Source organism: Nostoc sp. T09 (assembly GCF_002154695.1).
GTDB lineage: Bacteria > Cyanobacteriota > Cyanobacteriia > Cyanobacteriales > Nostocaceae > Aulosira.
This window is the reverse complement of sequence record NZ_MTAV01000004.1, coordinates 57,672-115,342: the sequence shown is the minus strand read 5'-3', so window position 1 is coordinate 115,342 and position 57,671 is coordinate 57,672. Positions and strand designations below refer to the sequence as shown.

34 protein-coding genes (2 of these 34 cut by a window edge) are annotated in these 57,671 nt (G+C 43.8%); 8 read left to right on the top strand and 26 right to left on the bottom strand.

Annotated features, from left to right (window positions below):
• From BV372_RS02925 to BV372_RS02915, 3 genes are all read left to right on the top strand, one after another.
• Positions 1–5,578, top strand: the 3' portion of a protein-coding gene (locus BV372_RS02925; protein ID WP_086683014.1) for an AAA family ATPase. 827 nt of this gene lie to the left of the window's left edge; only the last 5,578 of its 6,405 coding nucleotides appear in the window; the start codon falls outside the window, past its left edge; it ends in the stop codon at positions 5,576–5,578.
• Between the two features lie 196 nt (positions 5,579–5,774).
• Positions 5,775–6,698 carry a M48 family metallopeptidase gene (locus tag BV372_RS02920; RefSeq protein WP_256973072.1) on the top strand — a complete coding sequence of 308 codons (924 nt, stop codon included), beginning with the start codon at positions 5,775–5,777 and terminating at the stop codon, positions 6,696–6,698.
• A 268-nt stretch (positions 6,699–6,966) separates the two neighbouring features.
• Entirely contained in the window at positions 6,967–8,121 is a 1,155-nt protein-coding gene (locus tag BV372_RS02915; protein WP_086683008.1) for a CapA family protein, read from the top strand.
• Between the two features lie 225 nt (positions 8,122–8,346).
• On the opposite strand, the gene BV372_RS35890 is transcribed toward BV372_RS02915, so the two are convergent.
• From BV372_RS35890 to BV372_RS02830, 19 genes are all read right to left on the bottom strand, one after another.
• A complete protein-coding gene (locus BV372_RS35890; protein ID WP_179197953.1) occupies positions 8,347–8,511 on the bottom strand; it encodes a hypothetical protein in 165 nt (54 codons plus the stop codon).
• A 466-nt stretch (positions 8,512–8,977) separates the two neighbouring features.
• The gene (locus BV372_RS02910; RefSeq protein WP_086683005.1) at positions 8,978–9,484 is read right to left on the bottom strand and encodes a barstar family protein; all 507 of its coding nucleotides are present in this window, start codon (positions 9,482–9,484) and stop codon (positions 8,978–8,980) included.
• Positions 9,485–9,505: 21 nt separating this feature from the next.
• On the bottom strand, positions 9,506–16,186 hold the full coding sequence (locus BV372_RS02905; RefSeq protein ID WP_179197952.1) for a DUF4157 domain-containing protein: 6,681 nt from the start codon (positions 16,184–16,186) through the stop codon (positions 9,506–9,508).
• A gap of 56 nt (positions 16,187–16,242) precedes the next feature.
• Complete coding sequence (locus BV372_RS02900; protein ID WP_086683000.1) at positions 16,243–19,788, bottom strand: contractile injection system tape measure protein; 3,546 nt, start codon at positions 19,786–19,788, stop codon at positions 16,243–16,245.
• Between the two features lie 151 nt (positions 19,789–19,939).
• A complete protein-coding gene (locus BV372_RS02895) occupies positions 19,940–25,408 on the bottom strand; it encodes a hypothetical protein (protein WP_086682996.1) in 5,469 nt (1,822 codons plus the stop codon).
• Complete coding sequence (locus tag BV372_RS02890; protein ID WP_086682993.1) at positions 25,401–29,081, bottom strand: hypothetical protein; 3,681 nt, start codon at positions 29,079–29,081, stop codon at positions 25,401–25,403. Before BV372_RS02890 ends, BV372_RS02895 begins: the two co-directional genes overlap by 8 nt.
• 83 nt (positions 29,082–29,164) lie before the next feature.
• On the bottom strand, positions 29,165–29,653 hold the full coding sequence (locus BV372_RS02885) for a carbohydrate-binding protein (protein WP_256973071.1): 489 nt from the start codon (positions 29,651–29,653) through the stop codon (positions 29,165–29,167).
• A 436-nt stretch (positions 29,654–30,089) separates the two neighbouring features.
• Positions 30,090–33,689: a baseplate J/gp47 family protein gene (locus tag BV372_RS02880; protein WP_086682991.1), complete on the bottom strand. Its 3,600-nt coding sequence runs from the start codon at positions 33,687–33,689 to the stop codon at positions 30,090–30,092.
• 191 nt (positions 33,690–33,880) lie between these two features.
• Complete coding sequence (locus BV372_RS02875; protein ID WP_086682988.1) at positions 33,881–34,414, bottom strand: GPW/gp25 family protein; 534 nt, start codon at positions 34,412–34,414, stop codon at positions 33,881–33,883.
• Between the two features lies 1 nt (position 34,415).
• Positions 34,416–34,718, bottom strand: coding sequence for a PAAR domain-containing protein (locus BV372_RS02870; protein WP_086682985.1), 303 nt, complete (start codon positions 34,716–34,718; stop codon positions 34,416–34,418).
• Positions 34,719–34,813: 95 nt separating this feature from the next.
• A complete protein-coding gene (vgrG, locus tag BV372_RS02865; protein ID WP_086682981.1) occupies positions 34,814–36,586 on the bottom strand; it encodes a type VI secretion system tip protein VgrG in 1,773 nt (590 codons plus the stop codon).
• The gene (locus tag BV372_RS02860; RefSeq protein WP_086682979.1) at positions 36,583–37,290 is read right to left on the bottom strand and encodes a LysM peptidoglycan-binding domain-containing protein; all 708 of its coding nucleotides are present in this window, start codon (positions 37,288–37,290) and stop codon (positions 36,583–36,585) included. Before BV372_RS02860 ends, vgrG begins: the two co-directional genes overlap by 4 nt.
• Positions 37,291–37,293: 3 nt before the next feature.
• A complete protein-coding gene (locus BV372_RS35885; protein WP_179197950.1) occupies positions 37,294–37,464 on the bottom strand; it encodes a DUF5908 family protein in 171 nt (56 codons plus the stop codon).
• A gap of 75 nt (positions 37,465–37,539) precedes the next feature.
• Positions 37,540–38,217 (bottom strand): phage tail protein, encoded by a 678-nt coding sequence (locus BV372_RS02855; protein WP_256973070.1) that lies wholly within the window; start codon positions 38,215–38,217, stop codon positions 37,540–37,542.
• A complete protein-coding gene (locus BV372_RS02850) occupies positions 38,217–38,648 on the bottom strand; it encodes a phage tail protein (protein ID WP_086682976.1) in 432 nt (143 codons plus the stop codon). The genes BV372_RS02855 and BV372_RS02850 overlap by 1 nt, the downstream gene beginning before the upstream one ends.
• Positions 38,649–38,706: 58 nt before the next feature.
• On the bottom strand, positions 38,707–40,455 hold the full coding sequence (locus BV372_RS02845; RefSeq protein ID WP_086682973.1) for a phage tail sheath C-terminal domain-containing protein: 1,749 nt from the start codon (positions 40,453–40,455) through the stop codon (positions 38,707–38,709).
• 26 nt (positions 40,456–40,481) lie between these two features.
• A complete protein-coding gene (locus BV372_RS02840) occupies positions 40,482–41,681 on the bottom strand; it encodes a hypothetical protein (protein WP_086682970.1) in 1,200 nt (399 codons plus the stop codon).
• Positions 41,682–41,694: 13 nt separating this feature from the next.
• Positions 41,695–42,273, bottom strand: a complete 579-nt coding sequence (locus BV372_RS02835) for a DUF4255 domain-containing protein (protein ID WP_086682967.1) — start codon at positions 42,271–42,273, stop codon at positions 41,695–41,697.
• A 562-nt stretch (positions 42,274–42,835) separates the two neighbouring features.
• Positions 42,836–44,200, bottom strand: a complete 1,365-nt coding sequence (locus BV372_RS02830; protein WP_086682964.1) for an ATP-binding protein — start codon at positions 44,198–44,200, stop codon at positions 42,836–42,838.
• A gap of 596 nt (positions 44,201–44,796) precedes the next feature.
• Here BV372_RS02830 and BV372_RS02825 point away from each other — a divergent pair.
• On the top strand, positions 44,797–45,327 hold the full coding sequence (locus tag BV372_RS02825; RefSeq protein ID WP_086682961.1) for a hypothetical protein: 531 nt from the start codon (positions 44,797–44,799) through the stop codon (positions 45,325–45,327).
• A 28-nt stretch (positions 45,328–45,355) separates the two neighbouring features.
• Here the strand turns inward: BV372_RS02825 and BV372_RS02820 are convergent, their stop codons facing one another.
• A complete protein-coding gene (locus BV372_RS02820) occupies positions 45,356–46,045 on the bottom strand; it encodes an alpha/beta hydrolase (protein ID WP_086682957.1) in 690 nt (229 codons plus the stop codon).
• Positions 46,046–46,589: 544 nt separating this feature from the next.
• Between BV372_RS02820 and BV372_RS37350 the strand changes: the two genes are divergently transcribed.
• Complete coding sequence (locus BV372_RS37350; RefSeq protein WP_256973069.1) at positions 46,590–48,383, top strand: sensor histidine kinase; 1,794 nt, start codon at positions 46,590–46,592, stop codon at positions 48,381–48,383.
• Between the two features lie 119 nt (positions 48,384–48,502).
• On the opposite strand, the gene BV372_RS02810 is transcribed toward BV372_RS37350, so the two are convergent.
• The 3 genes from BV372_RS02810 to BV372_RS02800 all read right to left on the bottom strand — a co-directional run bounded on the left by BV372_RS02810 (position 48,503) and on the right by BV372_RS02800 (position 53,064).
• Positions 48,503–51,205, bottom strand: coding sequence for a type I secretion system permease/ATPase (locus tag BV372_RS02810; RefSeq protein WP_086682954.1), 2,703 nt, complete (start codon positions 51,203–51,205; stop codon positions 48,503–48,505).
• Positions 51,154–51,912 carry a peptidylprolyl isomerase gene (locus BV372_RS02805; RefSeq protein ID WP_086682951.1) on the bottom strand — a complete coding sequence of 253 codons (759 nt, stop codon included), beginning with the start codon at positions 51,910–51,912 and terminating at the stop codon, positions 51,154–51,156. Before BV372_RS02805 ends, BV372_RS02810 begins: the two co-directional genes overlap by 52 nt.
• A gap of 354 nt (positions 51,913–52,266) precedes the next feature.
• A complete protein-coding gene (locus BV372_RS02800) occupies positions 52,267–53,064 on the bottom strand; it encodes a TIGR00297 family protein (protein ID WP_086682948.1) in 798 nt (265 codons plus the stop codon).
• A 407-nt stretch (positions 53,065–53,471) separates the two neighbouring features.
• Here BV372_RS02800 and BV372_RS02795 point away from each other — a divergent pair, with 407 nt between their 5' ends.
• Entirely contained in the window at positions 53,472–53,903 is a 432-nt protein-coding gene (locus tag BV372_RS02795; RefSeq protein WP_086682945.1) for a VOC family protein, read from the top strand.
• On the opposite strand, the gene BV372_RS02790 is transcribed toward BV372_RS02795, so the two are convergent.
• Positions 53,833–54,501 carry a triacylglycerol lipase gene (locus BV372_RS02790; RefSeq protein ID WP_086682942.1) on the bottom strand — a complete coding sequence of 223 codons (669 nt, stop codon included), beginning with the start codon at positions 54,499–54,501 and terminating at the stop codon, positions 53,833–53,835. The genes BV372_RS02795 and BV372_RS02790 overlap by 71 nt on opposite strands.
• A gap of 422 nt (positions 54,502–54,923) precedes the next feature.
• On the opposite strand from BV372_RS02790, the gene BV372_RS02785 reads away from it, so the two are divergent.
• Positions 54,924–55,532 carry a hypothetical protein gene (locus tag BV372_RS02785; protein WP_086682939.1) on the top strand — a complete coding sequence of 203 codons (609 nt, stop codon included), beginning with the start codon at positions 54,924–54,926 and terminating at the stop codon, positions 55,530–55,532.
• 19 nt (positions 55,533–55,551) lie between these two features.
• Here the strand turns inward: BV372_RS02785 and BV372_RS02780 are convergent, their stop codons facing one another.
• Together BV372_RS02780 and BV372_RS02775 are read right to left on the bottom strand one after the other, a co-directional pair.
• Positions 55,552–56,643, bottom strand: a complete 1,092-nt coding sequence (locus BV372_RS02780; protein WP_086682936.1) for a tetratricopeptide repeat protein — start codon at positions 56,641–56,643, stop codon at positions 55,552–55,554.
• Positions 56,644–56,745: 102 nt separating this feature from the next.
• Complete coding sequence (locus BV372_RS02775; protein ID WP_086682932.1) at positions 56,746–57,453, bottom strand: 16S rRNA (uracil(1498)-N(3))-methyltransferase; 708 nt, start codon at positions 57,451–57,453, stop codon at positions 56,746–56,748.
• Between the two features lie 203 nt (positions 57,454–57,656).
• Here BV372_RS02775 and BV372_RS02770 point away from each other — a divergent pair, with 203 nt between their 5' ends.
• On the top strand, positions 57,657–57,671 hold the start of the coding sequence (locus BV372_RS02770) for an AAA-like domain-containing protein (RefSeq protein ID WP_086682929.1). It continues 1,569 nt past the right edge of the window; 15 of the gene's 1,584 nt are visible here — the first part of the coding sequence; it begins with the start codon at positions 57,657–57,659; the stop codon falls past the right edge of the window.

Here is a 57,671-nt window from a genome sequence, read left to right as displayed (position 1 = left end):
CATCATTGTGAAATTGATGGCAAAAAATGCGGAAGACCGCTATCAGAGTGCATTAGGACTGAAGCATGATTTAGAACTTTGTATGACTCAATGGCAAAAAACAGGAAAGATTGAACCTTTCGAGATCGGACAGCGGGATGTGTGCGATCGCTTCTTGATCCCAGAAAAACTCTATGGTCGCCAAGCAGAAGTACAAACTTTGCTGGATGCATTCGAGCGAGTAGCCAGCAATACTAATTCCCGCAGCGAAGTGATGCTAGTTGCAGGCTTGTCCGGTATCGGCAAAACAGCCATCGTTAATGAAGTCCACAAGCCGATTGTCCGGCAAAGGGGTTACTTCATCAAAGGTAAGTTTGACCAGTTTCAGCGCAATATTCCTTTTTCGGCGTTTGTGCAAGCATTACGCGACTTGATGGGACAACTGCTAACAGAAACAGACATTCAATTAGCGCAATGGCGAACTCAAATTCTTTCTATTTTGGGTGATAACGGGCAGGTAATTGTTGAGGTGATTCCGGAACTTGAACTAATTATTGGTAAACAACCTCCTGCGCCGCGACTGTCTGCAAGTGCAGAGCAAAATCGCTTCAATCTGCTGTTTCAAAAATTTATTCAAATTTTTACCACGCCAGCCCATCCCCTAGTAATTTTCTTAGATGATTTGCAATGGGCAGACTCGGCTTCACTAAGATTGATGCAATTATTAATGAGTGAGGCAGAAACAGGCTATCTCCTACTCATTGGTGCTTACCGAGATCGCGAAGTCTCTTCTGTTCATCCACTCATGTCGGCACTGGATAAGATTAGCAAAGCCAAAGCGATCGTCAACACCATCACCTTAACTCCACTGAAGCTATGCGACCTGAATAACTTGATTGCTGATACTCTGAGTTGTGCTTCAGAACTAGCAGTACCTTTAGCAGAATTAGTTTATCAAAAAACCAACGGCAATCCTTTTTTTGCTACGCAATTTCTCAAGGTATTGTATGCAGAGGAATGTATAACTTTTAATATCAATACTGGTTGCTGGCAAGGAAATATTGCCCAAATTCGATCGCTAGCACTGACTGACGATGTTGTTGAATTTATGGCGGATCAGATTCAGAAGTTGCCCACCGCCACACAAACAGTATTAAAACTTGCTGCTAGCATTGGTAACTCTTTTGACTTAGCAACTCTAGCTATTATTTACGAAAAATCTCAGATAGAAACAGCCACCGATTTGTGGAAGGCACTGCAAGAGGGACTGATTTTACCCACAAGTGAAGTTTATAAATTTTTTCAAGACTGTGGTGATGACAACGACGCGTGTCAATTATCTATTATTGCTAACCGCTTACCTGATTACAAATTTTTACACGATCGCGTCCAGCAAGCTGCTTATTCTTTGATTCCAGAGGAGCAGAAACCAGCGACTCACCTAAAAATTGGGCAACTATTGCTAAGTAATACGTCAGTTGCAGAACAAGAAGAAAAACTATTTGAGATTGTCAATCAATTTAATATCGGTAAAAATCTGATTGTTGAACAAGCCCAGCAAACGCAACTCGCCCAACTTAATCTTCAAGCCGGACATAAAGCCAGAACTGCCACAGCCCATGCAGCAGCTTTAGAATATTTGATCGCGGGTATGAGCTTACTGACAAAAGATAGTTGGCAAACTCAGTATGAGCTTACCCTAGCACTTTACACAGCTGCAACCAAGGCTGCTTATTTGAACGGCAATTTAGAGCAGATGGCAAAGTTGGTAGATGTGATTCAGGAAAACGTCACCTGTCTGTTAGATATAGTAAAAATTTATGAAATTCAAATCCAATCTGCGCAAGCACAGCACCAACCCTTAGAAGCATTGCAAATTGCGCTCAAGATTCTTCATTCCTTAGGAGTAACTTTTCCAGAACAACCTAATGAATTAGATATTGCACGGGCAATGGAGAGAACTACATCCATGTTAGCTGACAGGCAACCACTGGATTTAGTAACTCTACCTCAGATGACCAACCCAGAAAAATTAGCTGCGATGCGGATTCTGCCGGCTGTCTCTTCTTCTGCCTATATTGCAGTGCCGACATTATTTCCTTTAATTATTTTGGCGCAAGTCAACTTATCTATTGAATATGGCAATACTCCATCTTCTACCTATGGCTATGGCTGCTATGGACAGTTGTTATGTGGGGTACAAGGAGAACTCAACTTTGGCTATCAATTTGGGCAGTTGGCACTAAAGTTACTCGAACAGTTCAATGAGAAAGAACAAAAAGCCAAAACCTATGGAGAAGTTAGCCTTGGGACTTTGCATTGGCAAGAACCTGTGAGAAATACCTTGCCTTTGTTAACAGAAGGCTACCAAAGTGGATTGGAAACTGGAGACTTACTTTGGGCTAGTATTTGTGCGATCGTTTACATCATGCATTCTTGGTTTGCTGGGCAAGATTTAATTGATGTAAATCGCGAGGCTGCTGCTTTTTGCACCCAATTAACTCAACTTAAACAAGCAGCATTAGTGAATCAGATTCTAATTTTTCAGCAAGCGGTTTTAAATTTATTGGGGGATAGCATTGAACCTTGGCAGTTTGTTGGGGATGCTTTTAATGAAGAGCAAATGCTGCCGATGCTTCAGCAAGGAGGAGATCAAACAGTACTGTGCTATTTCCATTGCAATAAACTAGTCCTTAATTATTTATTTGGGGAGTTTGAGTCAGCAGTTGCAGATGCGATCGCCACAGAAAATTATCTGGGTGCGGCGACAGGATTATTTATCATCCCTAGTTTCTACACCTATGATTCTCTGGCACATCTGGCAATTTATCCTCAAGTTTCCCTTGAGGAACAACAACGCATTCAGCAGCGAGTCACTATCAACCAAGAAAAAATCAAAAAGTGGGCTGATTCTGCGCCAGCAAATCACCTGCACAGATTTTATTTAGTGGAAGCGGAACGCCATCGCGTTTTCAACCACAAAGCTGAAGCACTTGATTTTTATGATCTGGCAATTACCACAGCCAAAGCTAACGATTACCCTCACGAAGAAGCTCTAGCCAACGAACTTGCAGCTAAATTCTATTTAGCATGGGGGAAAAATAGTATTGTTCAAGAGTATTTAATTAATGCTTACTATTGTTATGCTCGTTGGGGTGCATCTGCCAAAGTTAAGCAGCTTGAGCAATGCTATCCACAGTTTCTCATCCCCATCCTGCAACCAGATAGCATTCTGTTTTCCTGTGATTTGACGATTCCAGTGGTGGAGAGCGTCACTACTGACAATGAAAGCACTAACGAAACTACTAAATATAGTAGCAATGGCATCTCTGCGGTATTAGATTTAGCTACTGTTCTGAAATCGTTTCAGATGCTCTCTAGCGAAATTCATCTAGAAAAATTACTTTCTACCCTGCTTCAGGTAGTGTTAGAAAATGCCGGCGCAGATAAATGTGCGTTGTTGTTGAACAAAGAAGATAGGTTAGTAATTGAGGCTACGATCACAACTGAAAAACCGATAGTGCTGCAATCTGTTCCCCTAGAAAAAAGTCAGGAACTTCCAAGCTTATTAATTAACTCTGTCAAAAGAACACTGCAATCATCAGTGTTAATTGACGCCGCCACCGATCCTTTACTGCTAGCTGATCCCTACATTCTGCACCAGCAACCCAAGAGTATTTTATGTACCCCAATTATGCATCAGGGTAAACTGTTGGGGATTCTGTATCTAGAAAACAATTTGACGACGGGAGCATTTACGAGCGATCGCGTCGAAATTCTCAATCTTATCTGTACTCAAGCTGCCATTTCTTTAGAAAATGCCCGCCTCTACCAGCGTTCTCAGATTTACAGTCAGCAGTTGGAGCAATCTTTAGAAGAACTGCGAGCCAGTGATACCCGCTTCCAGAACTTTGCTGATAACATTCCTGGCATGATTTACCAGTTTCGTTTAGCTAGCGATGGTACTACATCAACACCCTATGTAAGTTGTGGTTGCTACGAACTGTATGAATTGGCACCAGAGGAAGTTATGGCGGGGATATATAATCTTTATTCGATGAATCATCCTGATGATAATTCCCAGATTGAACAGTTAATTAGCTACTCTGCCCAAACCTTAACGCCATTTAAACACGAATGGCGGATTATTACACCTTCAGGAAAAATTAAATGGATTCAATCTGCGGCGCAACCGCAGCAGCAAAAAGATGACTCGCTCATCTGGGATGGCATAGTTATAGATATCAGCGATCGCAAGCTTGCAGAAGAAAAAATTCGCGAACAAGAAATATTCCTCCGCAGTATCTACGATGGTGTCGATCATCCGATATTTATGATTAATGTCACGGCAAACCAAGAATTTCTTTATGCAGGCTGGAACCCAGCAGCAGCTAAAGTTACAGGTGTATCTGCTCATGAAGTCATCGGCAAAACTCCAGAACAGATACATGGTGAAGTAGAAGGTGCTGTAGTCAAGCAGCAATATCTCAGTTGCATTACCGCCGGAACTAGCATTGCTGTTGAGCAGTGTCTCTCCCTTAATCATGAGCCAACTTGGTGGCTGACAACCTTTCATCCCCTGCGCGATCGCACCGGTAGAATTCATCAACTAATTGGGACAGCAATTAATATCAGCGATGTCTACGACGAGCTTCGCTTACGCAAACGTGCCGAAGCTCAAGCGCAGCAAAAAACTCAAGAGTTAGAAACAGCTTTGCAAGACTTGCAACAAACTCAATTACAGCTAGTGCAGAATGAAAAAATGTCTGCCTTGGGTAATCTCGTTGCAGGCGTTGCTCATGAAATCAATAATCCAGTGGGGTTTTTAGCAGGTAACTTACAACCCGCCAAAAATTACATTCAAGATCTCTTGGGAATACTCGACCTTTATCAGCAGCAGTTTCCCGATCCTGGTCAGGCAATTGTAGATGCAGCTGAAGCGATCGACTTGGAATATCTGCGTGAAGACTTACCTAAGCTCATTGACTCCATGAAACTTGGCATTGAGCGGATTCGCGGTATCAGTACTAGTTTGCGCACCTTTTCGCGAGCCGATCAAGATTACAAAATTCCTTTTAATATTCACGAAGGTATTAACAGTACAATCCTGATTCTTAAACATCGCCTCAAAGCTAACGGACAACGCCCCGCGATTGAGGTAATTACAAACTATGGTAATTTACCTGCGGTGGAATGCTTTCCCGGACAAATCAACCAAGTGTTTATGAACATCTTGGCAAATGCCATCGATAGTTTAGAGGAATTCAATCAGCAACGCAGACAGGGTAAATTTCGCCCTCATTCTCATCAGATTGCAATTCACACTGAACTTGTTCAAGATGGTCAAACTTTCACGACTCCCCATGTCGTAATTCGGATCAAAGATAACGGTATCGGCATGAGCGAAGAAGTCAAGACGAGAATCTTTGAGCACCTATTTACTACAAAAGCAGTTGGCAAAGGCACAGGTTTGGGATTAGCGATCGCTCGTCAAATTATCATCGAGCGCCATCAGGGAACGATACACGTTGATTCCGTTCTGGGAGAAGGTTCAGAGTTTACCATAGCGCTGCCTGTTCAAGCTAAAAGTAGCTGCTGATACAAGAGCACAAGAGTAATTTCGTACTAGTTTCAATAAAAGATCTCATCAGATATAGAATTCAGTGCGTAATTAGTTTATTGTATAAAAATAATTTACCCATAAGATAATACTGAAAAGAATGCCCAACTGGAAAAGAACACTTCTGACTACCAGCTCTTTGTGCTTATTTTTGTGCTCTGCAACCCTACCAGTCTTGGCTAAACCAACCCCACAAAGAAAGCCAGCATCTACATCTGCAACAATTTACGAGCAGGCTAAAAAGCAACTACCTGAAGATTTTTATGCTCTTTACCGAGTCGTAGATCGGATTGCACGTGCCAATGAATTTGATAATCGACCTTGGCGGATTGTGGCTATTCCCAAATACAATGTCAATGCATTTGCCACTGATGTCAATCTCATTGCTGTGTATGATGGCATACTTGACCAATTAGCAGGCGACTCTTCAGCGTTGGCTTGTGTAGTCGCCCATGAGATGGGCCACCATGCTAAACGTCACATTGCTACTGGTGTAACTCAAAAAACTGAGTTGATTGCCAAAATTGAGGAAGAAGCCAAGAGAGAAGTTCTAGGAGAACAAGAAGCTGCAAATAACGAGTCAACTGCTGCTGTTGTTGGTGGTGCGGTTGTAAATCGTGTAGTCGGGGGAACTATTGGCGGTTTGTTAGGCTCGGTACTTGGCAATCAAGGTGTGCAACGCCAAGCAGATTCACAAAAACGTATTAATCAAATTATTGAGAAAAAGAAACAAGAGCTAGAGGAACGTCTAGCAGCGCAAGAAAGACAGCACGAATTTGAAGCTGATGAAATTGGCTATATAGCTTCTGTAAAAGCTGGATTTGAGCCTGAAGGCTGTCTGAGAGTCATGCAAGTTCTATCTCAAATTCCGGGTTCTGAAACTGATACAGATCATCCAGCTGTACCCAAACGAATTGAGGCGATTAAAGCTTTAATGATTAAGTATCCACCTCAAACTTTGGCGAAAGAAGGTGAAGCAAGAATATCTAAAACCAAGCCTCTAACCTATAACCTTTCTAAAGATCAAACCTCCTTACGAATTAACTCAACTCGTGGTGGTTCACAAGCAGATGATATAGACCGGAGATTTGGTAAGTAATACCACCAGGACTTACGCACTACAATTTTACGTCATTACGAGCGAAGCGAAGTAATCGCAAAAGCCTAGTTTTCCGTCACGATTGCGTAAGTCCTAAACACAATAGTTAGCGTAAATTTATTAAAATCAATTGCAGCAATAAACCCAACGCATAGTTTCTAGTGTTGGGTTTCTATTTTATATTAAATTTTGCCAAAACAACCGAAGAAAATATACAAAGATTTTTGATTCTTGGGATAGACTGATGCCATTGTGTGAGGAGTGAACAATGGTTAATCAAAAGCTGGGACGTTTATTCTCAGTGGGATTTATTAGTTTTTGTTTTTGTCTTGGTATTGGTATAGGAATTATTATTCGTTTTGGACAGATTCAGCGTTCAAATGCCGCAACGACACCTAGTGAAAACCTACCATTTCCCTTTGTTATCCCTGAAAATAAGCAAATACCTTCAGACACTATTACTATTAAAGCTGTTGGAGACGTCATCCCAGGAACCAATTTTCCTAACTACAGACTGCCTCGCTTTCGCGATGAACTACTGCCAAAATCAGTAAGAGGTTATTTGCAAGGGGCTGATATTTTGTTTGGGAATTTTGAGAGTAGTTTAACTACCTATCCTTATAGTTCTAAGGATATGAGTAAAGGACAAATTTTTGCCTTTCGCTCTCCACCTGATTATGCCAAGCTATTTGCTGATGTTGGCTTTGATGTACTCAATTTAGCGAATAACCATGCAATGGACTTTGGCTCTGTAGGCTTTCAAGATACAGTTAAGAATCTTGCATCTGTTGGCATTGAAACATTAGGGCATAAAAATCAAATTCTTTATTTAGAAGCTAATAATATTCCGGTAGCAATGATCGGATTTACTACTTATGATTTTTATAATTCTGTTCACAATTTAGCAGCAGCAAAAGCTTTGGTATTAGAGGCTAAAAATAATGCAAACATTGTAGTTGTGTCAATGCAGGTAGGCGCTGAAGGCACAGGAGCATTACATATTAAGAATGAAACAGAGTTTTTCTATGGAGAAAACCGAGGCAATTCTATGCAGTTTGCTCGGGCAATGATTGATATGGGCGCAGACTTAGTTATAGGACACGGTCCTCATGTTCCTAGAGCATTAGAAATGTATAAAGGAAAACTGATTGCTTATTCTTTAGGCAACTTTTTGGGCTATCGGACTTTATCTACAGCTGCTGAGACAGGTTACTCAATGATTTTAGAAGCTAAACTCAACTCTAAAGGAAATTTAGTATCTGGTAAAGTTATTCCTATTCATCTAGATCGTCAGGGAATTCCCAGAGTCGATCAGCGTTTCCGGACTGTGGGACTTCTGCGTTATTTGAATAATCAAGATTTTCCCAAGAATCCGGTGAAGTTTAATAAAAAAGGGGAAATTATTGTGATGAATAGTAAGTAGTGAATTTGATTAATTTACGAACAAAAGCAGAACAGAGACTTACTCCATTTGGGTAAAAGCCAAGTGGAGCAAGTTGCATATAAGTTTTCTGTTTGCGATCGCTTGATTTTTAAGACAGTCGCAACAAGCTACAAAAGCGATCGCACTGCAAACAATATCTAGCTCAGATTATCGCAGTTTGAGCAGCAGGTTTTTATGATCCGCGGTTGGGAAATAGCGATCGCACTAAAAATATGCTGACAGAGTAACAGGTACTTCAAAGTCGTGTTGAAGTACTTCAGAATCGTGTTGAGGTACTTCAAAGTCGTGTTGAAGTACTTCAGAGTCGTGTTGAGGTACTTCAGAGTCGTGTTGGCGTACTTCAAACTTTGTCGCACTGCGATTAAGCACACAGGTGCGATGTCTGGCTACAAGAAGCAGAGCTTATATGGCAATCCTAATCTAAGTTGTGAAAAATATTCTTTTTAACGGCATAGACGCGGAGCGGCTTCCCGCAGGGTAGGGCGCAAAGGGCACGAAGAAGGAGAAGAAAAATAATTTCACAAATGATTTAGGACTGCTATAGACATTTTAGGTGAGCATGGAGAAGGCGATCGCTTAAATTTTAAAACATTCGCAACAAGATGGCGATCGCATTTCTTCTTATGTTGTAATATGGGCGATCGCCTGACGGAAAACTCTACAGCAAATTGCGATCGCGCTGCTCGCTGCTTAGGTGTGCTTTTTTGGCTTTCTCTGCTATTTATTAGTTTAGAAAATTAGAGAGGAAGATACTGTAAATAAAGGGTTTGGATTACAAATTAATCAATCAGAACTAATAACATGAACCACAGATGAGCGATCAAATTTTTCAGTTTCAAACAGAGATTTCTTCAAATTCACACTCATTGGCGCTCAGTTGCTCTTTCAAAATCACTAGATTCCCATAATCTTCTTGCAAGACGAGTTTGAGTACCTTTGGTGCTAGCCCAAAATCCGGCTCAGGTTGCGACCACTTCTCGGCCATCCCGGAGATAATTTCTACCAAATCACGGATCACTGGGTAAGATTCATTTTCAAATAACTGCCCAGACCTAGCCACAATCAGCACAAGTGGATTGACACTCTGCATTCGCATATCTCCAAGAAAATCGCTGAAGGCTGCCCAATTTTCACCATATGATAATGGAAATTGGATGGCAGCAGCGATTTCATTATGAAAATCAGCTTCTGTGCGGCATTTCCATCCCCGAATCCAGCAGATTCTAGCAGTAGGTTCTTCCTGAGCCAAATCGTAACTCAGCTGTTCTAACTGGCTTTCGCGTGCAGTTAAGACTAAGATAGCCTTACTGTTGAAATCAAATATATTTTTGATTTGTTTCATATGTTTGGTCAAAAATGAGCCTTAAAGAATTTGCAAAAACGTGTTGTAGTGGTCAGGGGTGTAATAAGCTGCTGAGAAATCCCAAGCGATAATGATGCGATGAATTCCTCGAAGACCACCACTATAGAAGGGATAAATATCGGACTCGACATAACGCTGGTTTAGCGGACGTGGAGCCAAAGCATCTAAAAGGGGAAGTGGGCGATTGTTGGTTCCTAGTGCAGCGTTCCAGCCTAGTGCGGCGTTAGGACGATTCTCAAAATAATAGGTACGCCGGATGGTGGGGTGCAGACAATTAAAATTGTGAGTTCTATAAAATTCAGCTACCACAAGTTCTGCCAATTTAATTGGGGGAATGCTCAGAAATTCATCAACAGGCTGTGCTACACCCTGCCCCAAATTCGGTACGGCATAACGTGAGCGTAGAGCAGTAACCGCAGCCAGGAGGTGAGGTACTGCCACTCCTCCCTGAGCTAAAATTGCTGTTGCAAAAGTATTTTGAGTCTGTCCTCTGAGCGTGTCTGTTGTCGTCGTTGGAGGCAGTACTGACAATAACATTGCTCGACGACCAGCATTACCCACCCCACCTATAATACCAGGGACATCTCCCTGCACTGGAGCAGGTAAATGACCTCTTACCGGATTTTCCCCCGTAGGATGAGTGACTGGTGGTGCGGCATTAGCAACAACTTTATCTGGGTTGATCCGGTGTAAGAGAAAGCCTAATTGTGCATCTGTAAACCTGCTCAATTGATGTTGAATCAAATAGTCTAATTGGTCTTGGGTTAAGGCAGCTAATTGGGGATTGGTTAGCTGATTAATGTGTGCTGCAAATAGTGCAATTTTCACCCCAGTCAGTGCTGCCACACCTGCGGGACTAATGGCAGCAACCATTGCACCCGAAAATGCCTGCAACTGAGAATTTGTCAGCGATCGCATTTGCGGAACTGTCAGGACGCTAACCGGAGAATCGTTTAACTGCCCAATTGTCGCCGACTGGAGATTGCTCACTTGAGCGGTGGTGAGTACCTGAATTTGCGCCGATGTTAGCGCGCGAATTCGCAGCCCAGCCCAGAGATCTAGTTTCGCATGAGCAATCAGGGGCAAAGCTGACAAGTGGATATGCGGGATGAGGTTTTGACTAAACTGCCTAAATGTTGCGTTGTCCAAGCTGTTCAACTGTGTTCCAGACAGGCAATAAATTTGTGCGGGTGAGAGTTTATCTAACCAGCCTTCACCGACATGAGCAAATCTTGCATCTGGAATGGCACGCAATTGGCTAATTGTCAGTGCTTTGATCTGCTCATTTGTCATGGCGTTGTTTGCCACATGGTGGTTCTGGGGAAACCCATTAGCAGTCACTGACAGTGCGGCGATTTGATTGGCACTAAATTGTTTTAATTTATCAGCTGTCAAATAGGCCGATTGCTCGGGAGTGATTGCCCTGACTTGGGGAATTGTCAGTGCCTGGAGTTGTGCATCCGTCATGGCATTGATGCGGGCACGATGTAAAGCTGCGATTTGCTGGGGTGTCAAAGCCTGAATCTGAAGTGGGCTAAGTTGTTGGATTTGCTGATCGGTAAATTGCCCAACTTTATTTATATCAAGGCCAATTAATACATCCAGAGGCACTGTCTCGAATCCATTCGCTCCTAAAGTCGCAATATTAACAAAATCCTTACTGGGCAAATCTACAGTTGCATTTGGTATGGGTATTGCGTCACGATTGATTGCTGTTGCGAAATTAGCAGGCATTACTTGACGCTGTTCAACAGTAAACGCAGCCTTTTGTTCATCACTCAGTGCATTCAGGCTTGGCACAAGGATATGGAGAACCTGAGCGGGGAGTAAAGCACGGATTTGCACTGCGGTAAAGGCTTGAATAAGATTGAGTGCAATACCCGCGAGTTGTGTATTGCTTAAGGCTTGGATCTGGGCAGTAGTCAATACCGGAATTTGCGCTACCGTCAAATCGTTGATTCGCAAATCCGGAATTTGTGCGGGATGCAAAGCCCGAATTTGTGGCAGAGTGAGTGCTTGTAGTTGATTGACCGTCAGACCATTAACTTTTAGATGATCCGCATTCAGAGCAGCTATTTGTGCAGCGTGCAGCATGGGGATCTCGGCAGGTGCAATTAGAGCGAGCTTTTCTTTCTTCCAACTATTAATTTGTAGCGGTGTGAAATCTGGCAACTGAGTTGCTGTGATCCATTGGGTTTGGTTATTTGTTAACCATTCCAACTGCTGGGTGGTTAAAGCCTGTATTTGCTTTGTCGTCAAAGCCTGAATCTGAATTTGTTGCAAACTCGGCAAATTCGCCTGCTGAATTGCCGCCACTTGTGGATGGGAAAAGCCTTTGATTTGTCGTGGTGTGAAGTGTTGAATATTATTAGCAAAATGTTGGATTTGCGTAGACGTTAACGATGCAATTTGTGGTTGGATTAAGGCGGAAATTCTGGCTGCATTATTCAATCCCTGAATTGCCGCCTGAGTCAGCAGAGCAACTTTAGCAGGCTGCAAGCTGCGGATTTGGGCGGGAGTCATCGCACCAGTGTCAGCAGCATCTAGACTTTGGATTTGGGTATCATCCAGTCCTGAAACCTCTTGTTCAGAAATGCCAGCGACGCGACCATGAATACCAGCCCCAACGCGTGCCCTTGTATCAGTAGCGACTATGACTCTTGGTAAAGCAGCAGTTTGTGCATTGGTTAGCAAAGGTCTCAAAAACACTCTTTGGTCGAGCCTGAGGTGTGCCATTTGCCCAACTTGAAAAGCCGCAACTTTAGCTTGTCCCATTCCTGCCAACTGGGGTAAGGTAAGAGCCTGGATCTGACCAAGATTTAATGCCGCAATTAGCGCATTATTAAGCTGCGACATTTGCGCTGGTTGAAAAGCGACAATCTGGTTGACAGTAATACTAGCTACATGGGCAACAGGTAGGCGCTGAACTTGTTGCCCTGTCATGGCGGCAATTTGTCCCTGTGTCATAGCAGCAACCTGATTGGCATCCATGTGGGCAATACAGTTTATGTCACTCAATTTGGCAAAGCTTTGTGGGGTGATATCAGACAAAACCAGATGTGGAAATTGTGTAAATTGCGCTTGTTGTAATTGTCCAGCTTGATCTGGTGCGATCGCCTGTGCCTGTGCATTTGTAATATTCGCAATACATTCATTTGCCCGGAGTTCCTTGAAAACGGCAGGTTTCAATGCTGCCAAGATTACAGGTGCCAAAGCCTGGAATTGAATTGGCTTCATTGCTCCAGCTTGCCCGGTGGTGATTTCTTGTGCTTGTGCTAAAGACAAAGCTGGAATCACATCGATTTCACTAAATTCTGCAAAGATGTTATTTGGAATCTGCGGCAATCTTTGTGGTTTAAGTGCAGCAATCTGCACAGATGACATGTTTTGCGCCTGTCCTTGAGTGATATCAGCAACCATGTTGCCTGTGATCTCAGCAATACAATCAGGAGAAAGTTTAGCAAAGACGGCTGCTTGTACCTTTTTCAGTTGATCGGGTACCCAATTGAGGAATTGTGCTGGCGTAATTCGCGCTATTTGATTTGCACTGATGTTGGCAACTTGGTCTTCTGTGATTCCAGAGAAGCAATCTTCAGAAATAAAGCTAAAAACGCCCTCATGCAAGTTGCCAAACACACCTGGCGGAATTTTATTTAATTGGTTTTTGATCATTACTGCCATCTGAAGCAGCGTCATAGCCGTAGCCTTGCCAGCATTAAAACGCCTAAAACACACAGTATTAATACTGGCAAAGATGCTCGGCGATATCTGAGTTATGAGTGCATCTGGCAAAGCCGCAAATTGGTCTTTGGTAATGGCTTTCACTTGTTCCAGGGCGATCGCTGCTACCTTATCGGCAGTTAAATGGCTGAAATAGTTAGCATTGATCTTGGCAAAGCTTACCGCCGAGATATGACTGATGAGTGCATCTTGTAGTTTCAAAAATTGGTCTTGGGTGATGACTTGGGCTTGTGCCTGGGTAATAGCTGCCACCTTGCGGTCATTTAAATGGCTGAAATAGTCAGAATCAATACTTGCAAAACTGGCTGGTGAGATATGACTGATGAGTGCATCTTGTAGTGCCAAAAATTGGTCTTGGGTGATGACTTGGGCTTGTGCCTGGGTAATAGCTGCCACTTTGCCAGCATTTAAATGGCTGAAATAGTTATGATTGATAATTGCAAAGCTGGCCTGGGAGAGATCACCTATTCGTGCATCTTGTAGTGCCAAAAATTGGTTTTGGGTGATGACTTGGGCTTGTGCCTGGGTAATAGCTGCCACTTTGCCAGCATTTAAATGGCTGAAATAGTTATGATTGATAATTGCAAAGATTTTTTCTGAGATATTACTCATTTCTGCATCTGGTAGTGCCACCAGCTGATTTTGAGTCAACACACTAAGGTGAATATCTCGAATGGCTCTAGTTTGGAGCCGTGTAAAATTGGCGAAATGGTGGTTGGGTGATAAGCGTGGAAAAACTTCTACGGAAGTACTGTTGATATCAATACTGAGCAGCGGAATCTGATTAAAGCGAGCAGCATCAATTTTTAACAGATGAGTATCCGGCAAATTCTGGTAACGCTTCATATTAATTTGTGCAAAGCAAGTAAGCGGAAGATTTGCAAATGTGTTCACTGGGATTCTTTTCAACATCCCAATTGGCAGTTGTTGGAATTGAGCGATCGTCATCTGAGCAGCTTGGCCAGGTGTAATGGCATTCACTAAAAGAAGAGGTAGACGCGAAAAATGTGCAGCGTTGATTCTGGCAAATGCATTAGGAGTTAAACAACTGAAACACCTAGAGGAAAATTTAAACAATTGTCTAATGCCAAGTTCGGCAGCCTGATCTGCCTGCATGGCAGCAGCATGTGCTTCTGTCAAGGCTCTGAAGACCGTAGCGGGAAGCGCTTGGAAAGCCAGGGGAGGAATGCGACTAAATTTCGTCACTCCTAGGGCGGAAAATTGTGCCAGCTGTATTACAGCTAGTTGTTGAGGTTGAAGTAAATCGACTTGCTCGTTGGTAATAGCTGCCAGAGTTTCCGGCCGGATATTATTAAATGCGAGAGGGGGTATCTGGGCGAATGCATTGGCTGGAATCGCAGCCAATTCCTGCGGTCGAAGATTACCAGATTGTGCAGGGGTCATTTGAGCCGCAAGTTCTAGAGTCATGCTAGCAAAAACGGCGATATCTTGCTCAATTTCTGGTTGAGGACGGAGTTCGGGGTCGCGTGGATACTCTAACAACAGCACGTTGTTATTCACGAGAGGTTGCTGGAAAAAGCTGCTGGGAATATTAATATTGAAATTTCTGAAGAACTGTGTGGAGTCTGCGAAGCCAAATATCCGCCGGATTTCAGGATTCTGCTGCTGTTGTTGCCACAAATTCTGCAAAATCTCCACCATATTTGGCGGCATTTGTTGCTGTGCTTGTTGTTGGCCATGTACAACCATTGCCATATCGCCTTTACTCTGTCCAGCAGAGGCAGGCAAGCCAGAGGCATCAGCAAACCCATGCCGTACTATGTCATCATGCAGACGGAATATGACATCTAAAAATCTAATCAATTGTAATTGAATCGGCCAGGGTAACTGTATTAGAAATTGTTTAACTTCAGCAGGACGTGCCATTAAGAATTGCCTAGCCCTGGCTGGTAAAGCCAGAATCTGCTGCTGCACGGTTGGATGCAACTGGTCAAAAAATTGCTGGTTATCGTCGATTTCGGGTAGAAGATTACCATTTGCGTCGAACCTTTGAACTCGTTGAATCACGAATCTTTCTGGGTTATCAACTTTGCTGGGCGGCAATTTCTCTTGTGTGAAACCTACTTCCTCCTCAGAAGCCTCGATAGCAGTATCTGGGATATCTCTTGTCTCTCCCTTTGGCTGCACAGCCGACGTTTGAGTAGTAGAACCAATTTGGCTGCGATCGCTCTGTTTCATCTGCAATGCTTTCGTGCCCATGACATCTGCTTCCTGCTCTAAGGAGGAAGCGTCATTAATTGCTACTCCCTTGGCTTGCATGGTCGGCTGCACGCGCCCCTGCTGTTGTTGCACCACATGCCACGCCTCATGGGGCAGATGCTGCTCTTGGCCTGATGCCACATGGATATCCGTGCCCTGTGTGTATGCCAACGCTTGTAACTGGGCGGGTTTGTCGGAATTGTAGTGGACGTTCACATCGTCCATTGCCATGCCGGATAGGCTTTCAATCCCAGCTTTCAGGTTATCCGGCAATCCAGTTTGGTTTGGCTTCTGCATCTCTGATGAATTGATACTGGCAGGCTGGCTACCATCCATTTTTGTTTGCAGCGGCTGCTCCTCTTGTTCAACCTGTCGTTTCACAGGTTCCTTTTCTTTTTCCTCAACCAGTCGCTGAACGGGTTCTTTTTCTTCCGGTTCACGCCTCAGGTCAGCCTGGTATTGTATAGTGTCAACCGCCTTGCCGTTGATTTCGTTATCAAACGCGGACATTTGCTGCACCTCTGGCTGATTGATGCCCTCTGTGTTACTGATAGCAGATTTGGCTGGTAGGGATGGCGGCGAGGACGTTTTGAGTTGGAAAAAAGGTGTAGACTGTTCTCCTTCTGCCTTAAAGAATGCCCTATCCGGCTCCGCCCCGAAAAAAGACTTTTGCGCTGTTGGCTGATGATTTGTGCTTTTTTGGGGTTCGCTGCTTTTCATGGGTTTACCTTTGTGCAGAAAAAGTAGTTGTGAGTTCCTGTTGGTTATACTGCTGGCTAATGCCATTCCACAATGAGAATGTCATCCATCCAGGGCAACTTCACCATACTGAGTCCCCAAGGTAGGCGACTCAGCAAAATATCGATCGCCTGTTGCTCAACCTGAAGCTTCCAGTTACCATCCTCGCTACGGGTGAGTTTGCCCGCACGTTGTAAAAAGCCATCTCGCAGACCGTCGGGGCTGGTGCTTTTGAGGACTTCCCAATAATTGATTACAGTTTGTAACAGGTGTTCGCCTTCAGTTAGGGCGGTTGCGGGTAAATCTAGCCCACGAGAAACTGGCTCGTCTAATGGCCAGCCACAAAGCAGTTTGGGCAGCACCAGTTCGTATTCGGGGGCGTCGGTTTGCTTGGTAGCTAGGTAATGCAACAGGTAAATCGCTGTTTGCTGCGCCGATTCATCCCGGAAAGATTCGCCATCTAACAACCCCACCTCATCTAAATAGATGCGTAAAAACGGATGCAACAGTACGAGTCCTGCTTGGTTGACATACAGCCCCGCCGTTTCTTCTTCGGTTGATAATGTAGAACCCCTAGCCCGTCGGGGAGGTATCCTCTGCGGGTTGTTAAGTTCTTGAGTACCGATTTCTACCTGTTCAACCGATGGGGTTGGCTCGTCTGTGGGCGTTGTAGTTCTGTCGCTAACTGTATCCGTTTCATTCTGTGATGAGGGAATGCTGGGTGCAGATGTAGCAGCTAGCACTTGGTCGAGGGCATTTAGCCAAAGACTGCTTTCGGTAATTGGTAATGCTGCGATGATATTACGTAGCTGTTGGCGCGAGTTCTGATTGGCTCTGTTCTGTCTCGCTTCTGCTGCTTCTACAGGGGGAGAAGGTCCGCTTATTTGATTAAAGTTCGGTGCTACCTGCCAGCTTTGCACGAGTTGGGTCAGCCAATTGCGAGTCCAGGTAGCTGCTGGTAAGGGTCTTGCTGATGCATTATCTGAGCTAATTTCAGCTAACAGCAGCAGCCAAGCTTGCTGATTCAATTGCTCACAGATATCATTGCTCAGGTTCAAAGTTTGCATCAGTTCTCTAGCTTGTGCCACCAGGGTGTGCCAATTTATCCAAGCTGGCTGTAACTGCAATACTAGCTGATGCCGCCAGCTTTCTGGGAACTGAGTGATTAATCGCTGTCGTGCTACTACATTATTTCTCAGTAATTCCCGTAACGGCATCTGCCACCCTGTTTCAGTTTGGATGACAGTTTCCCAGCGGGCTAGCCAAGCCAGCAAGTTCTCTGATTTTGGCTGCTTAGGCAAATGACCAGAAGATAAAAAGTATAGCAACACTTCCCATTCTGGCTTAGGACTAACTTCAGGATTTTGGGGCGATCGCTCTTTACCCTCTAGCACCTGCTTGTATGCATTCAGCCACAGAGATATTTGGGCAGAAGATACAGCATCAATACTAGTGCGTAGTCGTTCCTGAGCAATTTGATTGAGGTTGTCATCTGGACGCCGATCTTCTGGCTGTGAATCGGGTTCTGATGACCAGCGCCAATTTTGCACGAGTTGGGCTAGCCAGTTACGAGTCCAAGTTGCGGCAGGTAAGGGACTTACGGATGTGTTATCTGCTTTGATTTCGGCTAGGAGTAGTTCCCAAGCCTGTATTGACAATTCCTCGAAGCTATCACTATTTAAGCTCAGAGATTGCATGAGTTGTTTGGCTTGAGCTAGCAAGATATGCCAAGTCGTCCAAGCTGGCTGTAATTGCAATAGTAGTTGATGCCGCAAAGCTTCCGGTAACTGAGCGATTAATCGCTGTCGTGCTGCTACATTATTACTCAGTAATTCCCGTAACGGCATCTGCCAAGCGGTTTCATTCTGGATGACTGTTTCCCAGCGGGGTAGCCAATTCTCTGATGCTTGCTCGCTGGGCAAACGACCATATTGTAAAAAGTATAGTAACACTTGCCAATCTGGCTGAGGGCGCGTTTCAGGAAGCTGAGGCGATCGCTTTTTCGTCTCTAGCACCTGCTTGTATGCATTCAGCCAAAGGGATCTTTGGGCAGGAGATACAGCATCAATACTAGTGCGTAGTCGTTCCTGAGCAATTTGATTAAGGTTTTCATCTGCAAGCCGAACTTCTGGCTGTGAATTGGGTTCTGAAGACCAGCGCCAATTTTGCACGAGTTGGGCTAGCCAGTTACGAGTCCAAGTTGCGGCGGGTAAACGACTTACGGATGTATTATCTGCACCAATTTCAGCTAGCAGTAGTTCCCAAGCCTGTATTGACAATTCCTCGAAGCTATCGCTACTTAAGCTCAAAGACTGCATTAATTGTTTGGCTTGAGCCAGCAAGATATGCCAACTCGTCCAAGCTGGCTGTAACTGCAATAGTAGTTGATGCCGCAAAGCTTCCGGTAACTGAGCGATTAATCGCTGTCGTGCTGCTACATTATTTCTCAGTAATTCCCGTAAAGGCATCTGCCACGCTGTTTCATTCTGGATGGCATTTTCCCACCGTGGTAGCCAGTCTTGCCAATTCGCTAATGCTTGTTCCCTGGGCAAACGACCAGATTGTAAAAAGTACAGTAAAACTTCCCAATCGGTCTTGGGGCTGGATTGCAGATTGGGTGAAAATTCTGCTGCTTGCTGGGGTTGATTGAGCGATCGCACTGTAACCCGATCTAGCGCTGTCAGCCAAAGTGTCTGCTCGTCGCTGGGAACTGCTTCTAGAATAGGGAGTAATCTTCGACGAATTTGATTATAGCTTGGGCGTTGCTGCCAGTTTTCCAAAAGTTGGGCTAACCATTTGCCAGTCCAACTTGCAGGAAAAGGTCTTGTCGGTGCGTTATCTGCACCAATTTCTCCTAGTAGTAATAGCCAGGTTTGCCTATCCAGGTATCGAATAGCACTACTATTTAATTCCCAGCACTGCATCAGTTGCCTAGCTTGCGCCAGCAGCGCAGGCCAGACCGTCCAGGCTGGCTGTAGCTGCAATATCAACTGGTGCAAGAAGGATTCTGGTAACTGCTCAATTAGGCGTTGCCGTGCTGCTTGGTTGCTTGTCAGTAATTCCCGCAGAGATTGCTGCCAAGCGGTATCACTTTGCATCACCGCTTCCCAGCGCGGGAACCAAGCTTGCCAATCCCCAGATGGACACCACCAAGGCAATCGCCCATAGCGCAAAAAGTAAAGTAACACCTCCCACTCTGAAGCACTGCGATCGCTCCAAAGGGGTTTGCCGAAGGCATCGCGGGTAGTTTTTTCGGTTTTCGCACTAGCCACCACCCGATCTGCCAGATGATCTCCCAAAGTCTGTCTGAGGGCGTCCAGTAAGTTGCCAATAAATTCATCCGCTAAAAATCGGCGGTCAACAGAACCTACCTCCACCACCACCCGATCCAGCCGAATCACCTCTTCATCCCCCACCAATTCATCGAAGAGACGCTCGATTTCCTGCACACCCTGCTGCTGAAACAAGCGACTCACATCTTCCTGTAAACTCCATACATCAGCTATTCGCCCGGTATCGAGTTCTAATACAGTCCTTCCAATGATGTGGCGTTGTTTGGTCATAGGCTGGTGATGATTGGGCATGGGGCATTAGGCATTGGGCATGGGAAGACAGATTTTCATGCTTGGTTGTGCCAAAACCTGGCGTGATTGACTGTTTTAAAAATACTTTGTGTCTCCGTGCCTTTGTGGTAGGAAATCTGAAACCACAGAGACACAGAGAGAAGAGATATTTTTATGCCATATTGCTAGGTTCTCCATAACGGTTAACTGGTTTGATATCAGTAATATGCCCATCCCTCATCTGAAATAAAACCCGCAGGCGATTGAGCAATGTAGCTGAGGGTGTGGATGGGGTGGCGGTGGGAGTGTCGGCTTCACTGTCAGTGATGCGAATAATCACGGTTGAAGCTACACTTTCGATCTGAGTGCTGTTAAGTTCCTTAAAGAATTTTGCTGTGATTGTATGGACGCCTACAATCGTTTGCCAGCCATCGGGTAGGCGATAAAGTGGATTAACTTGTGTGCTAATCTTCGCGTCATCACCAGGAGCAGTATAAGTAAATACTATGCGGTCTACGGTTGCTGGGACAGTCACAACTTCGATCGCGTATTCATTGTTTGGGTTAAATTCAGATAGTCTGAAAGTGTTATCGCTTTCCAATAAAGCGCTTTTAAGCACTTGACTATTGCTGATGGTTAACAAATTAAACCCCACCATATTACTAGAGGGTATGGCAATCTTTTTGGTGATTGGTTCACTGCTACAGCTACCGAGGGTAGGCGGCGTGTTAACCCGCAAGGTAATAGATACCTCAGCATCAGCTACCCAATTATTGAAATCATAGTTATAGCTGATGATGAACTCACTATTACCAGGATTGCTGGTGTTAGGGCTACCGCCGGGGTGTTCCCAGACAAAGCTAAAAGATGTGTCTGTTGGTTGAATATTGAATACCCGAACAGAAAAGCCTTGTGCGTTGATGTTGGCAATCTCTGCCTGAAAGTCTGCCTCAGGTAAAGGATTAACTGTGACAGTACGGCTCAAGGTATTTTCGCATTGAGTTTGGCGATTGCGAATCAATGCAGTAATAGTAACTTGCTGCTGTTGACTACCTGTTGCAAATTGCTTGAGATCTAAAATCCTGGTTTCTTTGCCGTCGATACTGACCTGAGTTAACTCGATATTCTCAGGTGTTCCTTCAGCCAGGGTAATTTCTACTACGCCGGCATTGTGGCAGAAGTTCTCACCTTCATTGATTGACAACTCAGCCGTGGGTAGGGGGCTGACTGTAATGGTGCGGGTGAGGGTATTTCCGCATTGGGTTTGGCGATCGCGAATCAGTGCCACGACCGTCAAAGTCTCAGGCTGACTGCCTGTAGCATATTGGCTAGTATCTAAAATCCTTGTTTCTGTGCCGTTGATACTGACCTGAATTAACTCGACATTCTCAGGCGTTCCCTCAGCTAGGGTAATTTCTGCTACCCCGCTATTGTGACAGAAGTTGTCGCCTTCAGTGATGGACAACTCAGCCGCGGGTAGGGGGTGGACTGTGATGGTGCGGGTGAGGGTATTTCCGCATTGAGTTTGGCGATCGCGAATCAGTGCAGTAATAGTAACTTGCTGTGGCTGACTAGCTGTTGCATATTGGCTAGTGTCCAAAATCCTCGTTTCTGTCCCATTGATACTGACCTGAATTAACTCAACATTCTCAGGCGTTCCCTCCGCCAGGGTAATTTCTGCTACCCCGCTATTGTGACAGAAGTTGTCACCTTCCGTGATGGACAACTCAGCTACGGGTAGGGGATTGACCGTGATGTTGCGGGTGAGGGTATTTTCGCATTGGGTTTGGCGATCGCGAATCAGTGCAGTAATAGTAACTTCCTGTGGCTGAGTAACTGTTGCATATTGGCTGGTATCCAAAATCCGCGTTTCTGTGCCGTCGATGCTAACCTGAATTAACTCGACATTCTCAGGTGTTCCCGCAGCTAGGGTAATTTCTACTACCCCGGCATTTTGACAGAAGGTTTGATCTTCAGTGATTGACAACTCAGCCGCAGGTAGGGGGTTGACTGTGATGATACGGGTGAGGGTATTTTCGCATTGGGTTTGGCGATCGCGAATCTGTGCGGCGATCGTAACTTGCTGTGGTTGACTACCTGTTGCATATTGGCTGATATCCAAAATTCTGGTATCTGTGCCATTGATGCTGACCTGAATTAACTCGATATTCTTAGGTGTTCCCGCAGCCAAGGTAATTTCTACCACCTCGGCATTGTGGCAGAAGGTTTGACCTTGAGTGATTGACAATTCAGCTTCAGGTAAGGAGTTGACTGTAACAGTACGAGTCACAGTATTTTCACACTGAGTTCGGCGATCGCGGATCAGTGCAGTAATAGTAACTTGCTGTGGTTGACTTGTAGTTGCATATTGGCTGGTATCCAAAATCCTGGTTTCTGTACCGTCAATGCTCACCTGAATTAACTCGACATTCTCAGGTGTTCCTTCAGCCAGGGTAATCTCGAATGCTCCAGCATTGTGACAGAAGTGTTGACCTTGAGTAATTGAAAGATTAGCTTGTGGCTTAGGATAGATGGTTACAGTCAGCGTATCGTATGTATCGTCTACCGCATAGGCGAAAGTGGTAGCTATTTCCGAACCCTTAGCCAGCTCGTCTTTACTAGCTTGGCCAATACTACTTGGCTGGAAGAGTTGTTTGATTCCCTCAAACAAAATTCCCTCTCCCCGAACTGTGCCACCTTCCGGTTCCAGGGTAAATTGATACTTATTGCTATCATCTTCACAAAAGACTGTTTTCTCCAGCAAAATGATCGGGCGTGGTCTAGCTAATACATAACTGACGGCGGGTGCGTCGCTACTACAGCGATAAGGTAAGCAAAAATCCCCCACGACTACATCCTTACGCTTTTGCAATTCTGGGAATAGTTTCTCCCAACTGCTGATGACTTCTTGAGGCGCAGCAGGTGGGAAAGCAGCAGTTTTTTCAATAGCTGCGGTGCGTAAGCTAAGTAATTTATAAATAGCCGGGTCTTTGTCAGCAGCTAGAAGTTCATCAACTTCTTGACCATCTACGTATACCAAAATAAATGTGCCACCTTTGGGTACTCCACCTAAGTGTTCCACACCAGGATGTTGTTCGGCAAATTTGTTGAACAAATGCAACTTCATCAGTTGCTCAAGTCGCCGCTGATAAGCTTCTATCAGTCCTATGAGTTCAAAATAGTTTAGTTCCTCAGCTGCCTGGGAGTTACCCATTTGGTAGGTGTCGGTATTAAATGTTGCAGGCACATCTCGCAACAAACTGTAAAGAGTCTCAACGTCTTGAAACTCCGGTTGTTGAATGATTGGTGAATTGTTTTTATCAAAGCTAACAGCAAAATGATTTAACGAAAGTAAAACAATGGAATACGTCCTGGAAGAATCGCCTGGCGGCAAGTTTACTTGATACTCTGTTGAAAGCTTTAGGTGATAATTTTGGGACGAATCACTTACTATTCCATAAGTAATTTTGCCCAAGGATAAGCAGTCCGCTATCTCTTTGATAATGCGTTGCTTTTCTTTGTTAATGTCATCATCAGTAAGTCCGGAAAAATCAATGCTCAGGGTGTTAAAGTCGTTGAGGCTATTGCCCTCAATGTTGGCAGCTTGAGTAACGTAGCGTGCAATTTGCTGATTGGTTTTGTCGCACACGAATAGCCGATAACGCTGAGTTGCATTTTCTTGGACAAATTCGTAGGCTTCTGGTTTCCGAGCCATCTCCAGAATAGGATTAAATAATTGGCTGCTATTGATGACAGTCAGGCTAGGTTGGTCAAAGAAAACCTGCTTCAGTGTTTGCAGAAAGACATTTTTTGACTCTGTTGCATACTTAATCCAAAGTTTATCGAAAGTCTCTTTCATCCGCCTAAAATCTGATTCCAGGTCATCAAACTGACCAGAAATGTTCAAATCTTGGAGACTAGCTTCACTACCAAGCTTGAGGGTGATGACATCAAACGCTAAATTGTAGCGCCGCTGATATTCCTGGATGCGTTTGAGTGCGTCGCCGTTAGCTTTGCCGATATGTCCCTCAATGCGGTAGAAATTCTGACCATCCAACCGATAGACTAAATCATCGCGTTCGGGAATAGATGCTGTTTTGTCATCTACCTTAAGGGTGAAATAAGCAGGTAGTAGGTGACTTCTACCTTTACGGTAAGCATCATAACTCCAGTAACGATAAACTTCCGAGTAGTTTAAGTAATAAGGAATGGCTTGTTCGCTCAGCTGAACGGAACTATCTTTACTGGGCGTGATTTTCAGGGGAGTGGCAGAAAAAGGTAGCAGGTAAAAGCTATTTTCCTGACATAGGTTGAGCAGGCGATCGCACAGATGACGCACCTGTTTAACGCGCAGCTGATTACCGTTGTAAATTGGGGGCTGGGTGAAATGGCTACGATAGGCGGAAGCTGGTTCATACACTTTGATCTCTTGGTCGGGAGACGGAACTATCCCCAGCATCAGAAATTTCGGAAAGCGCTGTGTGTCAGGGGCGCAATCATCCATCAAGTCAAAGGCTGCTTCAGCTAATTCATTATAAGCAGCGACTAGTTGACTGAGGTAATCATAAAAATATTGCAGAGTGTAGGTTGGTTCAACCTTTTCTGGTGGTACAGTTTGTTCGGGAATTTGTGGCTTAATACCTTTTAATATCAATTCCAACCTTGCCTTCAGGTTACTAAAATCATCTGCTGAATTAGGTTGAAAAGAACTGAAAAATGGCGAGAAAAGCCGAAAAAGTTTTGGAAACGCTGTGCCAATCGCCTCAATCGCATTTTGACAAATATCAGAGTAGTTATCCCGGAATGACTTGTAGTTACTGATTTTAGTTAGGTCTACACTATTACCATCTTCCTTGGTTTGTACATATCCGAAGCGTTGCACCTTCGGGGCAAAATCTCTCTCTAGGAAATAGTTATTGCGTGCGGTAAACAATGCCTCAGTGTCAAAGCCTTGCCAATATGAGGGCAACTGCTCTATCTGAAACCCTGTTTTCAGTAGGGTTTCTGCCGCGATCGCCTCCTTGTCTGTGTCCGGCTTTTGAGTACGCGGGAGCAGAAAAAAGCGATAAAGCAGACTACGCTCTTGGCTGAGGTTATTGTAATCAAGTCGGCAGTTGTCGCGCTGTACATCTTGAAGTTCACACACAACCACCAGTACGCGATTGCTCAGGAAGTCTTTAAATGCTGTTTTATCTCGTGAACTACCGTCCGCAGCTTGATGCAGAGGTATGCGTTTATCCTTATCCCCGCTTTGCTCGAATAGTTCTATAACTTTGTAATTTACAGGTGGCGCAGTGCTGACTTCTGGCTCTTGTTTTTGACTCGGCGTAAACAAAGCAGCAGAAACTAGCTGTTCAGGTTGATAATGGGTGAGCGTCGTGTCTGCAAGAGCGATCGCATAACCTTCGGAAGTAATGCCGCATCCAGCTGAGATCTGAATCTGCGCCTGTTCTGTTTCATAGGTGCTGCTCACCTCCAGCCCACAAACAATTCCCACACCAATCAGGTAGGCACGGGTGAGGCGATTCTGCTCATCGAGGTAATTGACAAGATGATTCAGATCATCCTTGGTCAACACCTGGTTCGGTGTAAAGACGGGGTAGCCGCTTCGATTGATGATGGTGTTTATAGCCTTAATCATTGGCAGTTCCTAGAGCAGTCTGGTTGAGAATAATTGGTTGATCGTCAGGGCTACTTGTCTGGGAGTCGTACAGGATGCCTTGGGGATAAACACTTCGCAGTTGGGGTAGAATTGCCACGAGACGGTTGCGCGCCCCAGTTAAATCGCAAGCATTACCAGAGCAAGTATCCTGGGCTAGTTCCTCCAGCCAGTCGTGATAGGCAACTTCAAACTCCCTCATCTGGCGCACATCTAGCCAAGCAATTTTCAGCGCAACGTGGGCTGGTGCTTCCAGTCGCAAGGTACGTTCGACAAAACTGCGGAAATCCATCTCACCAAAGCGCTCTGGCCAGTAAGGAAGAATGACGCTGATCCAGAAAGAGTAGGGGTCTTGGCAGGTTAAAGTCGGTTGTTCTCCAAGGGTTGTGGCATCATCCGCAGTCACAAAAATGGGCAAAAAGTTTTCTTTAGTTGCGAGTTCCCCAGAGATAGACACAGGTAAATTCTTTTGCGGACGAAGGAGAATATGCTCTAGTAAATGAAATCCTTCATCATTGATGCGCGTCTGTATTGCTGTAATAGCTTGATCTCGCTCAGATTTACTAGCGTAATAATGGGTAGAGAGGATTGAGCCTTTGCCCTTGTTGGTCAATTCCCAGCCATAGGGGCCATTGTCACCATCAATCAAACGGAAATTATCTCGTTTTTGAGCAAGTTCTAGCAGTATATTGCCGTGCTGCCATGCGTCTTCTATATTATTGTGGCGTTGCTGGCTCTGTAGTAGGGTTTGCCCTTGTTTGTCATAAATCTGGCCGACATAAGCAGACGATTGTTGCGTTATCTCCGTAGTCAGGCGAGCAGTGCGTACCAGGAGAAACAAACGGTTAATCGCAGCATCACGCTCGGATGCTGTTGCATAGTTTTGTGGGTGGATAGCAACTTCACTTTTTTGATCGCGTGGTCGGCTCAGTACCCGAAAGCCGAAACCGTCTTTAGTTTCTGTAGGGAAGATGGTTGTCGGCTCTAAGATACCTAACACGTCGCGATAAAAGCGATCGCGGGCAGCATTTTCATTTTCTAATAACTCTGTGCCCTGTAATAAGGTGGCTTCCTGCCAATCTAGTAACTGAAAGCGATAGCCGGAGGTTGTTCCTGTCACAGCTTCAATCTGCAACAATGACTCAACCGAGTTCAACAGCTTAAAGGTTTCAAAGGCATTAACCTCTGTTGGTGCAATCGCCACTACCTTACCGGATTGATCGGTAATACCCAAGCTATAGCTTTGACCTGTTTGATCTTTAGCGGGGCTGATGTAGCGGCTCAAGTAACGTAGGTGTTCTGCAAACTTACCAGCAGACTTCCAAGCATCAAGTTCTGAGGCATAGGAGTCCACACTTTGCAGCAGGATTTGCTCAGTAGTGTTACTTTTTAGCGTAAACAAATAGGCTGCGTTAGATTTTTCTACCGTAAATCTAAATTGATTTTGGTTAACTTGAATGTTATTAAACCAACTTTGTAGAGATATCTCTCGGTGTTGGGGCGTGGGTAAATGCTCGGTAGTTGCAGCTAAAACTTTGCCTTCAGTATCTACTATGGCGTAGCCGTAGGTGGTTAATCCTACCGCAGCACCAACTTCTTCTGCGGTGGTAGGGTCATAGCTATAAGCAAGGCGTTTGTAAAAATCGTCATGTAGGGCAAACAGCAAAAACTTCTCTAGAGCAGCCTGAGCATCTTTCTGGGTAGCGTAACTTTGCTGGCTAGTTAATGGCTGTTTCTCTGAACTATAGCTAACAGAAAAGGTAAAACCACCAGTATCTTGATGAATTCGATAATGGCAGAGGTCACGCCGCCGCACATCTTCAATGCCCAGCAAGCGAGAAACCCGTTTTTTAAAGCCCGATACATTGTTGGTGTCCCATACCTGTTTGGAGTAATTGAAGGCGCGGAAGCGATCGCGGCTTAAAGAAGGATAGTCTTTTAAAAAGTGGGCTTTGTCGTGAATAATCTCGGTTTGATGCTTGTCTTGATCGCGGTGTTCTTTGGTCATCCGGTAGTTGAGCAATACATAATCGCTAAAGGACTCGGCAAAGCGACCTAGCAGATGGTCAAGAAAACGATTCCGGCGATCGCGGTAGGTATCTGTATCTAATTCCTCTTGCAGCGAGTCAAGATAATGATCGCCAATGATGGCGGGACGGTCTGGGAAATCAACAGCCTGGATAAAATAAGTCTGCCGTCTGAGCGGTTGTTGGGTTTTATACTCAATTTGCCGATCCTTCGCTCGATCAATTTCCCAGGAAAATAGGTCGCGCACATGGGCGAGTTGGGAAAGGTAGTTGGCTAAAAACTGATCGAAAAATACTAAATATCCCTTCAATTGACGGGCTTGGGCCTTACGCAATGCTGAAGCTGTTTCTGGCAAACCGTCTTCACTAATGCCATAGGTGAGGGGAAAATCGTGCTGAATCGAATAGTGATCGGCAAGGTTGTAATAACTACCTTGTGGTACAGGCAGATTTAATTCATAATCTTCCCGCAGGGCTTTGATATATGCAGTTTGTTGTTCATAATAGCGGCGCTTAACCTCATTCACATCTGCGGCGATCGGCAGAACACCCTTAAAAAGAGTGACTTTGGAGTATTCAACCCCCAACATTGGACTATATCCTTGCGTCAGGTGTAGATACCAGGGGTGCTGCGACTGCGGTAAACCATTGATATAGTTAGTGATGCTCAGTTGCCTAACTGCTGCTACACCTGGCACTTTTAATATTTCTTGGTATAAATCTGATGTGTAGATGATCTTAGGTGGAGTCAGGGCTTCCAGTTCGTCAGTATCAATAAAGCCATGACTGTCGTAAGGTTCATCATGAAGAACCGCAGGTCTGCCAGCAAAAATTTCGGCTATGCTCTTGCCTTTATCTAGCAATTCTTGTATGGTGTAGAACCGCAAATGAGGCGAAATCAATGCCTCTAATCGTGTATATATATTTACTAATACATCCTCAGCATCAGCATCAGCGACTAGTTCAATATCGCAACAAATACCAATTTCTTCTTCACCTAAAACGACAACATCGTGAAAATCTTCGCAGAGATTGCGATACTTACACAGCACAGCTTTCACTTGATCTAGGGTATCAGACCAGGAACGGGAAAGCTGCCCACAGGCATTTTTGCGGTATCCGAGATCGAGGTCAATATAAACGGTGTAAAGTCCTCGTGGATGAAGACGTAGGGCATTTTCCGCCGATTGACCATTTGGCAGAGTGGATTGCAGGCGGTTGTGAGCATAGTCTACGTAAATGGCTGGATTATAGGTTGTCAGTTTTTCCAGCCAAGCGTTACGGACACCAGGAATGTCGATCAGGCGCTTGCGTAAATCCAACTCTGTGACTGGATTACAAGTGAGTATTTCATCAACGGTAAAAAAGTTGTTCTCTTGGCTATCACGGTTAGCCGGATTCAAGGCTAGCAAATCCTGAATATCCAGATTGTTGCGGTAGCCCAAATCCGTAACGGCGTAGCACAGCACTTCCAAGATAGTCACGCCAGGATCGTGCAGGTTGTAATCTGTCCAAAGTTTACCAGACAGAGCCTGTAGGTGTGTGATGCCAATGTCCCTTAATACTTGAAAATTTAAATAATCAGGAAATTCAGGCTGACGCTTCGAGATGCTTAGGTATTCCAGCATGGAATTCAGGTACTTTGAAGGAGCAAGGGGACAGGGAACAGGGAACAGGGAATAGAAAAGAAGAAGTTTTTAGTACTGATTTTTCATCCTGCACCACTGAACAGCTGATAGATGGCACCACCAAACAACCACACAAGAGCGATCGCAATTCCCAAGGTCAGGAATGTCAGATATTTGAGCAGTTTTTCCAGACGTAATTCCATCTGCTGCTTATACTCAGCAAATTCCTTGCCTAGTTTTTCTAAATTCTGCTCGATGGTGTTTACTTTCTGCTCTAATTCTTTGAGCAACGATTTCCAATCCGAACCTATCCCTGGTGGCGCATCTTTTTTAGCGCAGATTTCTTTTTCAGCTTGCATTTCCCAGAGGGCACCTTGGTAATAGACTATATCGCCTTTCTGATATGTCTGCCCGTCTTGCCAAAGTCCGTAAAATTTATCATCGTGTTTGTTTAAAGTCGAATCAATCAACTCAGCAAATTGGGATTCTGATAGACGACTTTTATTTTTGAATAAACTCTTAAGTTCAGTGCGATTTCTCAAAGTCATAGCAATAGTAGATAAAGTCAACATAAGTTATACAATTTTGGATTTTAGATTTTGGATTTTAGATTTTGAAATATTTACTGGATAAACTTTTGAACTATCGATATAGTGTTTCTCAGCCTGCTGAGGTACGAATTTATCTGTGTTCATCTGTGTTCATCTGTGGTTAATTACTTCTTTTTGTACCTCACTGGCTTGGTAAACGCTATATGTCAAACAATTTTATATTTTAGATTTTTATTTTTGATTCCTCAAATAAATCATATCTGTGTTCATCTGTGGTTAATTACTTCTTCCTCTACCTCACCGAATATTAGTTTTTAAATTTTGGATTGAATAATGCAAAACCTAAATTTTAAAAAGGTCTGAGAGTGAGCGAATTTATTCGTGGAATAAAACAAAAATCAAAAATTCTTGATCGAAGAAAGAGCATCATGCATGGGTGTAATCTAAAATCCAAAATTCATTCGCCCAACTCCAACGCATCCAGCGACTCATAACCCAAAATGCCGGATACAAATTTTTCATTAGCAGCAATAGTAGTTGCTTCTTGAATAATGTGGGTTTGACCTGTAGTTTCAGCCGAAACCGAGGTGAGAACAGATCGCGCAGTTGAGGCGATCGCTTCTCGAACATTGCGCTGGTTATCATGATGCATCTTAAAATCAACGACATAATCAACGTAGTATTGCTGTTCAATGAAATTGAGGATAGAAGAACGGTAAACTGTGCCGCCAAAATGAATCTCATCTCCTTTATCGACTGTCCAAGGCGTGAGAAACTGGGTAATCGCTTGTTCCAAATCCCGGCGATAATAGCCAAAATTAGCGTCGTATGGGGATTTAAATTTCACCTCACACTCCACTTGGATATGCTCGTATGCGGGATTAACAACCTTGATATCTACCCAAGATGAGCTAAGACTAGCCAAATATTTCTCGATTTTCTCTAGTAAGTTAATGTTGACCTTGGGTTCTAGGTCATTGGTGCTGCTACGCTGCGACAAGTCAGGAATCACAACCAAAGTTACAGCCCCAGGTACTAGTTCATGAAACTGCTTGCCTTGCCCCACCTGTCCGTGATTAATGCAGCGAACTTTATAGATTTGGGGAAATTTTTCTAATACCAATCGCTCATAGTCAAAGATGGTAACAGCCCGTCCTTTATGGCGTAGATATTCGCTAATCCGGGTATAAAAATGCTCTGGCTGCTCTTTGATTTGCCCACCAAAAGAATCATAGGGTTGCTCTACTTTTTTGACTTCCGGTGTTGGTACAGCCAGTTTGGCGATCGCCCCAGCAGGTAGAGGCGCAGCTAAATGATTCGGATCGTTACCTTCGTCGGTGAAAGTCACCCGCGCAGCTTGGGTATGGACACCAAGGATTTGGCAGATTGCCCCACTCCGGGCTGGTACGCTGGCTTTGATCCAGTACAGAGTTGGGTCAAGGATGGTGGTTTTATCCTTGCTAATGTCCTCCGGAATCCCTAGATTGACAATACCTGAAGTAATTAGCCCATTAGTACTGTCGCTGACAATGCGATCGCTCAGAGATATCCAAGTATTGTCTTTGAGATAATGCCACTGGATATCGGCTTTTTCCAAAGCTGTGTCTGCTGTCTCTTCTGCTACCTGAAACAGTAAGGGTAAAGCTGTGGGTGGGTCAAGGTCGCTCAGTCCAATCAGCAATTCACCCTCATTAGTAAACTGCGGTAAGAAATCTGGCGTGTCCTTTGATACTAACTCGGCAAACCTATCAAACGGGTGGAGGTGGAACAGTTTGCAATCTTGTTGATCTGCGACAGCGATGTAACTGAGCGTCATTGACTGAATGACAGGGGTATAAGGCTCGTTGAGCGTAATTGGTGCTACTTTTACTTCTGTGGGAAATTCCACGCTCGGATGCCATCGTGTTAAGGTGCCAGTACTCAGTTCATAAACAGCACCATTAACATATTCCCCAACCGCAAAATTTTTAGCTGAGGCTAATGTTTGGAGGGCATATTTACGGGGGAACTCGTCGTGCAGGAAGTTCTGCTTGAGTACAAAGCGCAAGAAACCGCTATTGGTTTGCAGATTAAAGCTGGTTAAGTTGTCGATTTCTTCCCCAGGTAGAGGTGTTTGGGATGTCCTATCTACAAGAATGCGCTCGCCTTCTGGATTGAAGAGATTGTAGTCATTAGGTAAGCCTTCTGCTGACCAAGTATGTTGCGTGAGTCGCTTTACCTCGGCTGAGAAATTGTTAAAGTCTGGCTGATTGCTATCGCCGTCTACATAATACCCACGATAATAGTTTGCTAAATCAGCAGGTAATCCTTGCCATGCAACCTTCATCTTGAGAACAGAAAGATTTTTTAGAAAAATTTCTTTACTCCCTACATAAAAGGTTGCGCCTACGGCTGGTCTGGGGCCAAAGGGTGGGAAGGGTTTGCTTGGGTTGATGGGGGATAAATCATTTTGCAGTACCAAGTCGTGGATCTCTATTTCCTTGGTACTGATCGTGAGTTTGGTAAGTTTGAGGTCACGGAAATAACTGTAAGGTGACAAGCCATTCACTTGCGCCTCATCTTTTAAGTGCAGTCTGGCGACAGGCAAATTTGTAGTGAGTACAGCACCAGGTAGTTCGCTATGGTAAACACCGATTGGCTCTTGATCGGCTGTTAGGCTGACTTCTAATTTTAGGGTTTCTAGGCTAGTTTCGCTGTTAATCTCTGAATCACCAATCTTCCCTACTACCCAATCTTTTTTGCCGCTAAAATCAACAGTGAAAATATTCGGTAAATCGCTGGCTAACACTCCAGCAATTGCCCGATCAAAGGTCAGAGTAAAAATGAGGGTGCGTATCCCTTCTTGAAGATAAAAAATATTTGAGGCGATCGCTAGCCCTAAACGAGCATGGTTGCGTGTGCGATTCCCAAAAGGTAGCCAGGTCTTTATCGCTTGTTCCTTAGGGAAATCTCCACCTTGACCATCAAAAGAGTTTGCTATCGGTGAAGCATACAAACCCAAAAGATTGTTGGGGATATTGCCAGTTGCGATTTCTTGTGAATCCAAAAACAGCCCTTGCAAGCTGGCTATCGTCGCTCTATGAAAGACAGTTTCGGCATCAAGTTTGTAAAACATTTCAACACCACTGGCATCTTTACCAGCTTTGAAGCGAGTTTCGGCGTTGAGTTTGTATTCTTTTTGAGCCTTGGCTAGTTCAAATATTAAATGAGCGTGGTCTGGTTGGGCTGGGCGATCGCCAAGAAGCAGCACTTGACGGTAAAAAAAGTCAAGATGACGCTGAGTCATGCGATTGAGATCATCTCTAGCTGGTTGCATCACCTCCCAAAAGGCAAAATACAACGATAGATGCGGTGGATGATCCTGTCGGGCTGTCAAACTATCTTTTAAATACTTCGGTGCTTCCTTGATAATCTGACGGTAAGTTTGATACAACATCTGAAAAACAGCATCTACTTCAGCACGCGGTTCCGATGTCCTGTTTACACGAGTGCGTTCGCTTATTTGCTCCGAACTGAGATCCAGCCCAAATACTCCTACAAATTTTTGATAAAAATCCGTCCCTATACCTTGATTACGCTCAAACAACTGCATCCTTCTTAAAGGCTCTCTCAGATTAGTCTTAACCAGTCCTTTAACGATCGATTTCAGCGGAGTGTAGGATTCTAGCACCTCATACCACTGTGCGATCGGACTCAACAACTCGGTTTTCCACAGTTCCAGAATAGGTGCAAGAGTCGCCGCCGACTGGTCTTTGAGAAACACTTTCAAATTCTGCGTATAGTTATCTTTAACTTTTTGAGGGCGAGTTTTGCTAATCAAAGCGATTTGCACAGGTGTACTACTAGCAAAAAATTCTTGCCAGTTACCTTCTTTTTGGTTCTTGTAGTTGTAGTAATTAACCTGTTTACTGAGTTTGTGAGCAAACACCAGAAAATCAGCCAGGTCGTGTTCGTCAATCTTGACGTAATCGGGCGACAAAGCTAAAACCTGTCGCTGGCGCTGGCTTACCCCATCGCGGATTAATGGATTTTTAGGTAGATCGGGGCGGATGCTCATGGATTTCTAGATTACCAACGTAAAGTAGGACATCAGGTTAACAATTCAAAATTCAAAATTAAAGACATTCTCAGCCGCAGATTTGAAAGAACATACCAATTGTTTAAACCAACAACACGAATAACCTTAATAAAACCTCTGCGCCCCTCTGCGTGAACCTCTGCGCTCCTCTGCGTTTAAAAATGAACAAGTTATAAACTAGACTCAGTAATAACTTCCAAATCTTGCCCTGGAAACTTTGCTGTTCCCGGTGCAACCGAAAGCAGGTTGCCGCTACCTTCTTGCAAGTAGAAAGGATAGACAAAATTGAAGCGAGAATTAGTGCTGATGATGGTGTAGTCTACGGTAATATTGACGACACCTTGCAACTGTTCATCAAGGTTGAAATCCAATTGGTTAAGCAAGATACGGGGTTCGTGATACAGGATAGCAATGCGTATCAGTTCTTTGATACTACTAGCGACTGTGGGGCTAAAGGGTTCAAAGAGCAAATCCTGAAGGTTACAGCCGTAAGTTGGTTGCATCACCCGTTCGCCCAAACTAGTAGACAACAGAATTTGTAAACTCTCACATATATCATCCTCAGCGTTGACCAGCCGTACACCTTTGCTACCGCGCTCAAAGGTTGGTGGAAATCCCCAACCAGTACCCAAGTATGCCTTGCTACGTTGCCACGTTCGCGTAGCGTCTCGTAGAGAAGCGGCTTGTCGATCGATATTGCTCATATCACCCTCCAATCAAAACAGTAAAATCTCCTAACACAATCGAGCCTCCGTGAGCCGTGCTATCACCCAGCCGAACAGCAGGTTTTCCCCCAATCATCACAGTTGCCGATCCCATGACGATGGTATCTGGCGGTCCAGAGCAGGTGCAGGTATCACCCAATACAGCAGCCGGCATACCCCCAATCATCACCAGGGGCGCTCCCGGCCCCACCACCGGGCCCCCAACATGAGGCACAGGCGGAACACCAGGAGTCTGCATCGGGCAGACGTGCATATCATTAATCCGAGCAGCAGGTTTTCCCATAATTTGTCATTGGTCATTTGTCATTGGTCATTAGTCATTGAGCATTTCTTCCCACACTTCCCACCCTCCCCACACTCCCTTGCCCCCTTCCCTGCTCAATTAATCTGCACCAACGATCCTTTGAGAATAGCGATCGCACTTGTAGAAACTTCGGCTCCTGCACTACCTTCGGCTTTGAATTGAGCGTTGGCTTTGACATTGACGTTTAAACCTTCGATGCTGGTATCTTGGGTGGCTTTGAGTGTTAACTTACCAGTGGCTTCTATGATGATGTCTTTAGGACTTTTCATGGTGATGCCGCTATCGTTCATGATCAGGCTATTGCTGTTTTGGTCTTTTAAGGCAATGCCTTTGTCCTCATCGGAGATGATAATTTTGTTGCCGCCTGGGGTTTCGAGGGTGATAATTTTCTTTTCGTCATCGAAGCTCACCTTCATTTGGGAACGGGTAAAAAAGCCTTTGTGATGGTTTTCATCAGATGCTTTTAGGGGTGCTGGTTTGGCGCTGCTGTTGAGCATTCCCAGCACAATCGGGTCGCGAGGATCGTCGTTGAGAAAACCTAGGATCACTTCATCGCCAATTTCAGGGCGAAAGAAAGAACCGCGATTATTACCAGCGTCTAAGGTGGCAATCCGTGACCAAATTCCCTGACTTTGAAAGTTGATTGTGGGGACTTTGACTAAAATCCTGTCTTCGCCGTTAGGATCTTCCTGCAACTGCACCACTACTCCGATTTGCAAGCCGTTGACACCAGGAATTAGTCCTGAGGCTGGTTTGTCTACGATGTCTGTTTCTTGGTAAAACCACTGGGGTGCAAGTCCAAGCTGTATATGTGTATACCATGCGCCACTATTCATCTCGTGACGAATGCCAGAGACGTAGGCTAATCCGTTAAAGCGTTTTCCTAAGCCTTTTAACTCGATCAAAGTATCGGGTTTGGCATCGGGGTAGCCTGTGATCTTGACTCGCCCCTGTATCTTAGCTAACCGACTTTTCAGAAATTGCGCATCAGCCCAGGCTTGGAGTTCCGGTTCTTGTATCCGACCGCCGTGATTGAGTTCCCAAGCACTGAGAGCGATCGCATCAGCTAAATTTTTCCCTGACAAATTGCCCTGTTTATTCACCGTCGGCTCAGTCCCCTCAATCTCCAGCAATTTTTGATCTTTGTAGCTCCAAGCTGTTGCCTTGACAGCTTTGTACTGGGATCTGGCGTCCATTTCGGCTTCAAATTCCAGCAGGTTAACGCCATAGGTTAGGGTAACTAAGGGGCTACCACTGGTAGTTGGGGCTTTAATTTTGAGCTTGCCGTTTTCCGCTAAGACAATCTGCCCATTGATTTCTGCCCGCGACAGAATAAAATCCCAATCGGTAGCGTAGTACTGGACAATCTCTGGATGCGTACCTTTAGTACTTTCTATATCTTGGCTAATGCCGCCGTAATTACTGATAATTTCTGCGATCGCATCGCTGTCTTTAACTTCACTAAAGTATCGGCTGTGGCGACCGACGGTTAATTTAGTTGCCACATCCTTACACTCAAGCACAAGTATCGAGTCGCCATTAGCACCAACCTTTAAGCAATGCTTGACAATTAGCCCTTTAAAGACAGTTTTGTTATGGCCATCGTAGCCCAGCGCAATTTCCAGTTCTTTACCCGGAATTAGGTTAGGCCCCTCGCTAGCGGCAAAGATTTCTTCGTCCGCCGCACCATCACGCAGCACTATCCGAGCCGTTGGTACGCGGTTGACTATGCGGTTAACTGTCAAGGACAACACCGTATAAGTGTTAGTGATCTCCTTACCATCGGAGAACAACTCGAAAGTGGCGACATCATAGATCGCATTTTGGGGAACGATGAGGTCAGTCATAGTTCTGTTTTCTCTAGCGGCGGAAATCTCAAATCCTTGTTAGTGCCCAGACGGCGAAAATTCACCAGACCATTCACTTTAGCAACCTGCAAATAATAAGATGGATCGCCGTAAATGCGGTGAGTCATCAGGGGTAGGGTATCACCAGCTGTCACCTTGCGTACATGGGTAACATCTGGCGATTGCTTTCCTTCTTCGCGAATACGACGCTGCGGCTCAATATAGCTGACAAAGGTAGCGTTAAGCTTTGCCCTCAAGGGCTTACCATCTGGGGCAAACAGGGTGTAGTTGATCTGTAGATCTTTGAGGATACAATCAAAGCTATTTTTAGTGCCAAAGGAAAAGTTTCCCCACAACAGACGCAGAAAGTTGGGTCGGTGAGTCTCATTCTTCATGGTATAAACCACATTGAGAAACTCCTGCACCTGTTTACCTACGTCTTGATGAAATGCGTTAGCCTTTCCTTTGATTGGTACTACACCAGTGCCATCGAAGGTAAAGTCGAGCTTGAGTTCTTCGGGTCTGGTAAATTTATACTGCGGATCGTTGCCTTGGGAGCCTATGTCTTGTGCTGAGTCGTATTCCACCTTAAACGCTTGGGAAAACTGCTCCGGATTGATCGGCAGATCAAATTCTCCATGCTTATTCTCAAATCGCTTATCCTTGTAGGCCTGGATTTTAACTTTGGTGAGTTCGCCTGTCATGGTTTACCGCTCTGACTTTTCCTTGAGGATGGCTAGAACCTGCTCCACACAAGCGGCAATAATCGCAGCCTGCATATCAGCATCGAAATTGCCTACCCCTTGACCTAGATTTTGCTCTTGCTGGCCTTCGTTGACCGAGGTCTTGATTACCAATTCTCTAATTTCTATTGGCATAAGTTTGTAGGGTGGGCATTGCCCACCATATCAGGGTTTTGTAAGGAACCTCGCCCTACCTACTATTCTTTAAGATTAGGTAAGCATCTCGAAGTAGCTGTAATTCAACTCCAACGATTCGATCGCAATAGAGTTCTTTTCAGCGTCAAATTCCGAGACTGACCATTTCTTAGGCCAGGCATTAATCACCTTCCAAGTAACCAGCGGTGCGGTATCTTGAGGTTGCTGATTAGCAGCGGCGGACTTGACATGCAACAGGCTCACCAGTAGGTTCATGGGTTGGATGTCAAAGTTGAGAATGGCATCCATGCACCACTGCACCATCTTAGAGTTTTTGACTAGACCTCGCTTTAGTACTAGTGGATCGTACTTGGTACGCACTGGCAAGATATGCTCAAAGCGATTTTCACCACCTTCTTTCAGGGTTTCGGTCGCCATATCTACACTCAGACCAGTAACGCTCTGAAAGCGGGTTTCCACTACGTTTTTATCCAGTCTCTCGCCCTGAAACTCGCCTTGAAAACTGACATCAAAAAAGAAACTGACCGGGGGATAAGTATATGCCATATTGTTCTTCTTTCCTCTTCCTTTGCGCCCTTCTCTTCGAGACGCTTCTCTACGAGAGGCTGCGCCAACGCGAACGCGCCTACCTGCGGGTTCTGCTTTGCAGTATGCGGTTTGGAGATCCCCGACTTCTTGAAGAAGTCGGGGATCTGATCGCCTTAATTCATCAGAATTAATAGAACAGACCACTACCCGTTCTGAATAGTTAGTCCTTCATGGGCAATCTCAATACTTTCGATCGCTACGTCGTTACCGTCGCTTTTGAGATCGGTGGATTGTACTTTGGTAGGCCAGGCGTGTTTAATCTTCCAAACCACCACAGGTTCATGTTTTTCATTGAGTAAGCTGATGGTCAAATCACGACGCTCAATGGTGTTCAAAGCCACAGTATTCCACCACTTATAAAAATCGTTGTCGGCTTTGACAGTACCTCGTTTCATGGTGATTTTGCTCAATTTCTGCATTCCGGGCATATTGAGTTTGTGATATTCCGGCATATTACCTTCTCGGTATTCGATCATGTCGGTTTCTACATCTAGTCCGGATACTTCGGTGAATCCTAGGCGAGTGCCGCCCCACTCTACTTGGAAATGAAACTTTGGTAAAGGATAATCAGCCATAAATGCTTAATGTGTTGATGGGTTAATTTAGGAACTCAATAATTTGCGATCGCTCGACTTAACTTTCCTGCATCTTGTGAGAGAACTTCAGGATAATAAATTCCGCAGGACGCACCACCGCCATCCCAATCTCGATAATCATCCGACCTTCAAGAATATCTAGGGCGGTCATGGTTTCGTTCAGCCCTACTCTCACATAGAAGGCTTGTTCTGGCTTGGCTCCAGCTAATGCCCCAGCCCGCCATTGCAGAATCAGGAAGTTTTCGATCATGGCTCGCACTTTCACCCAAGTGTTGGCATCGTTAGGCTCGAAAACAAATGCCTCGGTAGCTTTCTTGATCGATTCCTCTGCCATGTTGAAAAAGCGACGGACTGGAACATAACGCCACTCATTATCATTACCTGCTAAGGTACGCGCACCCCAAATCAAGGTTCCTTTACCAATAAAAGCGCGAATGGCGTTGATTGATTTGCCTGTAGTGTGGACGTTAAGGTCTTCCTGCTCTGCGTTGCTGATTTTGATAGTAGGTTGGATAACTGAGTTTAAACTGACATTGGCTGGGGCTTTCCAAACCCCACGGCTATTATCAACTGCGGCATAAACTCCTACGACAATCGGTGCTGCTGGTAGTACTACTGGTAGGCGATCGATGGCGCTTTTAACTAGGGGATAAAATTGGCCGTTGGTAGTGGTGGGTGTAGTCGTAGGGTTAAGTTTATCTAGTGTAACAGTGGAATTATCCGGCAACGTGACGTTAACTCCGGTTTCCTCGTAGAAATAGTTGAAAATCGTCTCTAAACGAGGCCCATAAGCTGCACCATACTTCAGATTATTTATCCCAATGCCATGACTCCTAAAGGCATTAGCTGCGTCAGTCAGGGATGCATTGCTGGGATCCAAAAGAGTATCCATGACCACAAAACGATCCTGGAGTTTGGCAGCTTGTGCCAATGCGGCATCATAAACTGCTGCATAGTCTGCATAAGCAGATGCCTGACTCAAGTCATCTGTTACCAGACTCAGACTCTCTGGAAATACAATTAGTGTTACTTCATCTTCTTTTTCAATCGCATCTAGACCTGCTTTCAAGTCTGCTTTTTGAATTGTGCTAGGAGCTTTACCTACGGATACGATATAGCAAGGGCCACCACCATTAGCAAAGTAGGCTTGCAGCGAATAGTACAGGATGTGGGGTGAAGGTGTAGTAATAGCAGCATTGACATCTGTATCTGTCACTTTTACGGTAATGCTGGTTTCAGGTACGGCAGTCCCGAAAAATTGCTCATATTCCAGTAGTGATGTAATCCTCACAGGCACAGGCACTTTGGCGGCATCGGCTGCTGCTGCCAAAGCAGCAGCTACTGCTTTTGCTTTGTCTGGGTCTGCTTTGGCGTCATCGGCTGCCTTTTTGGCGGCATCGGCTGCCTTTTGAGCGTCATCAGCTGCCTTTTTGGCGGCATTGGCTGCTTTGGCGGCATCATCTGCTGTTTTGGCTTTTACCGCATCTGTTGGTGCGTCATCAGCTGCCTTTTTGGCGTCAGCAGCTGCCTTTTGAGCGTCATCATCTGCCTTTTTGGCGTCAGCAGCTGCCTTTTTGGTGTCATCAGCTGCTTTTTCTGGATCTGCTGCTGCATCAGCTGCTGCTTTTGCATCTGCCGCGACTTTATGGTAATCAATGCCTCTAACTACAGCTTTCTCGGTATACCCAATAAAGGCGGGAATGGCAGTTGCCACTTCGGCGACAGAAGGGGGAAACTTAGATATTTCCTCGATGTAAACCCCTGGCGTTTTGTAAGTGCTTGGCATAATTCTTGTGTGTAATAGCTGGTACGTTACAGGTGAATATCAGAAAAGATGGTGGTGACGTGCGCCTGAGTATCAGTTTCGGGCTTGATCAGCGCGATCGCAGGAGCTGGTAGCAGCTGGTCTTTACCATCGGTGAGTAAACTATCTGGTTGCAAACGCAGACCTAGGGGCCTTTTGGTGGCATAAGTTTTGGCATCTATTAATTCAAAGTTAGGTAGACTGGCGGCACTGAAGCCATGAGGTTTTTCGTAGCGATAGCGCCAGCGAGTTGCCCGATTTTTGCAGCGAATAACATAAGTTTTTGGTTTAATTAGGGTGTTTCCATCCTGAGGTTGCAAGAGGGAGAAAGCTGATGGAACTAGGCTCTGATTCAGAACGATTTCGACCAGAGCAAATGCATCTTTGGAAGCAATAGGGTCACACAGAACAAACCGATCAACTTGGATATTATTTAGGCATAGCTTGTAGCAACCGGGGATTTGTCCAGAAAAATTTAAGCTACAAGCGATCGCATCACCAGGAGTATGAGTAATTGGAGTTGTGACATCCAAAACAAAGGTTTCCTGCTCATGCACATTGACTAAAGTTAAACGCCAGATATCACCAGGGTTAGCTTTAGGAATCGTATATATTCGGGAAAGTCCCTGTTGAGGTAACCTGTCTAGTTCTGAGACATATTGACTATTAGGCAAGATATCCCAATCATTGGCGTTCGGGTTCTTACTGGCAGAAGCCTGGTAAAGCAACGCTTCTAGAGTTTTGCCATCGTGATGGACTAATTGTCCTAGATGATATTCGCTGTTGGCAGCGTAATTTGGCAAGGGTTGAGTCAAGAATAAAGCATGACCCTGATTAAGCGAGAGGTTCGAGAAATAATAAATTTGATGGCGGTTCGTAGTTAGAGGCAGATTCGTGAAATTGGCAAAATAGCGATCGCGCACTATCAGCCAGAATGTCAGTTGCTCAGGTCGATTAACTGGTAGTAAAGTCGCAAAATCACCCGACGATGCTTGTTCTACATGGGCAAAGATACTTGCTCCTCGTGGCTGTGGACGAAAGAGCCAACGGAGATTTCGCAGTACCCGCAGACATTCTGGGGTGGGCACCAGAGCCAACATATCGGAGATGTCATAACCAGTTGGTGGTGGTTTAGGTGGATTGGGCTGGCCTAGATAATAGTCGTGCCAAATCTCTAGATCGAGGATTTTTTTATATAAAACTTTCATGACTGGTTACTCCTCACTCATTAATAGAGACTCCAGAGATGACTTCGCTTTCGGCCTGCCGTTTTTGTGCCTCTATAGCTATCAGGCGGGCACGATACATCACGAAGGGTACTTGTTTACCACCCAGAGATCCCCATAGTTGGTTAAGTTGCTCGAAGCTGAGGGAATAAAGGTCTGGTATGACTCGCACATTGCGCGAGATACCGCCATTTCCAGGCGTAGAGGTAAATGAGATTTCCTGTTGCGACTGAAAAAACTCCACCACCCGCGAAAGCAGTCTGAGGGCTGTTTCGTACTGATTGTGTAGTGAGGAAAAAAGAATAAATAGATTGAGGTTTACAGGAGGGTTTTGGTAAACAGTGCGCCCATTATCCAAGCGATAGTGACTAGCATTTTTGAGGGTAGCCTCTTCTTGGAGGTTGACCAAGCTCATCACCACATGGCCATTCAGCTGATTGTTTGGTCCACCGAGTTCTTCAGCCATGCCAATGTTATCTATCAGCACAACCTGTCCAGGCTCAAGTTCTGGCTCAAGCTCTAGGATGTAGCGCTGCAAACCAATCTGTATCAACCTCATTGCATCAAATATCATAAAAAGTCGCTCAAGGAATCAGCCAGAGACTTAGATTTTTTCATCTATATCCAGAAGTAGTAATGGCACAAAAAACTGAGGGCACTTGTCTAAAAAAATGCCCGGATCAAGGTAATTGTTGCAACATTAATTTTTTGCGGCAAAGCTCCGAGATGATTTAGTTACTTGGGTATTTTTTGAATTGGTTCTCCCTAGTCTGCAAGCTTATTTGAACTTTATAGGGCTTTAGCCTAATTTTGCGACTTTACTAGTTAAAAATGAAAATATCTAGCCCGCCATTTTATCTACAACCGTATTATTACCCAATAAAGACAATATCTTTTCTTTGAGTTTTCTTTCGCTGAATGTAATAATTATTTGTATTCTATGTATTTTCACCCCCTAGGTTTTGTTACCAAAATCTAAGACAATACCAAAATTATATTTTTGGGTCAAGTTAGATCGACAATCATTTGTCCTTGGTCAAGAGTCAAGAGTCAATGGTCAATAGCCACATAGTTGTTTCTTCCTTCCCCTGCCCCCTTTCCCCTCCTCAAGAGCCTTTGGAGTTTGCGATCGCTATTTACATCATCTTTCCAGCTTTGCTAAACTCCCGCTTGATAGCGTAAAGCAGATCCTCATGATGAATGACTGTATCACCTTGCTGTAATGCTTGCAGACAAGAGTACTGCACCACATTCATGATGTCTGATCCAGTCAGTTCATAAGTAGCTGAAAGTTGAGGTAAGTCTACGACATCAGCCAACCTAACCTGGGATGGAAACGCCATTTGCCACAGTTGCAACCGTTCTTTGGCGTTGGGCATAGGGAATTGAATAATTGATTGAAATCTGCGGATGAAGGCCTCGTCAATATTACTTTTGAAGTTGGACGAGAGGATTACCAGCCCGTCATAATTTTCTACCCGTTGTAGCAGGTAGCTTACTTCTTGATTAGCATATTTATCATGAGCGTCACGCACATTGGTGCGCTTGCCAAAAAGAGCATCAGCCTCATCGAAGAAAAGAATCCAATCTTTACTTTCGGCTCGGGCGAAGAGGTTAGCTAGGTTCTTTTCGGTCTCACCAATAAATTTTGACACCATCATTGAGATGTCAACCTTGTAAACATCTTTGCCAGTATATTTGCCCAAAAGACTGGCTGTGAGGGTCTTGCCTGTACCAGGTGGGCCATAAAATAGGGCCCGATAGCCCAGCTTGAGTTTCTTTTTCATGCCCCATTCATAGAGAATGGTTGGCCCATAGGTAATCCAGGCTTCTAGATCGCGAATTTGTTGTAAGGTTTGGGCATTGAGAACCAAATCCTCCCACTCCATTTCAGTAGTGATGTGCTGCGCGGGAAAACGCGTACTAAAATGGGGGCGGGAAAAGTAACCTTGAATAAAGAGGTCGATGTAGTCCTGAGTCATGACAAGTTTTCCACTCATCAGGGGTTCACCCTCGGCTGGCGAATCGAGGTAGAGTACGCCCTCGCGGGAAAAGGGATGTTCTACGCTGAAAAGCTGCTGTAGACGCAGGCGTTCACGAAGTGACTCCGAAGGAGTATCGCCAAATTGATTACCACCCAGAATAAACAGCACCGTTTCACCAGTCGGTAGAAAGCCACGATGGGTTTTGCCTCTCCATCCACCAATTTCGGGATAATCACCAGCTTGGGGCAACTGAGCCGCAATCAGCCGATCAAAAAAATCGGGTTGCAGATAAGGGGCTAAGGCCATGAGTAGGGTGAGTTGCGCAGCATTATCTAATTGGTGCTTGCGAATAAATCCGAGTAGTGGCGTCTGTGAGGTCATCCATTCATCTGGTGGATTGGGCATTGGTTCCCATTCCTGGCCGTTATCGCTGAAGTAACAGCCCATCCGCCACTGGATTACTTGAGCTAGGTAGTCGAGTGCTATTTGTAGGGTTTGAATATCAGGCAAATGCATTATGATTTATGCAGTTTAGGGGATTTGACTCATTGCACTAGGTGGTAATCTTAATGGCTTTTGTTGATTTTTTTAGATTTGACAACGCGATCGCCTGATTCTCTAGAGACAGAGCATACGCAAATCTGCTTTAGGCTTGCAGAATAGAAATAATCATTATACTTATGCGTATTCTTGCAATGCCCGAAGTAAAAAATCTTAAAAGAAATGCTTGCCAAGATATGTAATTTTTAATTAGTGTATCAATATCTATTTTTGAGAATGTCATCTCATAATAGGTTAAATTTGTTGGGCAATAACGAGCATAGTTGAGCCGCAAGAGCCAGTAAAGACGCTTATTTCAAGTAATAAGGCTCTATTTTTAGCGTTTACAAGACTAGACATGATTGTTTTTCCTACTCTTTGGGCAGCTATAGGACTCATATTTGATTTTTGAAAAAAACTCAGTACAGTTCTATTCCTTCTTCCCCGTTCCCTGTTCCCTCCCTAAGTAAATAATTTTAGTAATCAAATCGGATTGCTATAGTATCAAATGTCATTAATCGATAAGTGCGAATTTAGCGTAGTGGTATCAAACCAAGAGATTGACTAAATTTATGCAAGAAACTGTGATTAAACAAAGTCAAGAATCAGTTAGTAGCCTTCCAGTTCTCTATAAAAGTGAGGATTCCCAGCCTATAAAGTACAATCCCATTCAAGAAGCTATACAACTATGGGAAACTATTTCTCAAAAGGATACTGTAGTTATTTACCAACAAGCTGCCGCTAAAACTTGGAATTTGTTCAAGCAAGCGATCGCTCTCATATCGTTTTTATTTTTCTTATTAATTGCCTTGATTATCTGGGTGTGGGGCATTGCTTTTCAAAGTGGTTCTTATTTTCGGGCGTGGCTGGAAGTTGAACAACCTACTATCGAACAAACCACATCTGCTTTTCTGAAGTTTCTCCTGTGGCCCTTTGAACGCGCATACGAATGGTCTAATTCGTTCATTAAAAAATATTTAGGATGGGAAATCAAATTTAACGCCATACCAGCGAAATCACCTTCCACGCAGCCAGAAAAGACAGCTGCTTCTGGTGCAGTACTCTCAGAGAGTTTATCTATCAGTCAAGACAAACGCATCTAAAATTTTGGCTGTCTTCTCCAGTGAATTGCTAAAGCAACCTAGTATTAAGACTATTTAACTGTTTAACAATCCAATCTTGAACCACTTGGTAAACTTCATCAGCAACTTCATCTAAACCATGACTGGCATTTGGATAAAAAATTATCTGCTTGGGTTGTAGGGCCCGCTGATAAACATTTTGCGAGCAGTCAGGTGATAATACCTCGTCATTCGTGCCATGCAGTAGCAGAAGCGAGCATCGTGTTGCTAGTTCTGGTGCGGAATCTGTACCGTAGGCTTGAGTCGCAAGGGTGACAATAGTACAAACATTTGGGGATTGAGCAGCAGCTTGAATGACTACCGCACCTCCAAGAGAGTGTCCCACTAATGCTAAATCTTTTATACCCTCATCCTGTAAATACGTAATACCTGCAATTACATCTAAAACAGCTTCCTCTAACTGTGTGGGGTTGCGGTAGCGTACTCTCAAGGAAGCGATCGCGTTTGATCTGAGCTTTTCACACAACAAGGGATAAAGCCCACGTGCAGGTGTATCCCAGCCACCGCCTACACCGCCAACCCAAATCACTGCCTTTTCAGCATTTATTACAGGATAATAGCGACAATGAATTGAACCTCGACTAGTTATCAACTTCACAGGATAATAGTCTTCTTTTTGAGGTTCGACTTCAACGCCCTCGACTATCCTCTCAAAGGATTCATCATATATAGGTTGCACAAACCAAATCCTCCAAAATGCTTCTTCAATTAAATGAATTTGATGGAGGTTGAATAAAGCTATTTTGCTGGTTGTATTCTTAATTATTTCTTAAGTACACCATTCTCATCAAACTCATATTAAATTTAGTTTCTATGCAGAACTTAGCAGTATCCTCTATCTACGGGTTAATCAGCTGTTACCCATTTAATTTGTAGTTTTTGAGAAGACAGGGTGTAAAGTTAACATTCTATCTGCAAAAATAACTTTCCCATTCTTTATTTTGGAAGTCGGCAGCAGTATCTAATCTAGTCAGGTTTGATACTGCAAGCAGATGCCTATGATGACTGCGCTAAATTGGATACCAATATCTGCCTTCTGCCAGGCTTCAGCAACAAATATTTACACAGACTTACTTAAAGTATTGTTCAATAATAGTATTAGCTATTTATCTTGCATTTAGTAACAGCAAATAAATAATAATCGTAAAATCAGGAAAATCGTCTGTTGCCAGTGATGCAATTATGTAGCTTGTCACCATTTAATATTGCAGTGGGTGAACACCGTGGTAGCTGAGCATCATATAGATCTATCAATAGCCCGCGAGCAGATGCTGCAACATATCCTTCAAATTGAAGACTTGGCAGCCCTGCAAGAACGCAAACGTATTGCTCGCGACATCCATGATTCTTTGGGAAACGCTCTGACAACTCTCAATATTCAGCTGCAAACAGCACACAAACTTTGGAATCTTGACCCCACCCTAGCTGAAAAGTTTTTAGCAGAAGCCCAACGTCTAGGAGCGATCGCTATTCAAGAGGTTCGCCAATCTGTCAGCAGTATGCGGGAGATTGCGCCCATAGAGCAGACATTAACAGATCTGATCGATTCTTTAGTACAAAATTTTTCTCAAGTTACAGGTATCTTACCTTCTACCAGCATTAACCTACCTGTTTCTTTATCTACCGAAGTAGTCAAAACTCTTTACAGAATTATTCAAGAAGGATTGACAAATATATGTAAATATGCAGGGGCAACAAAAGTCGAGATTAATCTCAGTCACACTTCCAGCAATTTGTGCCTCACCATTCAAGACAATGGCAAAGGATTCAGGCTGTTGCAAAACAAAACTGGATTTGGACTCCAAGGAATGCAAGAACGGGTTTTAGCCTTAAAAGGTAATTTTAATATTGACACTGAGCCAGGATATGGCTGTCGAATTACTGTTAATCTGCCGTTGGAGCAGCGGACAGTTTGGGAACAAACAATATCAGAAGAAGATTTAAATTTAAAAATTGTTGATAAAACTCCACTTGCACAAACTTCCGGAACAGATTCTAGTTTAGAAAATCTTAATAAAACTCCACTGACAAAAACTTCCACAACAGATTCTAGTTTAGAAAATCTTGATAAAACTCCTGTTGAACTAACTTCTACAAAAGACTTTAATTTAAAAATTGTTGATAAAAGTCCTGTTGAAGAGACTTTAGGAATAGATTTTAGTTTAAAAATAGCTGATAAAAATCCACTCGAAGAGATTTGTGATAAACTTTCACCATCTGAGTTTCAGCCACAGTTAGTTCTTACTCCAGAAGAGTATAACCATTTGGATAATACTCTTCTGCAATTTGTCGAGACGATAGCTCCTACATTATTAAAACAAGTTGCGACTCAAGTTGCTGACAGCAAAAAGTTAGTTGATAATTTGCAGTTAAACTTGGCTGATCGGCAACACCCTGAGTTAGAAAACACAAGAATGTTGTTTAGGGAATCAAACCCTGAAACAGAAAAGAATACGGAAAAGAATTTAGATAATTTAGCTAGCGATGATTGCTTTATCAGTCAATGTGAGCAAAAGTTGGCTGAGTTAATTGGTCCAATAGCTCATTACCTAGTCCAAAAAGTACGGCAATCTTCTCCCAATATTTCTCATGCAGAACTAATAAAAACACTAGCATTAGAAATTTCCGATCCAAAAAAAGTACCACAAGCTTTCAACTACCAAGAAGTCATAGATAAATTGTCCGTTCACTTTGCTTCTCATGAAACAATTGCTGTTAAGCAGCAATCAAGTTCTTTAGTAAGCGCATCTTTGAGTCAACCAGAAGTAAAGTCAAAGCCAGAAGATCTACCTATGAATTTATTGGGTACAACAGATGTTCTAGCAATCTCTGAAAGCTTTGTACACCAATGCGAGCGAGACTTGGCCGAATTCATTGGACCGATCGCTGTTTTCCTTGTTCAAAAAGCTGTCAAATCTTCCCTAAACATTTCCCGCAAAGAACTGATAAAAATATTGGCAGCAGAAATTCCCGATCCTGGCAAAGCTTCTCAATTTCAGCAACGCCTACTTTCCTAATTCCCAAATTTGCTAAGCTAATGCGTGCCTAAATCAAGCAATTTTTCGTAAAGACCATCAAAGGATAGAAGATGACCCTGATGAGTGAATATACAGCTTTATTTGCGTCACTGCTTACCCTAAATGTTTGCCTGCTGCCTTTGATAAAGTGACCAGTACAACCCCTTTTGTTGTAACAATTGTGGGTGGGTACCACGTTCTGCAATGACACCTTGCTCCATCACCAAAATCAAATCCGCACGTTTGAGGGGAGCAAAACGGTGTGCAATTAGAAATACGGTGCGGTTGGCGGAAATTTTTTGCAGGTTTTGTAATACTTGCTGCTCGGTTTCACTATCTAAAGCACTGGTGGCTTCATCCAAAATTAGAATCGGGGCTGAGGAGAGGAACAATCGCGCTAAGGCTATCCGTTGTCTTTGTCCACCAGATAAAGCCGTACCGCGTTCACCAACGTTGGTTTCGTAACCATAAGGTAATTGACTAATGAAGTCGTGGGCTACAGCTAGTCTTGCAGCTTCTACTACTTGCTCTGCGGTAATATCAGAGCTACCCAGGGTGATATTTTCTAAGATTGAACCGTTGAATAAAAAGTCTTCTTGGAGAACTACACCAATTTGTTGTCTTAGTGAAGCTAAATCAGCACTTTTAATATCAAAACCATCTATGAGGATACGTCCTGATTCAATTTGATAAAGGCGTTGCAATAATTTAGACAGGGTACTTTTACCAGAACCACTGCGTCCAACAATACCCACAAATTGCCCTGGTTCAACATTGAAAGAAATGCCGCGTAGAACTGGTTCAGTACTTGCTTGATAGCGGAAAAAAACTTGCTCAAAAGTGATTTGTCCGTTCAACGCAGGTAAAACTAAACCTGTTCCTGGTTCTGCTTCTGGAGCAACGTTCAGAATATCACCAATCCGGTCCACTGAAAGTAAGACTTGTTGCAGATTTTGCCACAACTGCACTAAGCGCAACAATGGTCCGGTGACTCTTCCCGATAACATTTGAAAAGCTACAAGTTGACCAATGGTGAGTTTCTGGTCGATGACTAATTTGGCTCCAAACCAGAGAATTAGCAAGGTGGACAAATTGGTGAGAAAGTCACCGAGATTACTGCTGATGTTGGAGGTAGTCGAGGCTTTAAAACTGGTGCGAATGAAGCGAGCAAATAAACCTTCCCAGCGATCGCGTGCAACTGGTTCGGCTGCATGGGCTTTAACTGAGTGGATTCCGGTAACTGTCTCGACTAAAAATGATTGACTATCAGCACTGCGGTTAAAGGTTTCGTTGAGCCAATTGCGAAGAATTGGTGTAGAAACTATCGTTAACGTCGCAAATAGCGGCAGTACTGCCAACGCCACAAAGGTAAGGGGGATATTGTAATAAAACATCAATGCTAAATACACCACAGCAAAGATGCTATCCAAAATCACCGTTAAGGCTGTACCTGTGAGAAACTGGCGGATTTGTTCTAGTTCTTGAACTCTGGCTACTGTGTCTCCGACACGCCGCGACTCAAAATAAGCTAAAGGCAAACGCATTAAGTGGCGAAATAGCTGTGCCGATAAACTTAAATCTAAACGTCGCGCTGTATGGGTGAAGATAAATAGACGCAGAATGCCGAGTACAGCTTCAAATATTGCTACCAGTAACAGTGCGATCGCCATGACATCGAGAGTCGGTAAACTCTCCTGCACCATGACTTTATCGATGACGACTTGAGTAATTAGCGGTGTTGCTAACCCCAAAAGCTGCAATGTCAAGGACGCTAGCAATACTTCGCCTAGTAATTTCCGGTATTTCCAAACTGCGGGAGTAAACCAACTGAGGTTAAATTTCTCTTGCTGGGAGATGAGTTCTACTTGCCACATCTGCCCATCCCAAGCCGCTTCAACCACTGATTGGGGCAGGCTTTCGCAAGTGCGATCGCCATTTAAGGGATTGGCTATAATCAAGCGATCGCCTTTAACTCCATAGGCGACTACCCAGGTAGGAGTCGATTGAGAGCCAGAATTCCACTGCATTAAAGCTGGAAATGACAACTGTCGCAAATCGCTCCAACTAATTTGCAACCGCTGCAACACCAACCCTAACTTTTCTGCTGCTTCGACAACATTTTTTGGGCGTTGTCCTCTAAGTTGACGTTGTACCCATTCCAGTTTCACAGCATTATCCAAATGTTGCGCCACCATTGTTAAACAAGCGGCTGCTGTATTCCAGCTAGCAACGAAAGGATAATTAAAGATTGTTGGTGTGGGTGGCTGGGGACTGGGGAGTGAAGATTGGGAACTGGGGGACAAGGGGGGTAAGGGGGATAATGCTCCCTTGTCTTCCCCCTGTCTGTTGTCTCCTCCTACTTCCTCTTCCCCCTCAACTTGTGAACCTTGCCAGAAGCTTTCCATTTCTGGCGTTAAAACTTCTATCCACAGTGCTGCATCCCAAGACACTACTATTACTTCTTTACTAGCAGCTACAGCTTTGCACTCTACAGATAACTTTTGTAAGTCCCCAAACCAGTCTCCTGGTTGTAAAGCTGCTAGCGGCTTGCCAACATCTTCTTCTCGCAAGCGAACTTTACCAGTGACAATAAAAAAATGGTGGCCTCCGGTTTTGGTTGACCAGATTTTTTCTCCTAAACGATACCGACGAATTTCTGATTGATTTTGTAATCGGGATTGTTGTTCAGGAGTAAGCCAGCATAGCGGCGGTTGATTCCACGGTACAGAAGCTAGCACGTTTATTCGTAGAGATTGAGTATCCAGAAGTTTTATTTCACTTGTAATTTGACTGTCAGCTTTTGAATTTTCTCTGCTAACCATTTCTCAAACAATTCATTTTGTAGTGCTTGCTTTAGTTGAGTATCTTCTAAAGAGGCTGGCAGAAATTGTTCTAATCGAAACAAACCATAACGTCCGTCGAGTTCTATTGGTCCAATCAATTGTCCGGGAATTGCTGCATCAATCGCAGCCCTCAATATATCTGGCAATGTTCCCCGGCTGATTGGTCCCATCATGCCATTGACAATGCGATCGTCTGCTAGTGAATACTCTTTAGCTAGTTGCTCAAAACTACCTCCTTCTTCGATTTGAGTTTGTAGTTCTTCACTGAGTTCGCGATTATCAACAAAAATCCTCGAAAGTACCACCCTGTCCAGATAAATTTTGCGTTCAATAAAATACTCAGGGAGTTTTGGTTCTGTAATTAAAGCTTTCAGTTTTTCTAACTTAAAGCCAAAGGCAATTGATGAGTGAAATGTAGCGTAATCTGTGCCATTTTTCTTTAACCATTCTTGGAAAATTTGAGGTTCAGTTAGTTGATTTTTGAGACGAAAATCAATAATTGTCTGTTCTGTTAAAGCCGAACTGATATCAATATCGTCTCGCATACTGATTTCTTGCTCAATTATGTACTGGCGGATAATATCGCCAATAAATTGCGTCAATTTGCCAGAGGCTTGCAGATATTTTACTGCTTGTTCAATAGAAATCGGTCGGTTATCAACAGTTAAAAATGATAAAGATTCCATAAACCTATTACGTAGAAAAATGTATAATATTTTATACAAACATATTTGTAACAATCTAGAGATAGCTAATATTATTGGTTAAATCTGTTACCAAAAATAATTTTATAAATTTATTTATAAAATTATTTTTAATATTTACTAATATTATCTAATCAGAAAGGAATTGCCAAACTCAGCTTTTACCTACTGAAAAATCTTGCATATATTTATATCTTTTACAGATAAGTATGTGGACGGGAATCATTCTATTTACACTCAAAACTGTAAAAGTACCTGAGACTTTTACAAACGATCAATGAGCAATGATAAATGACAACCCTTAAAAATTAACTTTATTTATGCCAATCTACTTAATTAAGCAATCAGACTAGCCGATGTGAAGGCAAGTAACATAGCAGCGATCGCACCGATGAATGTATTGAGAATATTGACCACTTCATTAGTCAGCCAGGTGTATTTAGATTGCAGCGTTGCGCCAATCACACTTTCTAAACTGGTAGCAATCAAAGCAGCGATCGCACACCAAACCACCCCCAAAAGGTCAATTAAACCTACTCCCCAACCCAGAAAAGCGATCGCAATTGAAGCCACCACACCAGCTAAAGTTCCTTCTAAACTAACTGCTCCTTCTGTCCCGCGAGGTACTGGTTGCATTGTGGTAATTAAAAAGGTTCGCTTACCGTATGCTTTACCCACTTCACTAGCACAGGTATCAGAAAGTTTGGTACTGAAACTCGCTACATAGCCTAACAAAAGTAGAGATTGGAGACTAAGAGATAGAGATTGGGGAATGGAAGCAAATAATCTTGCATTTAAAATTCCGATTCCCAAAGCACACAGCGCTGCAATCAACGCCGAACCCCAAACATTCTCCGGACCTCTTGCACCAGAACGCTTTTCAGCAATGCCTTCCGCTTCTTTTTGTGCTATTCCTATACGCGTCACCCCGGAACCAACAAGAAAATAAAATGCTACTACTAGATACCCTCGCCAACCCAATGTTCCCCAAATAATTACACCCAATACCCAGGCGTGGAATAAGCCAGCTGGGGTAAGCAGCTTTTTGGGAGCAATCCAAACTAAACCTAACAAAATTGCGTTTAATCCGACTCCCAACAACCAAGGATTTGCAGAATCAAAGAAAGAGAGCATCAGCAACACATCACAATTAGTTTGTCCCGAATATCAACACAATAGCGAATTTATGACTTTGATGCTTAATCCTCTCGACCCCATAATTCAAGAATTACAGATTTTTTCTCCTCTCTCCGGATAAAGCTAGTACCCCATTATGCAATTCAAAATTGAATCGTCTATTAGGCATTGGGCATTTGTTATTGAACGTAGGACTTTTGACCCTTCGTCAAAATTAGTATAATTGGGCGGTTAAGAATAAATTTATAGATAAATTTATATATATAGGACTCGTATTTGACTTTTGCGAAGCTAGGTACACTTCTACCTTTTTTGTTCCCTGTCTCCTACCTCTACTTTGTAAGTTGAGGAATCAAATCAGATTGCTATAGTACCAATAACTACTAGTGTTCTAGGCAAAAGCTATGAACAAAACTTTTTTTCATCTTGCCTTTCCTGTAACCAACATTGCCGAGACAAAAGCATATTATGTCGATGGCTTGGGCTGTATTTCTGGCCGTGAAAACCCTCACGCCTTAATTCTCAATTTATACGGTCATCAGTTGGTAGCTCACGTCACCAAAGAACCTTTGACACCGCAACGCGGTATCTATCCCAGACACTTTGGGCTAGTTTTTACTACCGAAAAAGACTGGCAAGATTTACTAGAAAGAGCACAACAGCAAAAGCTACTTTTTCGAGAAGAACCCAAAAACCGCTTTGTTGGTTTACCTCTAGAGCATCACACTTTCTTTTTAGAAGATCCCTTTTACAACTTAATGGAGTTCAAATATTACCGTCACCCAGAGGCAATTTTTGGAAGTTCTGAGTATTCGCAAATTGGGGATAGGGTTTAATCGGCTCTGCCAATGTTTCTGCTACTACTGACAAACACCTAGAATCTGACAGCATCCAAGGGTGTAATGCCACAGGCAATATTACCTCTTTTCCCAATGGTATTTGTGAACTCTTGGCTGGAACTATCATCAAATCATAAGGAGTCCAGATTGATGTGAAATTTAGCTCTTTCAACATCGCCACATCAGAATTCAAATCTTTGAGAAAAGCACTGTTGGGGCGCATTTGCACACAACCTGGTCGTTGGGAACCATAAGCAATTACAGTGCCATTGTGGGGCGAAGAAATCGTAATAAACCGCTGTACACGCTTAATTCCCTCAAGTCGCTGGATATAGTAACGACTGACAATTCCTCCCATGCTGAAAGCAACTAGATCCAGTGGTTGTTCTGGTGGAAATTCTTTGGCTACATAATTGGCTACCTGTTTTGCCAACTCATCCAAACCTACAGCACCATTATTGGGCACTAGATCTAAGGCATATACAGACCAACCTAGTTGTTTTAAATATTTCCCCAATCTATAGAAAACTGCCCCTGTGTCATCAATGCCATGTACTAACAACACGGGATTTCGCTGCTGATTGTTAGTGTTCATTTCCAAATCTCTGCCGATCGCTTCTGTAGAAAATTTAACTGAGTCCCATTGTTACTTACAAATAACCTATGACACTCGTTTGGCTGGTTAAACGCAAGCTAATGTTTTTAACTAACAATCGCTATTTAGCAAATAAATAATTGTTAATTTTTATTACGCTACCTTTCAGAATCTTGCCCTGAGTTACAGTAAAATTTAATAATTAATTCTTGGTGTATGCATTGTATGCAGGTTGCAGGTGCTTGCAAAAATGAGTTGAAAAGACTTGCGCTGTATTATTACTACAATGTTAATTAAGTACAAACTCAATAATGGTTGTCATCCTAATTTTGGATCACACGAAGTAAAAAAATGTAACATAATGTCGTAATTTTTAACAATTGCGGTCAAAATCCTAGATATAAAAGGCAGGAGAGATTGTAATGGATTTTATCAAAAAGTTGATTTCAGGTATTGTCAGTTTTCTGACTGGACTATTACCAGGAAAAAATAAGAAAAGCAATGGTTACTACTTGGAACTCGATGAATCCAAGGATGCAAACCCTCTAGCTGCGGTTAAAGAGGCTGCTAAAGAAGTAGCAGATAATGCAAAGAAAGCAGCAGAAACCGTTACACAGAGCGCTAAGAAAGCAACAGAAAGCGTTGCCGAGAGTGCTAAGAAAGCAACGGAGACAGTAGCAGATAATGCTAAGAAAGTACCAGAAACCGTTAAATCAGATGCTGCTGCGCCATCCAAGCCAGCGTCATTGAACGGCACAAAAGCTGCTGCATCTAAATCTAAGAAAAAATCAGATAAAGAGCCAAAACCAGCTGATGTGAAGCTAGTCCAGACTGCTGAAGGTCTGACGATTGAACCAGGCAATAATGAAAAAGCCGCATCAGCCAAAGTAGTCAAAGAAGCACCAAAAGAAACCACCTTCGCACCCAAATATGTTGCTGCTTCCGTTGCTAGCACTAACGGTCGCCGCCGTCCAGGAGCTAATATGAGTGCTTACTTAGACATGGCTCGTCAAGTCAAAACTCCTGGCTAGATTGACGCATTAGGCGTTGCTAATTATCCCCATCTATGTGCTGGGTAAGGTTTGAAAATACAAGTCCACTATATAAATGAAATGCTGGGTCCCAATTAGTCTTATCTCTACGAAAGAGGTGAATGTGAGACTGGATGTTACCCAGCATTTCTGTTTGATCTAATATTGTCTCTGCAAAGGGTGTGAAATCTGACCAGACTTTAACGTGAGGTAGTTGCTGTTCAAGCCATTCACCTAAAAGATTCCAATTAATTCTGATGGTATTTTGGCTAGTTTGAGGAGTGATTTCTAATCCTTGCTGGAATTCATAGCCTTTATCAGAAATTCTTAAAATACAACGCCTACCTGGTAAGTGTAAATCACAAAATTGCGCATAGTCTTGGGTTTGAGTTTTGCGTTCTAGTTTACGGTGCGCATCAACATCTACAACTTGCTCAAAAATGGGCAATAGTCCCGCCACCCGTGCTTTGACTTCTGACAAGTTAAATGTCAGAGAACCGACTTGATTTGCCTGGTTTTGGCAAACAACAGTAGTATTAGCGGCAGATTCTACAAAATAATTGACTTGGAAAACTTGAATTTGTTGAATTGCAGCGATTGTTGCCCAAAAGCAAGGAATCCCAGCTTTCTGTAGTTGGGTACCGTAAAACTTAAGTTCTCCTATTTGTCCAGTGCGATATAACTTCCAGCCGCGACTGGGTAAAGTTAACCTTGCAGTGTAGGCGTCAATTTGTAATATTTGGGCAAATTTGGGAGCTGCTTGGGCTTTTAGTTCATTATTTAGAGGTTCTAAGACGAGTACGCCTAATTCTGTATTACTAGGTTCAGTTGTTGCTTGGGCGATCGCTCTTTGTCTTGCCTCTTGTTCTATTTCTTTAAGTCGCTGCAAACCTTGACGTGCTTGCGCCAAGATTTTGGTATTGGTTGTACTTTGCAGCAGTTGTCGGTAAATTTTTTCTGCATCTTGGAACTTTTTTGATACTTCATGCAGCCGTCCCAGATAAAATTGCACCCAAGGATTTTCTGGTGATTCTTTTAACAGCTGTTTGAGTAATTTAGCAGCTGTGTGATAGTCTTTACGCTCAAAGGCAGTAGCAACTTGCTCAATCATCACTTTGTTTACATCCACAACACAAGGATGTCCCGCGCCTTTGCGTCTATGCGCCTACCCTGCGGGAAGCCGCTTCGCGTCTATGCGTGAGATATACATCCTTTATACTTCACAAGCTGCGGAAACTAGTGATAAAGCCACTACTGGCGCAGTTACGGCTCTTAAGATCCGACGGCCAAGGGAAACTGCTTGAAATCCTGCCGCGATCGCACTTTCTATTTCTTGTTGTGTCCATCCACCTTCTGGTCCAGTGGCGATCACAATTGTTCCTTGTCCTTGGTGCTGTAAGCAATTTTTTATGTGTGGTAAGTTACCACGAGCCTCACAGATATATTGCTGGCTATTTTCAAATGACAAACTACTGCTAAAAGCCACAGGTTCTAAAATTGTCGGTACAAAAGCGCGCTCTGATTGTTCCGCAGCTTCCGCCGCAATCCGCCGCCAGCGTTCGAGTTTTTGGGGGCTGGGTTGCAGCAAAGTCCGATCGCTCAATACTGGGGCAATAGTTGTTACTCCCAACTCTGTACAACACCTTACTACTTCATCAAACCCATTACCTTTTGGTAAAGCTACCATCAGGGTAATTGATACAGGTAATTCAGTTTCCACCAGCAGAGGTTCTAATACCTGCCCTTGCTCCCCTACTAGCTGCGTCAACCACCATTTACCCCTACCATCCATAGCAATAAAACGATCGCCTTCACGCAACCGTAACACCCGCGCTAGGTAATGTTGTTGCTCTTTAGTGAGTAAAATTTGCCCTTGTTGGAGTTGAGAAGGTGCGATCGCAATTCGTTGTAGTTGAGACATGGGATTTTCCGCACTGTGGGAGTAGGAATGATTTGTTTGCTTTCCAGAGTAACTTCGGCTCGAAATGAAGTATCTGCCTATATGTTCATAAAAACATTAAAATCAGATAAAACCACTTCAGTAGTTTCTCGTAAGTATGCGGAATCAAAGCTAGGAGTGAGAAACGATGCAGGTAATTAATTGAGCTTGGAGAACGATTCTGGATGAGCAACGATAGC

Excerpts from the sequence above, each read along its gene's own strand:
- BV372_RS02880 (WP_086682991.1), bottom strand. The coding sequence starts at position 33,689 with ATGAGCATCCGCCCCGATCTACCTAAAAATCCATTAATCCGCGATGGG.
- BV372_RS02915 (WP_086683008.1), top strand. The coding sequence starts at position 6,967 with ATGGTTAATCAAAAGCTGGGACGTTTATTCTCAGTGGGATTTATTAGT.
- BV372_RS02785 (WP_086682939.1), top strand. The coding sequence starts at position 54,924 with ATGGATTTTATCAAAAAGTTGATTTCAGGTATTGTCAGTTTTCTGACT.
- BV372_RS02860 (WP_086682979.1), bottom strand. The coding sequence starts at position 37,290 with ATGACAGGCGAACTCACCAAAGTTAAAATCCAGGCCTACAAGGATAAG.
- BV372_RS02780 (WP_086682936.1), bottom strand. The coding sequence starts at position 56,643 with ATGATTGAGCAAGTTGCTACTGCCTTTGAGCGTAAAGACTATCACACA.
- BV372_RS02800 (WP_086682948.1), bottom strand. The coding sequence starts at position 53,064 with ATGCTCTCTTTCTTTGATTCTGCAAATCCTTGGTTGTTGGGAGTCGGA.
- BV372_RS02890 (WP_086682993.1), bottom strand. The coding sequence starts at position 29,081 with ATGCTGGAATACCTAAGCATCTCGAAGCGTCAGCCTGAATTTCCTGAT.
- BV372_RS02825 (WP_086682961.1), top strand. The coding sequence starts at position 44,797 with ATGCAAGAAACTGTGATTAAACAAAGTCAAGAATCAGTTAGTAGCCTT.
- BV372_RS02885 (WP_256973071.1), bottom strand. The coding sequence starts at position 29,653 with ATGTTGACTTTATCTACTATTGCTATGACTTTGAGAAATCGCACTGAA.
- BV372_RS02830 (WP_086682964.1), bottom strand. The coding sequence starts at position 44,200 with ATGCATTTGCCTGATATTCAAACCCTACAAATAGCACTCGACTACCTA.
- BV372_RS02805 (WP_086682951.1), bottom strand. The coding sequence starts at position 51,912 with ATGGAATCTTTATCATTTTTAACTGTTGATAACCGACCGATTTCTATT.
- BV372_RS02910 (WP_086683005.1), bottom strand. The coding sequence starts at position 9,484 with ATGAAACAAATCAAAAATATATTTGATTTCAACAGTAAGGCTATCTTA.
- BV372_RS35885 (WP_179197950.1), bottom strand. The coding sequence starts at position 37,464 with ATGCCAATAGAAATTAGAGAATTGGTAATCAAGACCTCGGTCAACGAA.
- BV372_RS02845 (WP_086682973.1), bottom strand. The coding sequence starts at position 40,455 with ATGCCAAGCACTTACAAAACGCCAGGGGTTTACATCGAGGAAATATCT.
- BV372_RS02790 (WP_086682942.1), bottom strand. The coding sequence starts at position 54,501 with ATGAACACTAACAATCAGCAGCGAAATCCCGTGTTGTTAGTACATGGC.
- BV372_RS02810 (WP_086682954.1), bottom strand. The coding sequence starts at position 51,205 with ATGGTTAGCAGAGAAAATTCAAAAGCTGACAGTCAAATTACAAGTGAA.
- BV372_RS02900 (WP_086683000.1), bottom strand. The coding sequence starts at position 19,788 with ATGCCCAATCATCACCAGCCTATGACCAAACAACGCCACATCATTGGA.
- BV372_RS02795 (WP_086682945.1), top strand. The coding sequence starts at position 53,472 with ATGAACAAAACTTTTTTTCATCTTGCCTTTCCTGTAACCAACATTGCC.
- BV372_RS02905 (WP_179197952.1), bottom strand. The coding sequence starts at position 16,186 with ATGAAAAGCAGCGAACCCCAAAAAAGCACAAATCATCAGCCAACAGCG.
- BV372_RS02840 (WP_086682970.1), bottom strand. The coding sequence starts at position 41,681 with ATGAAAGTTTTATATAAAAAAATCCTCGATCTAGAGATTTGGCACGAC.
- BV372_RS02870 (WP_086682985.1), bottom strand. The coding sequence starts at position 34,718 with ATGGGAAAACCTGCTGCTCGGATTAATGATATGCACGTCTGCCCGATG.
- BV372_RS02850 (WP_086682976.1), bottom strand. The coding sequence starts at position 38,648 with ATGGCTGATTATCCTTTACCAAAGTTTCATTTCCAAGTAGAGTGGGGC.
- BV372_RS02835 (WP_086682967.1), bottom strand. The coding sequence starts at position 42,273 with ATGATATTTGATGCAATGAGGTTGATACAGATTGGTTTGCAGCGCTAC.
- BV372_RS02775 (WP_086682932.1), bottom strand. The coding sequence starts at position 57,453 with ATGTCTCAACTACAACGAATTGCGATCGCACCTTCTCAACTCCAACAA.
- BV372_RS02895 (WP_086682996.1), bottom strand. The coding sequence starts at position 25,408 with ATGATTAAGGCTATAAACACCATCATCAATCGAAGCGGCTACCCCGTC.
- vgrG (WP_086682981.1), bottom strand. The coding sequence starts at position 36,586 with ATGACTGACCTCATCGTTCCCCAAAATGCGATCTATGATGTCGCCACT.
- BV372_RS02875 (WP_086682988.1), bottom strand. The coding sequence starts at position 34,414 with ATGAGCAATATCGATCGACAAGCCGCTTCTCTACGAGACGCTACGCGA.